The organism is Pseudomonas sp. NPDC089407, from assembly GCF_044900445.1.
In the GTDB taxonomy this organism is placed as follows: Bacteria; Pseudomonadota; Gammaproteobacteria; order Pseudomonadales; family Pseudomonadaceae; genus Aquipseudomonas.
In genome coordinates this window covers 120,386-173,412 of record NZ_JBJDNB010000003.1, presented here as the reverse complement: position 1 = coordinate 173,412, position 53,027 = coordinate 120,386, and the positions used below count along the sequence as shown (strand labels likewise).

Genomic DNA, 53,027 nt, shown 5'->3' with positions numbered 1-53,027 from the left:
CGTACTTGGGGCCGTTCAGGCACAGGTCGTTGCGCAGGATCAGCAGCAGCGGGGTGTCGGGCATGGCGCTGACGTCGACCGCCTGGCCGTTGATCCGCAGGGAGATGGTTGTTTGCATTATGGGCTCATCTCTGGAGGTTGCTTGCGCTACCAAAACACTCAAATGCTGCGTGTATTTCGGTAAGTACTCACTACATGAAAAGTGAGAGCAAGAAGCAGGCCAGGGATGAGTCTGGAGGTTTCAACCGGGTTGCAGGGTGGGGGCTAGTACGGTGCTGGCTTTGAGATAAAAGTCCAACCAGTGGGAGCAACTGTCTCGCATGATTCCTCTGGCCAGCACTGGCCCTTGTAGGAGCGGCCTTGCGTCGCGATGGGCTGCGCAGCAGCCCCAGGGTTTGCGCACAGATGCATAAATTGCCGGGGCTGCTTCGCAGCCCATCGCGACGCAAGGCCGCTCCTACAGGTTCTGTGTGTGCCTTGAAGGTGATGCAGGCCAGGTGGGAGCGGCTTCAGCCGCGAACACCGGTGCAGCCGGTGCCATCCACTACAAGGCTCAACCCGCGCTGTCGTCGCTGTCGATCATCTTGCGCAGCAGGTACAGGATGGCCACGCGCTCACCGGCATTCAGGCTACCCATGCTCAGTTCGCTGATCTGCCGGGCGCAGGGGATCATTGCATCAAGCAGCGCGGCGCCGCTGTCGGTGAGCTCGACAATGACTTTGCGCCGGTCGCCCGGGTCTGGCGACAGCTGCACCAGTTCGCGCGCCTTCAGGCGTTCGACGATGCCGCGGATGGTCGCCTGGTCTACCGCCGTGGCCTTGATCAGCTCGGCCTGCGAGCTGGGGCCATGGTCGCGCAGGGCACACAGGGTAACGAACTGGATCGAGGTCAACTGCGGGTCGCAAGCCTGTTGCTGGAAGATCGCCGTGTGCCGCTGGTAGGCCTTGCGCAGCAGGTGGCCGACCTGTTCGGTGACGTCGTAGGGGGTGGTGTCAAGCGGGGCGCTGCTGGGGGTGGTTTTGTTCGGCATAGGATGGCTTGGGCTGGTGGAAAGGTGCTGGCCGGCCGCCAAAAGCGGAGCGCCCGGCCAGTATAACCACTATCGCGCCCGCGACTCCTGCGGCGCGACCACATCACCGGCCAGGACCACGGCCTGGTCATCCAGGTAGATGTCGCAGTTGCGCAGCGGAATGTCCAGGTGGCATGGGGTCTTGCGCTTGCCACCGACCTCGGTGTTGGGGCCGGTGGAGAACAGGAAATTGCCGTAGAACGCGCGGGCGTCCATGCACATGCCGTCGTTGCGGTCGTGCAGGCCCATGGCTGTCCACTGTGCGCGTGGCTGCAGGCCCCAGCCGATGTGCGAAATGCCGTACACCTCGGGGTCGTCGAAGTACTTCATGTAGTCGCGCAGGTACTCGGCCTCGAAGCCACCATGAATACCGGTGATGAAGCCTTTTTCGATCTCCAGGGTGATGCGCTCGCGGCAGTAGTTCTTGAACGGCAGGATGATATCGCCCACGTCCAGCACCAGCGTGCCTTCGGCGCTGTCCTCGTTCGGCCAGGTGAACAGAAAGCCGCTGGGCCAGTGGTCCCAGCGCCCTGGCTCGTCGGCATAACCGTATTCGGTCACGGCCGGGTACTGGCCCAGCGGGGCGTGGAAGTCGCTGCCGGCCTTGGACCGTACATGCAGGCTGCGCGCCTGTTTCAGCAGGGTTTCGGCAGCCAGCACGCGGCGCTTGTCGTCTTCGCTCGGCAGCATGCGCGCCAGCACTTCCGGTGGCTCCACGGCCAGCAGGATGCGTGTGCCGGTCTTGAGGATCTGTTCCTGCTCCGGCGAGTGCAGCAGCATCATGGTGTCGACGACCAGGTCGGCCGCTTCCAGCGCCCGCTGCGCCGCCAGGTTGCCGGTGAGCGCGGTGTCGCCGCAGTAGGCAGTCATGTCATTGCCCATGGCGGTGGGGTGGTTGAACGCCGGCAGTTCCACGGCATAGACCTTGGCCTTCAGGCGCTGCGCGGCCTCCATTGCGGCGTTGACCGTGCGCGGGTCGGAGTAGTGGCTCTTGAGCACAGCGACGCTCTGCGTCTCGTCCACGCGGGACAGTTTCAGTACGTGCTCGAACATTTGGGTCAGTTGTGCATTGCTCACCGGCATCGGGGGTTCTCCTGGGCGGCGTTGACGAGGGAGAGCTGCTGCACCATGGCAGTGCCCGGCGCATCATCTCGGTGCAAATGAATAGTGTGTACACCCTACTTTTGCAGATGAAAGCGCATCCTGCCGGCAAGCGCAAGTTATCTGTAGAACGTTACCTATTCACACATATATCCAGTATTTACGGTAACATTACCGAGTGAATGGTTTTTCGATCAGGTGTTTGAAAATTATTTGCCAACCCCTCTTTCCAAAAAACAATTACAGCGTATACGCTCTAAATCGTCAGGCGGCCGAGCCGCTGGCCACACATCAGAACAAGAGGAGAGAAACCCATGCGGGGTAGGCAGAAAATTGCAATCGTTGGTGCAGGTCTGGGTGGGGCAGCCGCCGCTACGTTGCTGCAGCAGGCCGGCTTCGATGTCGAGGTGTACGAGCAGGCGCCGGCGTTCACCCGCCTGGGTGCGGGTATCCATATCGGCCCTAACGTGATGAAAATCTTCCGCCGCATGGGGCTGGAGCAGAAGCTGGAGCTGATGGGTTCGCACCCGGACTTCTGGTTCAGCCGCGACGGTGCCAGCGGCGATTACCTGTCGCGCATCCCCCTGGGTGAGTTTGCCCGCCGCGAATACGGCGCGGCCTACATCACCATTCACCGGGGCGACCTGCACGCCCTGCAGATCGACGCGATCAAGCCGGGCACCGTGCACTACGGCAAGCGCCTGGAGAAGATCGTCGATGAAGGTGAGCAGGTACGCCTGAACTTCGCCGATGGCAGCCACACCGTCGCCGATATCGTCATCGGTGCCGACGGCATCCACTCGAAGATCCGCGAGGAACTGCTGGGCGCCGAAGCACCGAACTACAGTGGCTGGGTGGCGCACCGGGCGCTGATCCGCGGGGTCAACCTGGCGCAGCATGCCGATGCGTTCGAGCCGTGCGTGAAGTGGTGGTCCGAAGACCGCCACATGATGGTCTACTACACCACCGGCAAGCGCGACGAGTACTACTTCGTCACCGGCGTGCCGCACGAAGCCTGGGACTTCCAGGGCGCTTACGTCGACAGCAGCCAGGAAGAAATGCGCGCCGCCTTCGAAGGCTATCACCCCACGGTGCAGAAGCTGATCGACGCCACCGAATCGATCACCAAGTGGCCGTTGCGCAACCGCAACCCGTTGCCGCTGTGGAGCCGTGGCCGCCTGGTCATGCTCGGCGACGCCTGCCACCCGATGAAGCCGCACATGGCCCAGGGCGCGTGCATGGCCATCGAAGATGCGGCCATGCTGACGCGCTGTCTGCAAGAGACCGGGCTGTCCGACCACCGCACCGCCTTTGCCCTGTACGAGGCCAACCGTAAGGAGCGGGCATCGCAGGTGCAATCGGTATCCAACGCCAACACCTGGCTCTACACCCAGGAAGACCCAGCCTGGGTCTACGGCTACGACCTGTACGGGCAGCAGCTCAAAAGCGGGGAGGCGGCATGACGACTTTCGTCGCCGGCGGCAACGTCAGCGCCAACGGCATCCGCCAGCATTACCTGCGTTATGGCGGCAAGGGCCAGGCGCTGATCCTGGTGCCCGGCATCACCAGCCCGGCGATTACCTGGGGCTTTGTCGCCGAGCGCCTTGGCCAGTACTTCGATACCTACGTGCTGGATGTGCGCGGGCGCGGTTTGTCTTCAAGCGGCCCGGAACTGGATTACGGCACCGATGCCTGTGCTGCGGATATCCCGGCCTTTGCCGCTGCGCTGGGCCTGGGCAGCTACCACCTGGTCGGGCACTCAATGGGCGCGCGCTTTGCGATTCGTGCTGCCGCCCAGGGGGCGCCGGGGCTGCAGCGGCTGGTGCTGGTCGACCCGCCGGTGTCCGGGCCGGGCCGCCGCGCCTACCCGAGCAAGCTGCCGTGGTATGTCGACTCGATCCGCCAGGCCACGCTTGGCATGAGCGGCGACGACATGCGCGCCTTTTGCCCCACCTGGAGTGACGAGCAACTGGCGCTGCGTGCCGAATGGCTGCACACCTGCCATGAGCCGGCGATCGTGCGCGCCTTCGAGGATTTTCACCAGGTGGACATTCACCAGTACCTGCCCGCCGTGCGCCAGCCGGCGTTGCTGATGGTGGCCGGGCGCGGCGGGGTGATCGAGCCGCGCGACATCGCCGAAATCCGCGAGTTGAAGCCGGACATCCAGGTCGCACAGGTGGACAACGCCGGTCACATGATCCCGTGGGACGACCTGGACGGCTTCTTCGCCGCTTTCGGCGGCTTCCTCGACCAACCCCTTGCCTGACGGAGCACGAGACATGACCAAGCTATACCGCATCGGCCAGATCGTGCCGAGTTCGAACACCACCATGGAAACCGAAATCCCGGCGATGCTCAACGCCCGCCAGGCCATCCGCCCCGAGCGCTTTACCTTCCATTCCAGCCGCATGCGCATGAAGCAGGTGAAGAAGGAAGAGCTTGCAGCCATGGACGCCGAGTCTGACCGCTGCGCCGTGGAGCTGTCTGATGCCAAGGTCGACGTGCTGGGCTACGCCTGCCTGGTGGCGATCATGGCCATGGGCCTGGGCTACCACCGGCAATCGGAAAAGCGCCTGCAGCAGGCCACCGCCGACAACCAGGCGCTGGCGCCGGTGATCACCAGCGCCGGGGCGCTGGTCGAGGCCTTGCATGTGATGAAGGCCAAGCGCATTGCCATTGTCGCCCCGTACATGAAGCCGCTGACCGAACTGGTGGTGAACTACATCCGCGAGGAAGGCTTCGAGGTGCAAGACTGGCGCGCGCTGGAAATCCCCGACAACCTCGCCGTGGCGCGGCACGACCCGGCCAACCTGCCAGGCATCGTCGCCGGCATGGACCTTGAAGGCGTCGATGTGGTGGTGTTGTCGGCCTGCGTGCAGATGCAGTCGCTGCCGGCTGTGGCCAAGGTCGAGGCGCAAACCGGCAAGCCGGTAGTCACTGCGGCCATCGCCACCACCTACGCCATGCTCAAGGCGCTGGACCTGGAGCCGGTCGTGCCGGGTGCCGGTGCCTTGCTGTCGGGCGCCTACTGAAATCGGGAGACGCACATGAGCGACGTACAAAGCGCCCGTGACAACTACCAGGGTGTGTGGGGCCAGCGCATCGGCTTTGGCCGCAAGCCGGCGCTGCTGATGATCGACTTCATGCAGGGCTACACCACCCCCGGCGCACCGCTGTACGCCCCGGGCGTGGTCACGGCGGTGGAGCAGGCTGCCGGCCTGCTGGCACTGGCCCGCGACTGCGGTACCTTGGTGGTGCACACCAATATCCGCTACCAGCCGCCGCACTTCGCCGATGGCGGTGTGTGGGTGCGCAAGGCGCCGGTGATGAAGGACATGGTCGAAGGCAACCCGCTGGCCGCGTTCTGCCAGGCCGTCGCGCCGCAGCCGGGGGAGGTGGTGCTGAGCAAGCAGTACGCCAGCGCCTTCTTTGCCACCAGTCTGGCCCCGCTGCTGCATGCCCAAGGCGTGGATACCGTGGTGCTGGCCGGCTGCTCCACCAGCGGCTGCATCCGCGCCAGTGCGGTGGATGCCATGCAGCATGGTTTTCGAACCATCGTGGTGCGCGAGTGCGTGGGTGACCGCCATAACGACCCGCACGAAGCCAACCTGTTCGACATCGACAGCAAGTACGGCGATGTCGTCACCCGGCAGGACGCCATGCAGCAACTCAGGCAGCTAGCCGGCTGACCCAATAACAATCAAGGAACGGTGCCGGAAGCCCGTCCATGACCGCCTGCTGTCCGGGCGGTCGCCCCGCAGGAGCACTCGGGGTCTTTCAGGCGTTGCCCAGGCACGCCGCGTATAGTGCGCGGCGTGCCCGGCGCGTCGAAAACTGCTGGCCTTAAAACAACCACAAAGTCGCCCGCCAGGAGACAGGAAATGCCAATTGCGAATGCAACCACGGTCCACAGTGACATCGACCATGGCACAAAAGCGCTGTACAGCAAGATCACCTGGAGGCTCATCCCCTTCCTGTGCTTCTGCTACCTCGCAGCTTATCTGGACCGCATCAACGTCGGCTTCGCCAAGCTGCAGATGCTCGAAGACCTGCAGTTCAGCACCGCCGCCTATGGCTTGGGTGCCGGGCTGTTCTTCGTCGGCTATATCATTTTCGAAGTGCCGAGCAACCTGATCCTGCAGCGCGTCGGCGCCAAGCTGTGGATCGCCCGCATCATGATCACCTGGGGCCTGCTGTCGGCCTGCACCATGTTCGTCAGCACCACCACGCAGTTCTACATCCTGCGCTTTCTGCTCGGCGCCGCCGAAGCGGGCTTCCTGCCGGGCGTGTTGTTCTACCTGACCATGTGGTACCCCACCTACCGGCGCGGGCGCATCATTGCCCTGTTCATGATCGGGCTGCCCTTGTCGAGCGTGATCGGCGGGCCGATCTCCGGCTGGATCATGGGGCATTTCGACCAGGTGCATGGCCTGCACGGTTGGCAGTGGCTGTTCCTGCTGGAGGCGATCCCCAGCGTGCTGCTCGGCATCCTGACGTTCTGGGCGTTGCCTAACCACTTCCAGCAGGCCAAGTGGCTGTCGACCGAGGACAAGGCGCAACTGGCCGCTGACCTGGCCGCCGACGATGCCGAAGGCAAGGACAGCAAGCACAGCTTCCGCGACGGTTTCTTCAACCTGAAGGTGTGGATGCTCGGCGGCATCGACTTCTCGATCCTGCTCAGTGCCTATGCCATGGGCTTCTGGATGCCGACCTTCATCCGCGATGCGGGCGTCAGTGATACCTTTCACATTGGCCTGCTCACGGCCATCCCGAGCCTGGCCGCACTGGCCGGCATGCTGATGATCGGCGCCAGCTCCGACCGCCACCGCGAGCGCCGCTGGCACATCATCGTGCCGTTCATCATCGGTGCAATTGCTATGGCCAGCAGCACCTTGTTCAGCCAGAACCTGGTGATGACCGTACTGCTGTTCGCCATCGCCTCGGCGGCGATCATCGGCGCGGTGCCGGTGTTCTTCAGCCTGCCGGCGACCTTCCTCAAAGGCACGGCAGCAGCCACCGGCTTTGCCCTGGCCTGTTCGGTGGCCAACATTGCCGGCCTGGTCAGCAACTCGCTGATGGGCCTGGTCACGGACCTGACGGGTACTTCCCACGCGGCGCTGTGGGTGTTTGCCGGCTGCCTGATCCTCAGCTGCTTCCTGGTCATCGCCCTGCCGGCGAAGCTGGTCAACCGCTAGCGGCCCAGCGCTTCACACAACGGCAGGGCAGGCGGGCCAGGTGCCCGCCTGCCGACCCTTCCTCGATGCAACCCCGCACGTCGGTGGCCGCACATGGCCACCGCGCCGGGTTGCTGTTGGCCGAAATCCAGGAGTAGCCCCATGCAAGGTTCCACTGCACCGCGTTTTTCTTCGTCTGCGCGCCTGGCCGGTGGTTGTATTGCCGCCGCGCTGTGTGCCGAGGCCCCGGCTGAGGAGGCCGGTTTTATCGAAGGTGCCCGCGCCACGCTGCAGGCGCGCAACTATTTTTTCAGCCGCGACTATGCCGATATCAAGGGCGCAAGCACCCAGTCGCGTACCCAGGAATGGGCGCAGGGGTTCATCCTCAATGCCAGTTCCGGTTACACCCAGGGCACCGTGGGTGTTGGGGTCGATGTGACCGGCCTGCTGGGCTTCAAGCTCGACAGCAGCCCGGAGCATGCCAAGTCCGGCTTGCTGCCCAGCCTGGACAGCGGCAAGTCGGCGGACGAATACAGCCGCCTGGGGGCGGCGATCAAGTTCAAGGTGTCGCAGACCGAGTTGAAGGTGGGCGAGCTGATGCCCAACCTGCCTGTGCTGCTGTTCAGCGACCTGCGCCTGCTGCCCCCGACCTACCAGGGCGCGATGCTGGAGTCGCGCGAGTTTGCCGGGCTGACCCTGAATGCCGGCCAGTTCCGTTCCACCAGCCTGCGCGACTCGTCCAACAGCCAGAAGATGTACGCGCTGGTCAACGACCCGATCAACCCGGCGCGGCTGGCGCGCTTTACCAGTGACCGCTTCAACTACGTGGGCGCCGATTATGTCTTCAACGACAACCGTACCAGCGTCGGCGTCTGGCAGGCGCAGCTGGAGGATATCTACCAGCAGCGTTTTTACAGCTTCAAGCATGCCGAGCCGCTGGGGGACTGGACGCTGGGGGTGAATGCCGGTTATTTCGATGCCCGCGAGGATGGGCGCAAGATTGCCGGTGACTACGACAACCATGCGCTGTTCAGCCTGTTCTCGGCCAAGACAGGTGGGAATACCTTTTACGTGGGCTATCAGCAGATAGGTGGTGAAGACGGTTTTATCCAGGTCGGGGCCAACACCAACCCGATGGGGAATACGTTACCGACGTATGAGTTCTCGGCGCCGGGTGAGCGTTCGTGGCAGGTGCGGCATGACTACAATTTTGTCGCGCTGGGGATACCGGGCCTGACTTCGACGTTGCGATATGTGAAGGGGCGGGATGTGGACACCGGGCTGGGCTTTACAGGGCGTGACCGCGAGCGCGACCTGGACCTGGCCTATGTGGTGCAGAGCGGGCCACTGGCCGGGCTTGGGGTACGGGTGCGCAACGTGATGGCGCGCTCCAATTACCGGACCGATATCGACGAGAACCGGTTGATCCTGAGTTATACGGTCAAGTTGTTCTGAAGGCGAATGCAACGTTCAATATTGTGCGGCCCTCCGTGGGAGCGGGCGAGCCCTAATGCCAGACAGTTAAGCAATTTGGGGCCGCGTTGCGGCCCATCGCCGGCAAGCCAGCTCCCACAGGTACGGCGCATGGCTTGAGTTCAGTGCAATCGGTGTGGGAGCTGGCTTGCCTGCGATGGGCTGCGCAGCAGCCCCGGCGGTCTTGACTGACTGGCATTAGAGTGAGCCCGCGAATATCGGCAATGCTGGTGCAAAGCACCGCCAATCCTCCCTTACTGTAAGGTCTGCGGCTGCACACCATCCGGCAACTGCCGCAACGCCGCCTCCAGCCTGGCAATCGGCCCCGCCAGCTGGTCCGCTTCCTTGTCCTTGCCCTCACTTCTCAGGCGATCACGCTTAACCCGCAGGTTAAGCAGGTTTTTCTGCAGCTTCAGGGCCGAGCTATTGAATGGGTCCATGCCTTTCTCACGCTGTGGGCCTCCGTGCCGTTGTAGGAAAAATCGACCGTAACAGCTCGAATTTGCCGGAGAAACTGATGTTTCATACAGGTAAGTGCCACAGTCTCGACTCTTCCTACACTGCTCGGTAAAGGATCCTACAGAGCGCGTTTCAAATCATGTCGTGCAACCTCTGCTCAACCCCGCGTGATCCCTGGCCACAATCGGTCTCGGCAAGGCAGGCCCTCAACTGGATTCAGTCCCGAACCCGCCGTGCTATTCGAAACCTTATGTAGCAATTGCCGCCCCGCACACTACAGGTGATCCGCATCAACCACCGCCTGGGCAAACGCCTGCGGCGCTTCCTGCGGCAGGTTGTGGCCGATGCCACCGCTGATCAACCGGTACTCGTACTTGCCGGTAAAGCGCTGCGCATACGCTTCTGCCGGTGGGTGCGGTGCACCGTTGGCATCGCCCTCCAGCGTGATGGTGGGTACTGCAATGGCAGGGAACTTGGCCAGCTTCGCCTCCAGTGGGTCGTAGCGCGTTTCACCCTGGGCCAGGCCCAGTCGCCAGCGGTAGTTGTGCACCGTAATCGCCACCTGGTCCGGGTTGTCCAAGGCCTGGGCGCTGCGCTCGAAGGTAGCGTCGTCAAAGGCCCACTTGGGCGAGGCGGTTTGCCAAATCAGCTTGGCGAAGGCATGGCGGTTCTGCTCGTAGCCAGCCTGGCCGCGCGGTGTGGCGAAATAGTACTGGTACCACCATTGCAGCTCGGCGCTGGGTGGCAGTGGCGCCTTGGCCGCTTCCTGGCTACTGATCAGATAGCCGCTGACCGACACCAGCGCCTTGACCCGCTCAGGCCACAGTGCCGAGACGATATCGGCGGTACGTGCGCCCCAATCAAAGCCGGCCAGCACGGCGCGCTGGATATGCAACGCGTCCATGAAGGCAATGACATCGCTGGCCAGCGCCGTGGGTTGGGCATTGCGTGGCGTTTGCGCCGACAGGAAGCGGGTTTGCCCGTAGCCGCGCACGTAGGGCACCAACACCCGGTAACCTTTTGCCGCCAGGGCGGGTGCAACTTCTTCAAAGCTGTGAATGTCATAGGGCCAGCCATGCAGCAGGATGACCACCGGGCCGTCGGCCGGGCCTTGCTCCACATAAGCTACGTCGAGCACACCCGCGTTGATATGTTTCAACGGGCCGAAGTTGTCTGCCGCTGCTGCCATTTGCGGCTGTTGAGGGGCTGCGGTGGCGAAATTTGTCGCCATCAGGCCAAGCGGCAACAGGGCGCAGGCGAGCAGGGTACGGCTGAATCGAGTGGTCGAGTGGCGGGCAGGCATCGGGCATCTCCTTGGCAAAGCCAGCGGTACGGTTTGGTGGATGCCAGTAAAGTCGAGGGATGTATCGCCGATATGTCTGGTTAGCCTGTAAGGCGCGTTCTTGTGTATCAGTGCTCACTTTGTACACATAACGATACAAGCACCGGGCAATGGCGGTTTTGCCGCCACTGCCAGGGTCGTAGGTTTACCGGCCAAGGAGAGGCCCATGCATTACGTTGTGATCGAACCCCACCGCAGTGAATACCCGCGGCCCATCCGCTTCGCCAAGGGCACTTTGCTGGAGATCGGCCCGCGCTACGAAGGCGAGCCCGGCTGGCAAGACTGGTACCTGTGCAGTTGCACCGGCCAGGAGCCCGGCTGGGTGCCGGCGCAACTGATCGAGCGGCTGGGCGTGTGCCAGGGCAGGGCGCTGGACCATTACTGCGCGCACGAACTGGATGCCGACCCGGGGCAGCTGGTGCAGATGGTCCGCCCGCTCAATGGCTGGGTGTGGTGCCGGCGTCATGGCAATGGCGAACTGGGCTGGTTGCCGGCGGAAAAACTTCAGCAATTGGCTGACAGGTGCATGCCTTGAGATATTGGGTGCCTGTGAGATCGAGCGCCGCCCGCGCGGCGCTTCGCGGCACAAGGCCGCTCCCACATCTGTTTCGGGCCAATTATGCCTGTGCCTTCGGCGCGCGCACCCTGGGTGCAATGGCTGGAAATTGATGACGAGCGCAGACGCAGCCGATATCGAATGGAACAAACAAGGCGGTCAGCGGTGAAACCACAGGAGTGATTGGCCCGAAACAGACTGTGGGAGCGGCCTTGTGCCGCGAAGCGCCGCGCGGGCGGCGCTCGATTTCACAGGCGATGCTAAAGGCTCGGCGAACAAGGAACCGATGCGTGCGTTTCAATCTGATATGCTTTTTTTCCACCAACCTGAATCTGTAACCGTATCAGCTCAAGGCCGACAATATGCCCATTCCCGTATCACAACTGTAGAGGTTCCAATGGGCAAGCTGTCGCTGTTCCTGGGTGGTTTTCTGCTGCTGACGATTCTGATCGGTCTTCTTGGCACCATTCCGCCAAGCTGAGTTCAACTGCATTTCTCCCTCGCGGCCCGTCTACTTCAACGACGGGCCCAATTGCTTGGCAAATAGCCAGTTTTTCCCCGCCTTGCACCGCTGGACCAGTGCTAGCTGCAAGTCATTCTCAAGTGCAAAAGCTTCGTGTAGTCTCCCGCCGCCGTTCATTCGGGCCGGCCTTTCGAGTGGGTCAGGCTGGCCAATACGGCACGCCTGCTTGTGCGATAAGTTGTTCTTTGCGCTGGGAATTCTGTCCACAAAAAACGTGGGTAGGTCTGTGGATAAAGTGCTGCAAGCCAAGCCTATAGCGGGCTCTGTTAAATTGAGCAGAAATTGAACAGCCGTTTCAAGGGCTGTTGCAATGGGCCATACCGGCGCGGCGCAGGGCTGCCAGCAAGTCACGTACCCGCGCCGGCAGTTCGCCTGCGGCGTACACGGCATGCATCTGCGGGTCTTGGCCGCTGCTGGAGGTCAGGCGGTATTGCGGGCATACCCGCACCAGGCGCCCGGCCTCGACCTGTGGGTCGCCGACCCAGGCTGCCAAGCGGGCGATACCGGCCCCGGCCAGGGTGCAGTAGTACACCGCAGCGCCCGAGCCCAGGCGCAGCCCGGGCCTGGGCCGCAGGCTGGTGATCTGCCCGTCGCGGCAGAAGTGCCAGGCTTTGAGGATGCGGGGCGCGGTGTGCAGGATCAGCGTGTGCCCTTCAAGGTCTTCCGGGTGCTGGGGTATGCCCGCCTGTGCCAGGTAGGCCGGGCTGGCATACAGGTAGCGCTGGTAGGGCCACAGCGGGTAGCCGATCAGCTCGCTCGATTGCGGGAAGGCGCCGCGCACCACAAAATCAAGTTTGCCTTGCAGCGGGTCCACCGCTTCGTCGCTGTACTGCACGTCTAGTGTCACCTGGCGGTGGCAACGGGAAAACGCCGTGAGCACGGGCGGCAGTACATGTTCAGCGAGCAGCTGTGGCACGGCAAAACGAATCCAGCCTTGTGCGCTACCGCTGAGTGCGGCCAGTTCATCGGCAGCATCGCGTTGCACATCTAGCAAGCGTTCGGCGTGGGGCAGCAAGCGTTCGCCTGCTTCGGTCAGGGTCACGGCGCTGGCGTTGCGGTTAAGCAGTTTGCTCCCGGTGTTGTCCTCCAGCGTTTGTACCGCGCGGGTTACTGCGCTAGGCGAGCGCCCCAGCGCGCGGGCGGCGGCGACAAAGCTGCGCTTGTGCGCGACGCTGACGAACGCCTGTATTTCCCGCAGCATGTCCAATGCCATTGCCTGTTCCTCGTTGCATTTTTTGCAATATGGCATTTCAACACAGGCGTGCCAGTTTGATTAGCCTTGCAGGCGTCTTCACTGCCTGGAACCGCGTCATGATGGATATTGCTGTACTCTCTGTGTTTGCCTTTGCCGCTGGCCTGATCGACGCCGCCGTTGGGGGAGGCGGCCTGATCCAGATCCCGGCGCTGTTCAACGTGCTGCCCACGGCGCAACCGGCGGCATTGCTTGGCAGCAACAAACTGGCGTCGGTGTGCGGCACGGCCTTTGCGGCGCGTTCGTTCATTCGCAAGGTGACCCTGGATTGGGGCTTGATCGTGCCGGCGGCGCTCAGCGCCTTTGTCATGTCATTTGCCGGCGCCGCCACGGTGTCGCTGGTGCCGCCCAGTGTGATGCGCCCGGCAGTGCTGGTGCTGATCGTGCTGATGGCTGTCTATACCTTCTGCAAGAAGGACTTCGGCACCTTGCACAAGCCTGCGCAAATCGGCCGCAAGGAGCAGTGCCTGGCAGTGCTGATCGGCGGCGCGATCGGCTTTTACGATGGCTTGTTCGGCCCGGGTACCGGCAGCTTCCTCATCTTCCTGTTCATCCGCTTCTTTGCCCTGGACTTCCTGCATGCTTCGGCTTCGGCCAAGGTGGTGAACATTGCCACCAACCTGGCGGCCTTGGTGTTCTTCGTGCCGACCGGCAACGTGCTGTACGCCATTGCCTTGCCCATGGCGGTGTGCAACATCCTCGGGGCACTGACTGGCACCTGGCTGGCGGTACGCAAGGGGGCCGGTTTCGTTCGCGGGCTGTTCCTGGTGCTGTTATGCGTGCTGATCGCCAAGCTGTCGTGGGACTTGCTGGCCAGCTAGCTCATCGCCCGGCGTTGTGGCTCGGCCTGCTCGACGCGGTTGCGACCCTGGGCCTTGGCCCGGTACAGCGCCTGGTCGGCACTCGCCAGCAGTACGTCCAGGCTGGGCGCCGGCATGTCGGCGTCGCAGCCGGCCACGCCGATACTCACGGTAATCTGCAGGCGCTGGTCAGCCTGTACCACATGCAGGTCCTGCACGGCGCGGCGCAGGCGTTCGGCGGTGAACTTGGCCCGCTCCGGTGCCAGGCCGGCGAGGACCACGACAAATTCTTCGCCGCCCAGTCGCGCGAACAGTTCATTGTTGTGCAACTGGTCTTGCAGGGTGCTGGCGAACTGGCGCAATACCTGATCGCCGACCGCGTGGCCATGGGCGTCGTTGATCAATTTGAAATGGTCGATGTCCAGCATCATCAAGGTCAGTGGCAGCGCCTGCGCGTGCTGCTGGCGGCTGTCCAGCAGTGCATTGGCGCGGCGGGTAAAGGCGCTGCGGGTGAGCGCGCCGGTGAGGTGGTCGATGGTGGCCTGGTGCGCCAGGCGGGCCATAAGGCTACGGTTGGCCTGGCTGACGCATGCCACCACCAGTGGCCCTAGCACCAGCATGGCGATGCCCAGGCGGGCCGACATCAGTGTGGTCACCCCGGGTTCGCTTTGCGGCACGATAAAGTGCATGAGGTTTTGTGCCACGGCCACGATCAGGGTGCTGCCGGCGGTGAGTGTCAGCAGCGACACCATGAACGGTGAGTAGGTCCAGGCACACCAGAGCAAGGCGGCAATCGGGAAGGCAATCGCGCCGGGGCCACCGAATGCGATGCTGAGCGCCAGCGAGCCCAGCAGCACCAACAGTGGCGCCAGGCGGACGGGCTGGGCCCCACCGCGTACCAGGGCCCGCACCGAGGGGGCGGTCAGCAGCACCGGCATTACCAGCACGCTGGTCGAAAACTGTTCGCTGAACCAGGCCAGCCAGGTAGCCCCCAGGGACTGTTCGAACCACGGCGCGGCCATGACCGACGCCATGCTGGCCGCTACCATGGCGCCGGCGGCACCGGCCGCGAACACGCTGAGCACGCCGTGTGGGGTGCGCATGCGGCGGTGAATCCGCGGCAAGCGTGACAGCAATTGCCAGAGGGTCACCACCACACCCAGGTTGCACAAGTTGAACCACAGTGCCGGTACCCAGGCGCTGCCGCATAGCAGGTCGGCACCGACCATGGCCAGCCATACCAGGCTGAAGCCGGCCAGCGTGGCCTGGCGAGGGTAACGCAGCAAAATGCCCGCCAGTACCGCATTCACCGGCCAGAACAATGACAACGACTCGATCGGGCGTGCCAGGATGCCGCCAAGGGTGAGGCCGAAGGTCAGGCAAAGCAGGGCAACATAAGGCAACAAGCGCGATTGGGCTGGAAAAACCATGGGCTCGACCGGCAAGCGGAAACGAAATCCAGGACAACGCCTTGAAGCACCTGGGGCAATGGTAAACAGTGTGTTTCGTCAGGGTAGTTGATGTCAATCTGCCGCGATCGGTCGAGATAATGCAAATTTGCCTTTACTGATGGCGAAAGGCACTACAGGCCGAAGAACCATGGCACCATCAAAACTGTCACCAGCATCACCAGCAGCGTGAACGGCACACCCACCTTGACGAAGTCGGCGAAGCGGTATTGTCCCGGCCCCAGTACCAGCGTGTTGACGGGGGATGACACCGGCGTCATGAATGCTGCCGAAGCCGCCAGCGCCACGGTCATGGCGAACGGGTAGGGTGACATGCCCAGTTGCGCTGCTGTACTGACCGCCACGGGCGCCATCAGCACGGCAGTCGCGGTGTTGGAGATGAACAGGCCGATCACTGCCGTTACGGCGAACAGGCAGGCTAGCATGGCAATCGGGCCGGCACCCCCCAGCAGACTGACCAGCCCACCCACTGCCAGGTCGATGCCGCCGGTTTTCTGCAGGGCCTGGGCAAATGGCAGCATGCCGACGATCAGCACCAGGCTTTGCCAGTGGATGGCCCGGTAGGCGCTGTTCATGTCGATGCAACGGCCTGCGCCCATCAGCAGGCAACCGATCAGTGCCGCGATGACATTGGGCACCACGCCGCTGACCATCAGCCCGACCATCACCGCCAGGCTGAGCAGTGCCTGCGGCGCGCGGGTACGGGCTGGGGCCACCTGGTCAATTTCTGCTGGCAGGCTCAGTACCAGAAAGTCCTTGGGTTTGCTTTGCAACAGGCGCACCGCCTTCCACGGGCCGACCACCAGCAGGGTGTCACCCAGGCGCAGTTTTTCTTCCACCAGTTGCTCTTCGATGGCCGCCTGCTCGCGGCGCAGGCCGACCACGTTGAGGTCGTAGCGGGTACGGAACGCCAGTTCGAGGAGGCTCTTGCCGATCAGCTGCGAGCCCGGTGGCAGTGACACCTCGGCCATGCCCAGCTCCTGGGACTGATCGATGAAATAGGCGGCCTTGAAGTGCAGCGGTTCCAGTTGCATGGTCTGGCACAGGTTGCGCAGGTCGTCGCGGTTGGCGAACAGGTCGAGCAGCAGCACATCGCCCTGATGCAGTACGGTGCTGGAGTCGGCCGTGATCACCCGGGTGGTGAACTTGTGCTGGCGCTCGATGCCGATCACGTTGGCGCCGTGACGGGTACGCAGCTCCAGCTCGCCAAGGGTGTGGCCGATCAGGGGGGATTGAGGGCGGATGCGCAGGCGCCGTTCGCGGCCATTGAGCTTGTAGTCGAGCACCAGGTCCAGCAGGGTGCGGCGGCTTTCCACGCGGCCGTCCTTGCGCACTTCGCCGTTGAGCCACTTGCGGGTCAGCAGCATGTAGCCGATGCCCAGTACCAGTACTACCAGGCCGAACGGGGTGAAACTGAAAAAGCTGAAGCCGGCGAGGCCATGGCGTACCAGCTCACTGTGCACCACCACGTTGGGCGGTGTGGCGACCAGGCTGAGCATGCCGCTGATCAGGCCGGCGAAGGCCAATGGCATCATCAGGCGGCTGGGGGACAGTTGCAGGCGCGCGGCGATGCTCAGTACCACCGGGATGAAAATGGCCACCACGCCGGTAGAGCTCATGATCGAACCCAGCCCGGCCACCGACACCATCAATAGCACCAGCAGGCGTGCCTCGCTGTTGCCGGCCCGCTCGCTCATCCATTCCCCGATGCGGTAGGCAATGCCGGTGCGCACCAGGCCCTCGCCGATCACGAACAGGGCGGCGATCAACACCACGTTAGGGTCGCTGAAACCGGCCAGGGCCTGCTCCACGGTGAGGATGCCGAGTAGCGGCAGGGCAAGAATCACCAGCAGCGCGACCACGTCCATGCGTGGGCGGTTGATGACGAACAGCACGACGACAATGGCCAGCAGGCCGAGGACCCAGAGCAGCTCTTGGTTCATGGGGAGGGGGTGTTCCTTCACACAGGGGCACGATAGACAGTAGCAGCCAGTGTGCCAGCTTGTGGTGAAGGGGGTGTTGATGTGCTGCAGGTTTTGCATCGTTGGGCGGCAGCCGGGGCCGTTGTAGGAGCGGCCTTGCGTCGCGATCGGGCTGCGCAGCAGCCCCAGGATTCTGTGCCTCGCCAAAGATCTCTGGGGCTGCTACGCAGCCCGATCGCGACGCAAGGCCGCTCCTACATCGATCGGGCTATGCGCCTTTCAGTTCACGGGATCAGTGACGGTGACGGCGGTGCTTCTTGCTACCGCGGTTGTCGTCGCCCAGGTGGTTGCCCAAGGCACCACCGGCCGCGCCGCCCAGGCCGGCACCTACGGTCGAGCCGGTCTTGCCGCCTACTGCGCCGCCTAGCAGCGAGCCGCCGGCCGAGCCCAGGCCACCGCCGATGGCGGCCTCGGTACGGTTGCCCTTGCGTGCACCGACCGCACTGCCGGCCGCGCCGCCAACGCCAGCACCAATAGCTGCGCCGGTCTTGCCGCCGAGCTGTTGACCAACAACGTTGCCCAGGACACCACCCAGGCCACCGCCAATGGCGGCAGTACCGTCACCGGCGAAAGCGCCCTGGCACAGCAGCAGGCCGAGGGCAAGGGAAGGCAGAGTCAGACGCATGATACGAACCTCAAAGAAATCATCGGGTTAAGGCGCCGCGCAACGGGCGGCGGGTCAGGGCAGAAAAGACGCTTCAGCGGTAGTATCGGTCACCGCGGTATTGACGATCGTCATCATCGTCACGGTCGTGCCGATGGTGGTGGCGATGGTCACGGTCGCGGTCGCGGTTACGCCAGCCATCGTCGTCGTCATGGTAGCGATGGCTATGGCAACCTGCGGTCAGCAGGACAACAGCAACCAGCGTAAGGCTTGCAAGACGGGTCATCAAAAGGTAGGTCCTTGATCCGCATAGGTTTACGGCGCACTACCTGAGACTGGATTCGATCCATTTGGTTTCCTTTCGGGCAAAAAAAACCGCGCGTCTGGTCAGACGGCGCGGTGCCAGGGCTGCGCTAGACGAGTGCGCGCAGCCCGCGGATCAAGGCGGGGTGGTCAGTGCGCCGGCTGAATTGCCAGCACCACGCCATTGGTGACCTGCACCAACACGTAGTGATCACCCATGCGCACCCAGTGGCTTTCTTTCTCAGGCGCGGGCAGGCCTTTGGCCTGCCAGTCCTTGATCGCTTCGTCTTCACGCTTGTACTGGTCCGGGGCCTTGTCGCCTTTCTTCAATTCACGGTTGTGGGTTTCCGGTGCGGTGACGCTTTCTTCAGCAGAAGGCGCTGCGGTCGCAGCCAGCGGTAGGCAGGGCAGGGCAGCGAAAAGCAGATAGTGCAGTTTCATGGCGGTCTCCTAGTGGCGTCATGCTTTAACTGCGACAGTGAAGGGTGCCTGACAATTCACTCGCGATGCTCGCTAGTGCTAGAGTCGCCCTCTTTCAATACCCTGAGGATGGAACATGCGTGCGATTCTGCCGATGGCCGCGGCGCTGATGCTGGTCGGTTGTGCTTCTGCGACCATGGAAAATGCACGCGGCGGCAAGCCGACGGCGCAGCTCGACTCGCAGAAGGCACCCGAGCTGGTGGCCCAGTGCATCCAGTTCAGCTGGCAGGAAGAGAAGGTGTTTGGCGACGACGCCAGTGGCTACCTGGCGCCGCGCAAGCAGGGTGGGTTGACGGTGTATACCCGTGAGGCCGAGTCGTTTGTGGATGTGTACCCGCAGGCGGGTGGCACGCGAGTGGATTATTACGCGCAGAAGAATGACGGCGTGGCGCTGCAGCGCCGGGCGGCGGCTGCTACCTGCCTGTAACTGCATTGTGTTGCCAGTGATGGCCTCATCGCCGGCAAGCCGGCTCCCACAGGCACAACAACCAGACCTACGTCGAAACCGATCAGCGCCTGGCCCACACCGATGGGAGGCGCTGCCGGGGCAGATGGTCAAGGGCGACGACGGTGAGTATCGCCTGCGCGAACAGCCCGCACGCCTGCCCCTGAGCTACACCCTGGTGGCGGTCAAGGCCTGATCAGGACAGGAAGCCGCCGTCGACGTTGAGCGCGGTGCCGGTGGTGTAGCTGGAGGCATCGCTGGCCAGGTACAGCACCGCGCCGGCCATTTCCTTGGGGTCGGCCACGCGCTTGAGCGGAATCTGCTGCAGGGCGGCGTTGAGGATGGCGTCGTTCTTCACCAGTGCCGAGGCGAACTTGGTGTCGGTCAGGCCCGGCAACAGCGCGTTGCAGCGGATACCAAACTGGGCGCATTCCTTGGCGAACACTTTGGTCATGTTGATGACTGCGGCCTTGGTCACCGAATAGATGCCCTGGAACAGCCCGGGTGATACACCGTTGATCGACGCCACATTGATGATGCTGCCGCCACCATGCTCGCGCATCAGCTTGCCGGCCTCCACCGACATGAAAAAGTAACCCCGGATGTTTACGTCGACAGTCTTCTGGAAGGCCCCCGGGTCGGTGTCTAGCACGTTGCAGAACTGCGGGTTGGTGGCGGCATTGTTGACCAGTACGTCCAGGCGTCCGAATTGTTCACGGATGCCGGCGAACACCTGCTGGATCTGCTCCAGCTCACCAATGTGGCAGGCCACCGCCGTGGCTTTGCCGCCGGCCGCGATGATGGCATCTGCCACCTGCTGGCAACCGTCAAGCTTGCGGCTGGAAACGATCACATGGGCGCCTTGTTGCGCCAGCAAATGGGCGATGGCCTCGCCGATGCCACGGCTGGCGCCGGAAACGAAGGCGATCTTGCCGTCGAGGTCGAACAGGTGGGTCTTGGACATGCTGTTTTCCTTGTTATCCGTCGTCGTGGGCAATGCTCAGAGGCTGGACTTGGCAATGACCTGCAGGGTCATCTGCTCCAGCAAGCGGTTCATGTGGATGAACTGGGCGAAGCGCTTGTCCTGAGTCTGGCCGTGGTAATAGCGGTAGTAGATTTGCTGGACGATGCCGGCCAGGCGGAACAGGCCATAGCAATAGTAGTAATCGAAATTGTCCAGGCGAATGCCCGCGCGCTCGGCGTAGTAGTCGACGAACTGACGGCGGCTGAGCATGCCCGGGGCATTGCTCGGCTGGCGGCGCATCAGTTGCACCGGCGCCGGGTCGTCGGCTTCGATCCAGTAGGCCAGGCTGTTGCCCAGGTCCATCAGCGGGTCACCCAAGGTGGCCATTTCCCAGTCCAGTACGCCGATGATGCGCATGGGGTTGTCGGCGTCGAGGATCACGTTGTCGAAGCGGTAGTCGTTATGCACGATGCCGGGCTGCGGGTGGTCAACGGGCATTTTCTCGTGCAGCCAGGCGGTTACCTTCTCCCAGCGCGGTGCGTCCGGGGTCAGGGCCTTTTCATAGCGGCTGGTCCAACCCGCGACCTGGCGCTGCACGTAGCCCTCCGGCTTGCCCAGGTCGGCCAGGCCGCAGGCGTTGTAGTCCACCTGGTGCAGCTCGACCAGGCGATCGATGAAACTTTTGCACAGGGCTTGGGTACGTTCAGCGTCGAGGTTCAGTTCAGCCGGGATGTCCGAGCGCAGGATGATGCCCTTGACCCGCTCCATCACATAGAACTCGCCGCCGATCAGGCTGCTGTCGGTGCAGTGTGCGTAGGCTTTGGGGCAGTAGGGGAAGCCACTGTTCAGCTGGTTGAGAATGCGAAACTCGCGGCCCATGTCGTGGGCCGACTTGGCCTTCTGGCCGAACGGCGGCCGGCGCAGCACGAAGTCGCGGCCCGGGTAGCTGACCAGGTAGGTGAGGTTGGAAGCCCCGCCAGGGAACTGGCTGATGCTCGGCAAACCGTCCAGGCCGGGGATGGTGGCCTTGAGGTAGGGGTCGATGACGGCCGCGTCGAGTTCTTCGCCGGGGCGTACCTGGGTGGACTGATCGGTGAGCGTCATGCGTTTTCCTTATTCTCGATCGCAAGGACTATAGGCTAATCTAATGGCCTGCCGAGGTTGGAACAAGCGTGCCAGGTACCTTATAGGTGAGGGTGTTGCTGTACGATCAACTGGCTTGATAGGGCATGCCAAACAGGCTGTTCGCATCTCGTTGTAGGAGCGGCCTTGTGTCGCGATAGGGCCGCAACGCGGCCCCGGCAATCTTGCATGATGCGCAATTTCCGGGGCCGCTTCGCACCCCGATCGCGACACAAGGCCGCTCCGACAGAGAGTCGGCGCAGGTCTGAAACAGGCAAAAAAAAACCGAAGCCGCTCAGGCTTCGGTTTTTCGAACATCCGGCTTTCCCAGCCCTCAGGACGGGAACAGCTCGCTGAGCTTCATCGACAGCATCATGTCGCCTTCAACGCGCAGCTTGCCGCCCATGAAGGCCTGCATGCCGTCGGTTTCGCCGCTGACGATGCCCTTCAGGGTTTCGCTGTCCATTACCAGGGTGCAGTTCGCATCCGGGTTCTCGCCTTCCTGCAGCTCGCAGGTACCATCCTTGACGATCAGTGCGTACTTCTTGCCTTCGTCGGTGATGTCGAAGCCGAACACCAGGTCCAGGCCGGCGGCAGCGGATGGGTTGAACTTCTCTTGCATCTTTTTGACGGCATCAGCTACGGAGGTCATGGCGCATTCCTTATAGAGTGATTTACACGTCCCCGCAGGGACACAAACTAGCCGGGCTTATCGATAGGTGACAAGCTCCGGCGCCCTCAACAGCTGCACATGGGCTTGGCTGTTGAAGGAAGCCAGTGCCACGTCGCGGCCGCGGAACTTCAGCTGGCTGAGCGACGTGTTGATGATCTGCCAGTTCAGCGCGAACGCCTGACCAGGGGTAATACGGGTAACCAGGTGGAGCAGGGCGGCAATAGTACCGCCCGAGGTGAAAATGGCGACATTATCGCCGCTGCCGGCGGCATCCAGCACGCGCTGCAGGCCACCGTACACGCGGGTAGTAAAGGCCTGCCAGGTTTCCAGGCCGTCATCGGCATGCTCGCCATCGTGCCAGCGCTGCACCATCAGCGCGAACAGGCGCTGGAACTCGCTGCGGTGCTGCACGGGGTTGCGCAGCACCTGCAGCGCATCGGGTTCTTGCGGCAACAGGCCGGGCAACAGGGCACGGATCACGCCGTCGGCATCGAACTCATTGAACGCCGCATCGGTCTCAACAGCCGGCACTGCACTGCCATTGGCCTGCAGTGCCTGTAGCGCCAGGCGCGCGGTATCCTGTTGGCGGCGCAAGTCGCCGGCCACGCAGCGGTCCAGCCGAACACCGAGCTGGGCCAGGTGCTCACCCAGCGCCTGGCTCTGGCGCACACCCACCGGCGAGAGGACGTCGTAGTCATCGGCACCGAAGGAGGCTTGGCCATGTCGGATCAGGTAGAGGTTGCCCACGAAAGGTTCCGGCCTGTTGGAGGTTGCTGCGAGGTTAGGATGCAGCACACGGGCTGTCAACGAAAAAACATACAAGCGTTTGAAAAGGTTGTTTGAAAGATGTTGCCAGCGTTTGCACCGGCTGGCAGCACGCCAGACGCAACGGTATGCTTGCAACAGATACGCGCCGTAGTGGCGCAGGCATTTAAGGAGTCAACGTGGAGTTTCTTGCCGAATACGCAAGCTTTCTCGCCAAAACCGCCACCCTGGTTATCGCCATCCTGGTGGTGCTTTCGGCCATTGCCGGGCTGCGAGGCAAAGGGCGGCGCAAATCGGGTGGGCAATTGCAGGTCACCCGCCTGAACGAGTTCTACAAAGACCTGCGCGAGCGCCTGGAATCCGGCCTGCTCGACAAAGCCCAGCTCAAGGCCCTGCGCAAGCAGCAGGCCAAGACCGAAAAGCAGCAGAAGAAGGGCAAGGGCAAGGCTGAAGAGAAGGGGCGGGTGTTCGTGCTGGACTTCGATGGCGACATCAAGGCCTCGGCTACCGAAAGCCTGCGCAACGAAATCACCGCGCTGCTGACCCTCGCCACCCCGCGTGACGAAGTGGTACTGCGCCTGGAAAGCGGCGGTGGCCTGGTGCACAGCTACGGCTTGGCCGCCTCGCAGCTGGCGCGTATTCGCCAGGCGGGCATTCCGCTAACGGTGTGCATCGACAAGGTGGCGGCCAGCGGTGGTTACATGATGGCCTGTATTGGCGAGAAGATCGTCAGCGCGCCGTTCGCCGTGCTGGGCTCTATCGGCGTGGTGGCCCAGCTACCCAACATCAACCGCTTGCTGAAGAAGCACGATATCGACTTTGAAGTGCTGACCGCCGGCGAATACAAGCGCACCTTGACCGTGTTTGGCGAAAATACCGAGAAGGGCCGGGAGAAGTTCCAGGAAGACCTGGACATCACTCACCAGCTGTTCAAGGACTTCGTCGCGCGCTATCGCCCACAGTTGCACATCGACGAAGTGGCTACCGGTGAAGTCTGGCTAGGTGTAGCGGCGCTCAACCGCAAGCTGGTCGACGAACTGCAGACCAGCGACGAGTACCTGAGCGAGCGTGCGCGCAATGCCAACCTGTTCCACCTGCACTATGCCGAGCGCAAGAGCCTGCAGGAGCGCATCGGCGTAGCCGCCAGTGGCGCGGTAGAGAACACGGTGGTGGGTTTGTGGAGTAAACTCGGTCGCCTGCGCTAACACCTTGAACCCGTTGAAATTTTTTTTCGTTCAGGGGGTTGCAAGGTTAAAAGAATGAAGACATAATGGCGCCCATCGAAACGCAGCAAACTTTGAAAAAGGTTCAGCGTTTCAAGGAGATAGCAAAGCGCAAGCAGCTAGATCCGACCTTTGAGGCCGAGTAGCAAAGTGGTTATGCTCCGGATTGCAAATCCGTCTACGCCGGTTCGATTCCGACCTCGGCCTCCACCATTCGAAAGCCCCGTAGATTAACGTCTGCGGGGTTTTTCTTTTTGGGTCAAAAAATCCAAGTGTTCCAAAACTAATGGCATGGAGTTCCGAAACTTCAGCCTTTCGAGGGCTCGGCGATGGCCCGACGGGGCGGTAAAGCGAGACGCTGATGTTGATGGCTGAGGGGAGGCTGTTTTGATTAACCATAGCGGCTTTTCTGAGGGGGAATCAGGGGTATAGGGCTTGTCGACAATTCCGTCTTCGACACACGATGTCGTACCAAGGCGTACCCGGAGGAACCCTATCTAGTCACATGTGTTCTTTTTTGATGTACTATCCTTGAGTCAGTTGACGTATGTGGCATCCGATGATTGGGTGTCTGCGTAGGAGCAAAACATGTCCAAATCAAAGGCTAAAGTGGTGTCGTTGGCCGCTGAGCGTGAAGCACAAGAAGCCAAAAAGGCTTTTCTTGAGCTCCTGCACGCCGACATCTCCGAAAACCCTGAGCGTATTGAGCCTATTCCAGCATCGTTACTGAATCGCATGGATCGGCTGCGAGCTAAAGCGCAAGCCAATCGTGAGCGTAGCGAGCTGCTTGAAGGGTAAGCAATGCAGTCAGGGACGATCACTGTCATCAATGACTGGGCGCTTTTCGGTCATCCCGTATTCCTGAGCCGTCTAGAGGCTTTGATCGAAGAGATTGAGGACCTGGCTGAAGGTGACCCCGACAGCTTCCACCAGCACCCGCATTACAAACTGTTTGAGAAGGTCGACACTGCCATTAGAGAGCGAGTGCCGACTAATCCAGGCGCTCCTGAATACCTTCAAGGAAACACCCTAGGAAAGGACTGCCGTCACTGGCGAAGAGTCAAAGCCGGACTGCCGAATCGTTATCGACTGTTCTTCCAGTACAGAGGAGATGCTCCTAGAAGCATCATCTACGCCTGGCTGAACGACGAAGCGACCCTTCGCAAGGATGGGGCAAGAACTGACGTTTACGTCGTGTTCAAGGCCATGCTCAAAGCAGGAGAGGTGCCAAATACCTTTGCTGGCCTGTTGAAGGCATCCACGCCTGTTCCTAAACACGGATAGCGCCGCACCCATGAAGCCCAGCCCCGCGCTGGGTTTTTTGTGGCTGGTGCTGATCAGGCGCTACAGATGAGCTTTTCGAGGGCTGGATGACCCTCGACCGTACTTCTCAAGCATGAGGTCGAGAAAATCCCACCCGGCAGCGAGCTGCTCTCTGCGGGATTTGGCAGGCAGATCCTGAAATGCAGAGCTCGCCCTCAGCGAAAAGTCATGATCCGCGCCGAGCTTACTGCGTTTGGGCTTACTGAAATCCATGAGTTCCTAAACTACCCTTCAGGAAGGCATTTACCGCAGACGAACTCATCCGACCCCAGTCGGTGCGACCCATACTCCACGACGTAGCCCGCACCGCGGCGCTCAGCCTCTGCCTTGGCTGTTTTCTGGTCCGCATACACGTCGACCAGGTGCCAGGGATGCCGGTCACGTAGCACGCCCCATCCCAGTACCCAGCCCGCGTTGCCTGGGTCCGGGGGAAGGATTCTGGTCAGGCTGCGAATCGTCATGTCTCTCTCCTGAAAGCAATCGCCACCTACATTCAAAGCCTCGCACACGAAAAGCGCGAGGCTTTTCTTTGAACCCCAAGTCCCGGTGATTGGTCATCATCAGGTAGGAGGGCGTGCTTTTGTACCAGGGCATTTCTTCAAGCAATTCTGAAACTTTTACCAGCTATCGTTAAACGTAAGTGAAGCCCGCCAACGAAGGAGTCAGGGAATGGATTATTCCAGCATGGTTGAATCGTTGGACAAGATTCTTGCAAAGGCGGCTGCCGACCGTGAGCGCAGGGCCGAGCAAACCTGCCGGCTGATGCAGGATGCTGGTGGTCACCGGTGCATACGCACCCACTCGTCTGCGACGTCGCCCATGGTCGACGGCGTGCCGCTCTTGATCCATGCCATGAAGGCGCGGTCGAACTTGAATGCCGCTCCGCAGTCGCTGAGCAGAAACTGACGAACCTTCTGGGTGTTGCGGTAGTGCTTGTCCAGCGGCGTAGCGCGGGTAATGGGGCCTGCGTGCCAGTCGAAGCTCATGTCTGTTCCTTGACGATGGAGAAAGCAAATAACCCGCAGATGTAAAGCTGCGGGCTATTGGGTTGTGCGTAATGAGAGGGCTCCAGGCTATCAACCTTCGAACTGGATCACCATCCGCCCTTTGATCTTGCCCTCCAGCATCTCGTCGAAGATCTGGTTGATATCTTCGATCGGGCGCAGGGTGACTTTGGGCACCACCTTGCCTTCAGCGGCAAACTGGAAAGCCTCCTGCAGGTCTTGACGTGTGCCGACTAGCGAGCCGATCACTTCGATGCCGTCCAGCACCAGGCGCGGAATGTTCAGGTTCATCGCTTCCGATGGCAGGCCGACCGCAACCAGTCGGCCGCCCGCGCGCAGTGCATCTACGGCGGAGTTGAACGCTGCTTTGGCCACGGCAGTTACAACGGCCGCGTGCGCACCACCGGTCTTTTCCTGAATGACCTTGGCAGCGTCTTCAGTGCGCGAGTTGACGACCAGGTCGGCACCCATCTCACTGGCGAAGCGCAGTTGCTCTTCGTTGACGTCAATGGCGATGACTTTGGCGTTGAACACGTTCTTGGCATATTGCAGGGCCAGGTTGCCCAGGCCGCCAAGGCCGTAGATGGCAATCCATTGGCCGGGACGAATGTTGGAGATTTTCACCGCCTTGTAGGTGGTGACACCGGCGCAGGTGACGCTGCTGGCCGCAGCGGAGTCGAGGCCGTCGGGTACCTTGACTGAATAGTCGGCCTTGACGATGCAGGCCTCGGCCATGCCGCCGTCGACGGTGTAGCCGGAGTTTTTCACCTCGCGGCACAGGGTTTCGTTGCCGCTGGTGCAGTATTCGCAATGCCCGCAGCCCTGATAGAACCAGGCAACGCTGGCGCGGTCACCCGGTTTGAGCGAGGTGACGCCGGGGCCGATTTCCTGAACCACGCCGATACCTTCGTGGCCCAGCACGACGCCGGTCTTGTCACCGAAGTCGCCATTTTTCACGTGCAGGTCGGTGTGGCATACGCCACAGCATTGCATCTTCAGCAGCGCTTCGCCGTGTTCGAGGGGGCGCAGGGTTTTCTCTACCACGTCCACGCGACGGCCTGGTGCAACAACAGCAGCTTTCATAAGAGCCTCCGTGTCTATCCGAATGAGCTTGGGTTATCGCCGGGTTAGCATAGACCTTGCCGTGGTGGGGGAAACTGCTTCAGGTCATGGGAGCTTGTGGTTGCTTTTTGCAGGGCTTGTATGGGGAGCGCGGTGGATGGCACCGGCGTAGCCGGTGTTCGCGGCTAAAGCCGCTCCTACAAGGAGCGCGTGAGCCCGCGAAGCAGGCGACGCGGCTAATGCACCTGGCAGAAGTCGGTGGCAAAAGAAAAGCCCGCGGCAAGGATGCGGCGGGCTGCAAGAACGTACGGAGCAGGGTCAGTGTGCCCATGCGTATGTCGGTATTTCGTGAAGCTGAGGTGACCAGGTTGTCATGGGTGGCGCAAGTCCAACTGCCGGATGATGCACGGCCGGAGGCAATGTGAGGGCTTCGAATGCATGTCGTGGGATTTGAGGTGAGGCACAGATCGAGCGCCGCCCGCGCGGCGCTTCGCGGCACAAGGCCGCTCCCACATCTGTTTCGGGCCAATTATTCCTGTGACAGAGATGCGCACCCTTGGTGCATGGCTGGAGATGGATAAAAAGCAGCGGCGCAACTGATACAGATCAGGCGGGCAGAGGTGCCTTTGCAGGAGGGATTGGCTCGAAACAGATGTGGGAGCGGCCTTGTGCCGCGAAGCGCCGCGCGGGCGGCGCTCGATCTCACAGGCGATAAAATTGTTGCGACAAGCGCCCGACCCATTAACCCAGCATTAAGCGATAACGCATTGACCCGCCATCCTGATCAGCCTATACAGGCCTGCCATCACCCCCAGGAGCCAACATGCGCGACGAAGACGACCTGCACGAACCCGAGCACGATCACCTGCTAGACCACGAATTTCTCTATGACGGCATGGAGCCCGAGGCGGATGCCCAGGGTGCCGAGGATGACGTGGAGGAAGACGAGGAAACGCTGGATGACCTCGACGAAGAGGAGCGTGATCACCCAGCCTGGTTCGATGACTGCGACGACTGACTCAGCGCCCGTCCACCGAGAAGCGCCCCGGGCCGCTCACGGCCAGGAGCAGCAAGCCGCCCATAATGGCCATGTTCTTCAGGAACTGGGTCATGTTGGCGCTGCGCTCGGGGTCGACCATATTCCAGAAGGGGTGGCCGAGCAACGCTGTGCCCAGTACGAACAGCGCGAACAGAAACGCCAGCGGCCGGGTGTAGAAGCCAAGAATCAGCAGGATGCCGACGACGAACTCCATCAGCACGGCAATCGCTGCTGCCAGCATCGGGGCAGGGGCACCCAGCGACGCCATGTAGCCAACCGTGCCATCAAAGCCGGTCAGCTTGGCCCAGCCAGACAAGACGAACAGAATCATCAGCAGCACGCGAGCAAGCAGGATAAAGATGTCGCGTTGACCATCGAAGAGGGAGTAGCGCATGGCGGCGTTCCAGTGGACGGGTACACGCTCCACTTTAGCAGCTGCGCAAGACATTGCCGCAAGGCAGCAAAAAGGCGCCGCAAGGGCGCCTTTCAGAAAAGTTTGGTGCGAGTGGCGGGACTCGAACCCGCAAGGCTCACGCCGACAGATTTTAAGTCTGCTGTGTATACCAATTCCACCACACTCGCACGCATGAAGGGGTCGCAACGACCAGCTCGCTTCTAAGCAGAAGGGCTTCGCAATCAAGCGGGCTTTATAACCCATTGTTATAGTTGAGTCAACTCCAGCACCTATGATCAACAGAATGAAGGTCGATCGACTGGGCAATTGACACCTTGCTGTCATTACGCCACTGTTGCCTGTTTGTTGGATCCAAGAGTGTTCAGCGATGACGCAGTCCCGAGCTAAGGTGCGTGTCGTGCGCCCACGGTTATTCTGGCGGCTGCTGTTCCTGCAGGTGGTTGCGTTGGGGGCATTTCTCTACCTCAGCCTCATCAGCCTGGGCGGTTACATGCTGCTGCTGGGCTTTGATGCCGAGCACTCGCAGCAGCAGCGCCTTATGGCGCTAGCCGGGGTGGCGTGATCATGCTGGTCGGCGTGTGGTTGCTGAAGGTGGCCGTGCCGCGGCGTATCAGCCCGGTGCTGGTCGAGCCGGAAAACTGACCGCTCGTTGTCGCACGCTTGCTCAAGGATGGGTACGCTACGCTCATTTCGTCCCTCCTGCAGTAGCGGTGGAGTTTGCATGGTTTCAGCTGACTGTCTCGATCATCCCGTCATGCCCGCCCACCGCTATGAACAATTGGTTCAGTCGGTGGTGGACTATGCCATCTACATGCTTGACCCCACTGGCCATGTGGTGTCGTGGAACGCAGGCGCGCAACGGATCAAGGGTTACCGTGCCGATGAAGTGATCGGCCAGCATTTTTCACTGTTCTTCACCCCCCAGGACTGCGCTGACGGCCGCCCCGAGCGCCTGTTGCGCCAGGCGCTGGAGCAGGGTGTGGCGCAGGACGAAGGCTGGCGGGTGCGCAAGGACGGCACGCAGTTTTGGGCCTTGGCAGCGCTGGATGTGATCCGCGACGACCAGGGCCAGATCGTCGGCCTGGCCAAAGTGACCCGCGACATCACAGATCGCCGCGAATCGGCGCTACAACTCGATGCCGTGCGCGCCCAGCTGTTCCAGGCGCAGAAGCTGGAGGCGCTCGGCCAGTTGACCGGTGGCCTGGCGCACGACTTCAACAACATGCTGACCATTATCATCAGCTCGGCGCGCCTGGCGCTGAGCACCCAGGACCCGGCGCGTGTCCAGCGCATGCTGCAGCACATCCTTGAAGCCGGGCAGCGTGGTACCGAATTGACCCAGCAACTGCTCAGCTTCGCCCGCCACCGCAAGCTCGATGTAGGCAGCGTTGCCCCGGCCGACCTGGTGACCGCTACCCGCGGCCTGCTGGAGCATGCGCTGCCCAGTTCGGTCGTGCTGGAAGTCCAGCTGCAACCGGACCTGCCGCTGATCGAGGTGGATGCCGGACAGTTGCAGATGGTCTTGCTCAACCTATTGTTCAATGCCCGCGACGCCATCGCTGAGCATGGCCGGATCGGCCTGGTGGTCGATATGGTCGAGCTGGACGGTGATATTGACGGCTTGCAGGGCAGCTTTGTGCGTTTCAAGGTCGAAGACAACGGCGAAGGTATACCCGCCGAAGTATTGCCGCGTATCTTCGAGCCATTTTTCACCACCAAGGCTTTCGGCAAGGGCACCGGCCTGGGCCTTAGCCAGGTGTACGGCTTTGCCAAGCAAAGCCGTGGCGCTATTTGTGTTGAAAGCGAAGCGGGTCGAGGAACTTGCATGCAGCTTTACTTGCCAATGTATCAGGATCAGGCGCACAGCCCACTCGACAGGTAAATATCATGGTACAAGCACTCAGGCGGCTGGTGACGGGGATCGATGGGCTCGACGCCTTGCTCAAGGGCGGCCTGGTGGCGGGTGCCTCCTACATCATTCAGGGCCCGCCGGGTGCCGGCAAGACCATCCTGGCCAACCAATTGGCCTGCGGCCATGTGCGTGCAGGCGGGCGAGTGCTGGTGGCGACCCTGCTGAGTGAGTCGCATGAGCGACTGTTCCAGTACCTGTCCACCCTGGAGTTCTTCGACCCGGCGCTGGTGGGTGATCAGATCCAGTTCGTCAGTGCATTCGACACCCTTGAACAGGAGGGGCTGGATGCCGTGGTGCGGCTGCTGCGCCAGGAAATCGCCCGGCAGCAGGCCAGCCTGTTGATTGTCGACGGCGTGCTCAATGCCCGAGTGCGTGCGGAAACCACGCTGGATACCAAGAAATTCGTCTCCGAACTGCAAGGCCACGCGGCCTTCGCCGGCTGTACCGTGCTGCTGCTGACCAGTGCCCGGCTGGATGAAGGCAGCCCTGAGCACACCATGGTCGACGGCGTGATAGAGCTGGGCGAGCAACTGGTCGGCAGCCGCGCCGTCCGCCATATCCAGCTGCGCAAGACACGTGGCAGTGCGGCGTTGTCGGGACGCCACGAATGCCTCATCGACGCAGCCGGGATGCACGTCTACCCGCGTGTGGAATCGTTGTTCAGCCACCCCAGCCAGATGGGCAGCGGCAGCTTGGCGCGTATCAGCAGTGGTGTGCCAACGTTCGATGAAATGCTGAGTGGTGGCCTGGCTACAGGTTCGGTCAGCCTGTTGATCGGCCCTTCAGGGATTGGCAAGACATCCTTGGGCCTGGCGTTTCTGGGGGCCAGCACCCTGCAGGCGCCAGGCTTGCATTTCGGCTTTTACGAAACCCCGGAACGCCTGCGCAGCAAGGCGGCTTCGCTGGGTTACGACTTTGCCGCGATGGAGCAGGCCGGTAGCCTGCAATTGTGCTGGCAGCCCACCACCGAGGGCTTGCTCGACCAGGTTGGCGCGCGCCTGCTCGAGCGGGTCGCAGCGCAAGGCAGCAAGCGCGTGCTGATCGACAGCCTTGGTGCGTTCAGCCGCCTGGCCATCGAGCCGACACGGTTGAATGCGTTTTTCCGAGCGTTGGCGGGTGAACTGCGCGCGCGCGATGTCAGCGTGATGCTGACCTGGGAAATGCGCGACATCTTTGGCGCGGAAATCAGCGCCCCGGCGCCGGACCTTTCGAGCATTGTCGACAACCTGATGCTGATGCGCTTTGTCGAACTGGACTCGCAACTGCGGCGCATGCTGTCAATTCTGAAGGTGCGTGACAGCCACCATGACCCGGCCTTGCATGAGCTGCTGATCGGGCCGCAGGGCATTACCCTGCGCAAGGCATTCGAAGGCGCCTGCGGCGTGCTCTCGGGGACGCCTGTGCAGCAGGGGAGCGATTGACGGGTGGGCCAATGAATACCATCCTGATCGTCGATGACGAGTACTTGATCGCCGACATCCTCGGGTTTGCCCTGGAGGATGAAGGCTATCTGGTGGAAAAGGCCAGCAACGGTAACAAGGCACTGGAGGCCCTGAAGGAAAAACGCGTGCAGCTGGTGATTACCGACTACATGATGCCGCTGCTCAATGGTGAAGAACTGGTGCGCGCCATGCGCGAAGACCCGGCACTCAGCGAGTTGCCGGTCATACTGATGAGCGGCGCACAGGCCAGCCAAGGATGCCCGGCGCTGTTCGCCGCCATTTTCGACAAGCCGTTCGACATGGATGAGATGATCGCCAAGGTGCGTCAGTTACTGAGCACCTGAGGCAGGCGGTCGAGCGCATCCATGCACCCTGGCAGGGGTGGGCTCAGTGCGAGTCGTCGTGCTTTTCCGGGGCCGGGTTGCCAGCCTGGATACGCTTGAAGATCTCTTCACGATGGACCTGTACATCTTTCGGTGCATCGATACCGATCCTCACCTGCATCCCTTTGACGCCCAGAATGGTGACTTTGATGTCATCGTTGATGACGATACTTTCGCCAACCTTACGGGTGAGTATCAGCATGTAGTTCTCCTTGGTGATGTAAAAGACCGCAGGGCTAGTTACCACAGCGGCGGGAGCGGGTCCCTCTTCCTTCTCATTAAAGACGCTTTCGGCGGATAGTAATTCCCCGACAGAAAAATTCTGTTGCGTACCTTCACTTGCAGGCGCCAAAGCAAACCGTCAGCGGTTTGTCGGCCAAGGTGCTCGGTGGCAAGAATAGGGCGCTTGGCGCTCAATGGGAAATTTCTTCGCATGATGGGTTAAATAGACAGGGTTAATGGTCGTCCTGTTCCTCAAGTGCCTGAAGAAATAGCAGCAAGGCCACTTCTTCCGGGTCCAGGCCTTTGCGTACTCGGCTTTTCGGCAAGTCGGCCAGGCGGCCCAGTGCGTAGTGTTCCAGAACTGCCGGGTGGATGTAGCAGCGCCTGCAGACGGCAGGTGTATTGCCCAGGCGGGTGGCGACTTGGCGAACGATGGTGGCGACCTGGCGTTTGGCCTCGGTCTCTGGCTCCCAGGCCAACGGCCTTAGCAGGTGCAGTGCGAGGCTGCTGCCAGCCCAGGTGCGGTAGTCCTTGGCGGTGAAGTCGGCGCCGGTCAGCTGCTGCAAGAACTGGTTGACCTCAGCAGAGCCGACGCTGTGGCGCTGGCCGTCGTCATCCAGGTACTGGAACAGCGCCTGCCCGGGCAGCTCCATGCAGCGCTTGAGCAGGTTGGCCAGGCGCCTGTCGTTGAGGGTGACGTTGTGCTCGACACCGCGCTTGCCGCGGAACTGGAAGCGAATGGTGCTGCCTTTGACCTGCACGTGGCGGTTGCGCAGGGTGGTAAGCCCATAGGACTGGTTGTCGCGCAGGTAGCGCTGGTTGCCAATGCGGATCAGGGTGTGGTCCAGCAGGCTCACGACCAGCGCCATGACTTTTTCCCGGTCCAGCCCTGGCCGTGCCAGGTGGCTTTCCAGTTGCTTGCGCAGCTTTGGCAGGGCCTGGGCGAAGGCCAGCATGCGCCCGTACTTGTGCTGGTCGCGCAGTTCACGCCATTGCGTGTGGTAGCGGTACTGCTTGCGGCCACGGGCATCGCGGCCGGTGGCCTGCAAGTGGCCCTGCGGGTCGGCGCAGATCCACACATCGGTGTAGGCCGGCGGAATCACCAGCGCAGCGATGCGCGCAAGGGTGTCCTTGTCGCGAACCCGTTGGCCGTCGGCATCCAGGTAAATGAAGCGCTCGCGCCAGCGGCGCCGGGTCAGGCCCGGCTGGCTGTCGTCAACGTAGTGCAGGCTGCGTGGCAATGGGCAGTCGGACATGGGCGGCGGGCCTCGATCAAGTCATTGATCAATGGACAGCGCCCGCGCCCAGGATGCTCAGCCCAGCAGGGCCACCGACTTGATCTGGGCGAACAGCATCTGCCCCGGGTGCAGGCCGAGCTGGTCTGCGGAGAAGCGGGTGATACGGGCGAGCAGGGCGTTGCCGCTGGCATCCAGGCTGACCAGCACATGCGCCGGGTTGGCCGCCGGGCGGCTCTCGCGCACCTGCACCGGCAGGCGGTTGAGGATGCTCGAGGTGCTGTCCGCCGTCAGCGCCAGGCTGACGTCACGGGCCTGCACCTTGATGCGCAGGGTACTGCCCATCACATGCGCCGGGTGGGCGATGCGCAGCAGCGGCCCGCTGTTGCCGGGCAGGCGCAGGTCGAGCAGGTCGTAGTGCGGGTCGTGCCCGACCACCATGCCCTCGAACACCACGCCGGCATCTTCGCCCTCGGCCATTGGCAGGTCGAGGCGCGCCAGGGTTTCGCCGATCGGGCCGCTGGCGACCGCCTGGCCTTGCTCAAGCAACACCAGGTGGTCCGCCAGCCGCGCCACTTCATCCTGGGCATGGCTGACATACACCAGCGGGATGTCCAGTTCGTCGTGCAGGCGTTCCAGGTAAGGCAGGATCTCGCGCTTGCGCGGCCCGTCCAGCGCCGCCAGCGGCTCGTCCATCAACAACAGCCGAGGGCTGCTGAGCAGGGCACGGGCGATGCCCACGCGCTGTGCTTCGCCACCCGACAAGGTCGCCGGGCGGCGCTCCAGCAAGTGCCCGATGCCCAGCAGCTGGCTGGCCTGGTCGAGGCTGACCTTGCGTTCGGCGGCGGCCACCCGGCGCCAGCCGAACTCCAGATTGCCGCGCACCGACAGGTGTGCAAACAGGCTGGCCTCCTGGAACACGTAACCCACCGGGCGCAGGTGTGGTGCCTGGAAATAGCCACGGCTGCTGTCTTCCCAGACTTCGCCGTTGACCTCGATGTAGGCGCTGGCGGCCCGCTCCAGCCCGGCCAGGCAGCGCAGGCAGCTGGTCTTGCCGGAGCCGGAGTGGCCAAATAGTGCGCTGATACCGCGCCCGGGCAGTTGCAGGTCAACGTCCAAGGTGAAATCGTCGCGCGCCAGGTTCAGGCGCGCCACTATCGATGCAGTCATGTCAGCTCCAGCCAGCTTTGCCGCGGCGTCCGGCGTACAGCAGGAGCAGCACCAGGAAAGAGAACACCAGCATGGCACCGGCCAGCCAGTGCGCTTGCGCGTATTCCATGGCCTCGACGTGATCGAAGATCTGCACCGAAACCACGCGGGTCCTGTCGGGGATGTTGCCACCGATCATCAGGACCACACCGAATTCGCCTACGGTGTGGGCGAAGCCGAGGATGCTGGCAGTGATGAAGCCAGGGCGGGCCAACGGCAGCACTACATGGACGAAGGTGTCCCAGGGGCTGGCACGCAGCGTGGCCGCCACTTCCAGCGGGCGCTGGCCAATGGCGCCAAAGGCGTTCTGCAGCGGCTGGACCACGAACGGCATGGAATACACGGTCGAACCGATCACCAGGCCGGTGAAGCTGAATACCACGGTGCCCAAGCCCATGGCCTGGGTAGCCTGGCCGAGCCAGCCGTGCGGGCCGAGGGCGATCAGCAGGTAGAAGCCTATCACCGTCGGTGGCAGCACCAGCGGCAGCGCCACCACCGCGCCCACCGGCCCGCGCAGCCAGGAGCGCGTGCGCGCCAGCCACCACGCGATGGGGGTACCGATGATCAGCAGGATCAGGGTGGTCAGGCTGGCCAGTTTGATGGTCAGCCAGATCGCACCCAGGTCACTGGCATCCAGTGGCATCAGATTTCATAGCCGTAGGACTTGATCACCGCGGCGGCTTTCGGCCCTTTGAGGTATTCGACCAGCGCTTTGGCGGCCGCATTGTCCTTGCCTTTGTTGAGGATCACCGCGTCCTGGCGGATCGGGTCGTGCAGGTTGGACGGCACGATCCACGCCGAGCCTTGGGTCACCTTGCCGTCCTTGTAAATCTGCGACAGGGCGACAAAGCCCAGTTCGGCGTTGCCGGTGGAGACAAACTGGAAGGCCTGGGTGATGTTCTGGCCTTCGACGATCTTGCCTTTGGTGGCGTCGGTAAGCGTCAGTTTGTCCAGTACCTGGGTGGCGGCCAAGCCGTAAGGTGCCGCTTTCGGGTTGGCGATGGACAGGTGCTTGAATGCGTTCTGCTTCAGCACGTCACCCTTGGCATCGACATAGCCGTCTTTGGCCGACCACAGGGCCAGGGTGCCGATGGCGTAGGTAAAGCGCGAACCGGGGACGATTTCCTTTTCTTCTTCCAACTTCTTCGGGGTTGTGTCATCGGCGGCGAGGAACACTTCGAACGGTGCGCCGTTCTTGATCTGTGCATAGAACTGCCCGGTGGCGCCATAGGCGGCGACCAGCTTGTGGCCGGTGTCCTTCTCGAAGTCCTTGGCAATGGCTTGGATCGGTGCTGTAAAGTTCGCTGCGACCGCGACCTGAACCTCATCGGCCCAGGCAGTGCTGAAGGCAAACAGGCTGGCCAGGGCAGTGAAGACCAGGTGAGACGGGCGGATACGCATGAAACAGCTCCTTGAGGTTATCGTTATATCTTCAACTATATAGCGATAGGCCATTTGCCGGGAAGGGGCTGGTTGATGCATTTGCAGGCCCGGCCTATTCGCGGGTAAACCCGCTCCTACAAAATCATCACCGTCCGTTGTAGGAGCGGGTTTAACCGCGAAGAGGCCAGGCCTGTAAATGAAAATACCTAACGACCGACCACGTCCAGCGCCTTTGCAGCAATCTCCCGGGTCAGCACCCCAGCCGGCATATGCCGCCCCAACCGCAACGCCTGCCCCGACCACAGGTTACTGAAGTCACTGTTCCCCTGCGCATCGGTGATCGCCCGCAATGGCATCAATGCCCCGCCCGCCAGCGGGAAGCGTGGCGCCAGCGTGCTCATTGGCCCCAGCTCGCGCATGATGCGGTTGTTGATGCCACGCGCCGGGCGGCCGGTAAACAGGTTGGTCAGCGCGGTGTCACTGGCCGGGGCGCTATCCAGCGCCTGGCGATGCGCCGGCGAAACCTTGGCCTCGGGGCAGAACAGGTAGGCGGTGCCGATCTGCACGGCAGATGCGCCCAGGGCAAGTGCCGCTACCAGGCCGCGGTGGTCACCGATGCCGCCGGCGGCAATCACCGGCAGGCTGACCGCATCAGCCACCTGCGGCACCAGGGCGAAGGTGCCGACCTGGCTGGTGATGTCGTCGCTGAGGAACATGCCGCGATGGCCACCGGCTTCATAACCCATGGCGATGATCGCGTCGCAGCCGTTGCGCTCCAGCCAGACGGCCTCTTCCACGGTAGTGGCGCTGGACAGCACCTTGGCACCACTGGCCTTGACCCGCTGCAACAGCTCGGCCTCGGGCAGGCCAAAATGGAAACTCACCACTTCCGGGCGCAATTCCTCGACCAGCTGGCAGCTTTGCTCGTCGAAAGGTGCGCGGTTGGAGACGGGTGTAGGCGCTGCAAAATCGGCACCCACTTCGCGGTAGTAAGGTTCCAGCGCCTGCTTCCAGCGGGCATCGCGCTCGGCATCGGGCGCTGGCGGCTGGTGGCAGAAGAAGTTCAGGTTCAGCGGGCGCCCGGGGCACCCGGCGCGGAATGCGGCAATTTCGGCGCGTAGCTGTTCGCCGCTGAGCATGGCGCAGGGCAGGGCGCCCAGCCCGCCGGCCAGGCCCACGGCAATGGCCATGGGCGAGCCGGTCGCCCCCGCCATGGGCGCCTGCAGAATGGGCAGCTCGATGCCCAGCAGGTCGAGGATACGGCGGTCGGGCCAGTGGCTCATTGCGTTTCTCCTTTCGCGGGGCGAACGGTACGGCGGGGCTGGCGGCGGCTGTTACAGGGCCTTGCTGACCTGGATGTCGCTGATCTTCTCGGCGTCTTCACCATGGATCTTGCGCAGGGCTTCCAGGGCTTGTTCCTGCGAGGCATCGGGCATGATCGCGAAATCCCAGCGGCGCTCGCCGTCGAGTTTGTATTTGATGACGTACTTGATGGTCTGGGTCATGGTGGCCTTATCTGAGCTTTGACGACGAACGACGGATGATCTTGATCTTGTGGCTCAAGGTTGGCTTGCGGGTAACCGAGATCGGCCGTGTGGTCACGGTGTCGATAGTGATATTCCAGAAGCCAGTGCTTGGCACGGTGATTTTCGCCGGAAACTGGTCGAAGGCGCCGCCGTGATAGGTGTGACGGCCGCCGTTCTTGAAGCTGCGGAAGTTGGCGTCGTTCATCAGGCGGATGTTGCAGCGCTGGGAGCACTCGATGACGACGATGTCATCCTCGTTGAGATGCTCGCGCTGGTGTACGAATTTCATGTGATGCTCCGCAAGGTTTGGTTCAGCAAAGGCAAACGATACCACGATGTGCCGTTACACTGCCGCGCTGTTCGCCAGGCGTAGATAAATCTGCCAAAGCAGGGAGCAAACGCGCCTGGCTATGGTCCAAACGGGTTCGTAAAGGTTGAGGTGCGGAAGATGAAGTGGATGGTGGCCGCGTTGGCAGTCACGCTGGGTGGTTGTGTCAGTGTTTCCGAGCTGGAGCAATCGCATGCTACCCTGGATGTGATCTCGGGCAAGACCCCGCGTGAATATGCCGATTGCATCAAGGAGCAGCTTGCAGACAGTCGCGAGCCGCTGGTGGAAGAAAAACGCGGCGATGGTTTGCGTCTGACCGTACCGCAGAAGCTGACGGCAGGCGCCGGCCCGGCTGCCCTGCTGGATATCGATGAACGCGGCAGTGGCAGCAGCATCAAGCTGTACGAGCGGCTGAACAACTTCCCGCTGCGCCTTGGCGATGTGCGTACGGCCGCCACCCAGTGCATCTCCGGGCATTGATCCAGGGCAACTGATTGCGCTCCATTTGCTTATATGTTTTAGGTCTAAACATATAACAAAAGAAATGGAGATTCGTGATGACACCCTTGAGACGCGCGGTGATCGGCAGCTTGCTGATCCTGGCCTGGCCTGCGGCACATGCCGCCGATGGCCAGAAAATCTTCACCCAAGGCGGGGCCAACCCCGCCGCCATGGCTTGCCTCGGTTGCCATGGCCCGGACGGCAAGGGCATTGCTGCTGCCGGCTTCCCCCGCCTGGCCGGGCTACCGGCGGGTTACCTTCGCAAGCAATTGCATGACTGGCGCAGTGGCAGCCGCAAGCAGGCGGTGATGGAACCGCTGGCCAAGGCCTTGAGCGAAGAAGAAATCGACGCCGTCAGCGCCTACCTCGCCAGCCTGCCGGCAGACCCGGCTGGCGACCTGCGCCGCCAGCAAATCGCCGCTGACCCCACCACTCGCATGGCCTTGTACGGCGACTGGAGCCGGCACATTCCAGGGTGTGTGCAATGCCACGGGCCGGGTGGCGGTGGGGTTGGCGAGCACTTCCCGCCGTTGGCCGGCCAGCCTGCCAGTTACCTGGTGGCGCAGCTCAATGCCTGGCGTGACGGCAGCCGCAGCAATGACCCCAACCAGCTGATGGTCGGCGTGGCCAAGGCCATGACCGATGACGAGATCAAGGCCGTTGCCGAGTTCTTCGCCCGCCCCGCCAGCCAGGAGGTCACGCCATGAAAGCCATGATTCCAGCCTTGTTGCTGCTGGCCATGGGCAGCGCCCAGGCCGCGCCGATCGCCATGGAAGACCAGTCGCAGCTGAAAGTCCCCGGCGTGCAGGCGTCGCCGCAGTTCATGCCGCCTGCTGAAAGCGAGTTGCCAGACAACGCCTTTGGCAAGAGGGTGCGTGAAGGCCATGCCTTGTTCGTCGACACCCGTCGGTTGATGCCCGAGGCGGTGGGTAACGGCATGAATTGCAGCAACTGCCACCTCGACCAGGGGCGCATGGCACATTCTGCGCCGTTGTGGGGCGCTTACCCGATGTACCCGGCTTATCGCAAGAAAAACGACAAGGTCAATACCTACGCCGAGCGTATCCAGGGCTGTTTCCAGTTCAGCATGAACGGCAAGCCACCGGCCGCTGACAGCCCGCAGATGACGGCGCTGGCGGTGTATTCGTACTGGCTGTCGACCAAGGCACCGACCGGGGTGGAGATTGCCGGGCGAGGCTACCCGGACGTGGCGCAGCCCAAAGGCGGTTATGACTTCAAGCGCGGGCAACAGGTTTACCGTGAGCAGTGCGCGATCTGTCACGGTGACAACGGCGAAGGCCAGAAAGTGGCGGGCGAGTACGTGATGCCGCCGCTGTGGGGCAAGGACGCCTACAACTGGGGCGCCGGTATGCACCGTATCAATACGGCGGCGTCGTTCATCAAGTACAACATGCCGCTGGGCAAGCCGGGCAGCCTCAGCGACCAGCAGGCCTGGGACGTGGCCGCGTGGATCAACCGCCATGAGCGGCCACAAGATCCGCGCTTGGTAGAGGGCTCTATCGAGAAGACGCGGGTGAAGTTTCATGCCAATGACGGGGTGAACCTGTATGGGCAGCAGGTGGAGGGGGTGCTGATCGGGCAGGGCACCGGTAGTTGAGGTGTTGGCTGTGCGGGCCTGTTCGGGTAAACCCGCTCCTACAACGATCGGTGTAGGAGCGGCTTTAGCCGCGAAGAGGCCCGCACAGGCAACCTCATTTCCCTGTCATCCAACGGTCATGTATGACAGCAATATTTACGATCCCCCGGAACTATCTACACTGGGTTATCTCTATCTTCCCATCGGTCGGCCAGGGGTGGGGCATTGTAAGGTGACTGCCGCCTGATTAGACTGCGCCGAATTCCATAGGCCTAGCCTTTTGTAAGGACGTATATGATCAAGAAATGCTTGTTCCCGGCAGCCGGCTACGGCACTCGCTTCCTGCCTGCTACCAAAGCCATGCCCAAGGAAATGCTGCCGGTGGTCAACAAGCCACTGATCCAGTATGGCGTTGAAGAAGCATTGGATGCCGGTCTGAGCGAGATCTCCATCGTTACCGGTCGCGGCAAGCGCGCGCTGGAAGACCACTTCGACATCAGCTACGAGCTGGAAAACCAGATCAAGGGCACCGACAAGGAAAAATACCTGGTCGGTATCCGTCGTCTGCTCGACGAGTGCTCGTTCTCCTACACCCGCCAGACCGAAATGAAAGGCTTGGGCCACGCCATCCTCACCGGCCGCCCGCTGATCGGCGACGAGCCGTTTGCCGTGGTGCTGGCGGACGACCTGTGCGTGAACCCGGAAGGTGATGGCGTACTGACCCAGATGGTCAAGCTGTACAACCAGTTCCGCTGCTCGATCATCGCCATCCAGGAAGTCGACCCGCAGGAAACCAACAAGTACGGCGTGATTGCCGGCGACATGATCCGTGATGATATTTTCCGGGTGACCAACATGGTCGAGAAGCCTGCGCCGGAAGATGCGCCGTCGAACCTGGCGATCATTGGCCGTTACATCCTGACGCCGGACATTTTCGACATCATCAAGAACACCCCGCCAGGCAAGGGCGGCGAGATCCAGATCACCGACGCGCTGATGCAACAGGCGCAGAACGGCTGCGTGATTGCGTACAAGTTCAAGGGCCAGCGGTTCGACTGCGGTGGTGCCGAAGGCTATATCGACGCGACCAACTTCTGCTTCGAGAACTACTACAAGACTGGCAAGGCTTACTGATAAAGCCACTGCTTGTATCCAAGCTGATTAACTGGGGCTGCTTTGCAGCCCTTCGCGGGCAAGCCCGCTCCTACATGGAATTGCGTATGCCTCTGGGCTTGCGTCAAACCGGTGGGAGCGGGCAAGCCCGCGAAGGGCCGCAAAGCAGCCCCAGTGCGTTATGCTGGGCGCCTGCCTAGGAGAGTGAATACATGGCCTACGATTTTGATCTGTTCGTGATTGGTGCCGGGTCCGGCGGTGTGCGCGCCGCGCGTTTTGCCGCCGGTTTTGGCGCAAAAGTGGCAGTGGCTGAAAGCCGCTACCTGGGTGGTACCTGCGTAAACGTCGGCTGTGTGCCCAAAAAGCTGCTGGTATACGGCGCGCATGTTGCCGATGAGCTGGAACAAGCTGCAGGCTTCGGCTGGACCCTGGAAGAAGGGCATTTCGACTGGGGCACCCTGATCGCCAACAAGAACCGGGAAATCGAACGCCTCAACGGCATCTACCGCAACCTGCTGGTCAACAGCGGGGTAACCCTGCTGCAGGGCCACGCGCGCATGACCGGTGCCAACGAAGTGGAAGTGGACGGCCAGCGTTACAGCGCCGAGCACATCCTGATCGCCACCGGTGGCTGGCCGCAGGTGCCGGACATTCCGGGCAAGGAACTGGCCATTACCTCCAACGAAGCCTTTTACCTCAAGGACTTGCCGCGTCGGGTACTGGTAGTGGGCGGTGGCTACATCGCAGTCGAGTTCGCCGGCATCTTCCAGGGCCTGGGGGCGTCTACCACGCTGCTGTACCGTGGCGACCTGTTCCTGCGCGGCTTCGATGGCTCGGTGCGTACCCACCTGAAGGAAGAGCTGGAAAAACGCGGCCTCGACCTGCAGTTCAATGCCGACATCCAGCGTATCGACAAGCTTGAAGATGGCAGCCTGAAGGCCACCCTCAAGGACGGCCGCGAGCTGGTCGCCGATTGCGTCTTCTATGCCACTGGCCGGCGCCCGATGCTGGACAACCTGGGCCTGGAAAATACGGGTGTCGAGCTGGATGCCCGCGGCTACATCCGCGTGGATGAGCAGTACCAGACCACCGCGCCGTCGATCCTGGCCATTGGCGATGTCATCGGCCGTGTGCAACTGACTCCGGTGGCCCTGGCCGAAGGCATGGCCGTGGCGCGGCGCCTGTTCAAGCCGGAGCAGTATCGCCCGGTGGACTACCAGAACATCCCGACCGCGGTGTTCAGCCAGCCGCCAATCGGCACCGTGGGCATGACCGAAGAGCAGGCGCTGGAGGCCGGGCACAAGGTGCAAGTGTTCGAAAGCCGCTTCCGCGCGATGAAACTGACCTTGACCGACATTCAGGAAAAGACCCTGATGAAGCTGGTGGTCGATGCCGAGACCGACAAGGTGCTGGGTTGCCACATGGTCGGGCCTGATGCCGGCGAGATCATCCAGGGCCTGGGCATTGCCCTGAAAGCCGGTGCGACCAAGCAGCAGTTCGACGAAACCATCGGCGTGCACCCGACGGCGGCTGAAGAGTTTGTGACCATGCGTACCGTCACCCGCTGATTCCTGCCTGAACACATTGCCAATGTAGGAGCGGCCTTGTGTCGCGATCGGGCCGCGCAGCGGCCCCTCGACTTAAGCCATGATTCACAAATTGCTGGGGCCGCTGCGCGGCCCGATCGCGACACAAGGCCGCTCCTACAGGTGAGCGCGGCAGCCAGCACCCGCGCAGTCCTTTGCTCAGCCCATTCCCTTCTATTAATAAACCCCGGTTATAGCCAAAACCAATCGCAAGCATGAGCTTTGCCAATGAGCCTTCAGCGGGATGATTAGTTAGGATTCTATCCATCAACTGATTCCAACCCCATGAAGGAGCGTCTCTCATGCCAATCATCAACAGCCAGGTCAAACCGTTCAACGCCACCGCCTACCACAAAGGCGAGTTCGTTCAGGTCAGCGAAGCCGACCTGAAAGGCAAGTGGTCTGTCGTGTTCTTCTACCCGGCCGACTTCACCTTCGTTTGCCCGACCGAACTGGGTGACCTTGCCGACAACTACGCCGAGTTCCAGAAGCTGGGCGTTGAAATCTACGGTGTGTCTACCGACACCCACTTCACCCACAAAGCCTGGCACGACACCTCGGACACCATCGGCAAGATCGAATACCCGCTGATCGGTGACCCGACCCACGTCATCTCGCGCAACTTCGACGTGCTGATCGAAGAAGCCGGCCTGGCCGATCGCGGTACCTTCGTGATCAACCCGGAAGGCCAGATCAAGATCGTCGAACTGAACGACGGTGGTGTAGGCCGCGATGCTGCCGAACTGCTGCGTAAAGTGAAGGCTGCCCAGTACGTTGCCGCTCACCCAGGCGAAGTTTGCCCGGCGAAGTGGAAAGAAGGCGAAGCTACTCTCGCCCCTTCCCTGGACCTCGTTGGCAAGATCTAAGCCGATGTGCATGTCGCGGGCGGTAAGCAGCCGCCAAAGCTGAAGTACCTACCGCCCCGTAAAAATGCCCGGGCGACCTCGCCTGGGCGTTTTTGTATCTGAGTTTTGAAAAAGGAATCGCCCGTATGTTGGACGCCACGCTTAAATCGCAACTGAAAACCTACCTGGAGCGGGTCACCCAGCCGATCGAGATCGTTGCCTCCCTCGACGACGGCGCGAAGTCCCGCGAATTGCACGACCTGCTGGTGGAAATTGCCGGCCTGTCGAACCTTATTACCTTCAGCGCGGACGGCACCGATGCCCGTCGCCCGTCGTTCTCGCTGAACCGCCCGGGGGGCGACATCAGCCTGCGCTTTGCCGGCATCCCCATGGGCCACGAATTCACCTCGCTGGTGCTGGCGCTGCTGCAAGTCGGCGGTCACCCGTCCAAAGCCAGTGCCGAAGTGATCGAACAGATCCAGGCGCTGGAAGGCGAGTTCACTTTTGAAACCTACTTCTCGCTGTCGTGCCAGAACTGCCCGGACGTGGTCCAGGCGCTGAACCTGATGGCGGTGCTCAACCCTAACGTGCGCCATGTGGCCATCGACGGTGCGTTGTTCCAGGCTGAAGTGGAAGCGCGCAAGATCATGGCGGTGCCAAGCGTCTACCTGAACGGTGAAGTATTTGGCCAGGGCCGCATGGGCCTGGAAGAAATCCTCGGCAAGATCGACACCAGCGCCGGCGCTCGCCAGGCGGAAAAGATCAACGCCAAGGACGCTTTCGATGTGCTAGTGGTCGGCGGTGGCCCGGCTGGCGCGGCAGCGGCCATTTACGCAGCGCGTAAAGGTATCCGCACCGGTGTGGCCGCCGAGCGCTTCGGCGGCCAGGTGCTGGACACCCTGGCCATCGAGAACTTTATTTCGGTGCAGGAAACCGAAGGGCCTAAGCTGGCCACAGCATTGGAAGAACACGTCAAGCAGTACGACGTCGACATCATGAACCTGCAACGCGGCGAAGCGCTGATCCCGGCCACCGATGGCGGCCTGCATGAAGTCCGCCTGGCGGGTGGCGCCTCGCTCAAGGCCAAGACCGTGATCCTGGCAACCGGTGCCCGCTGGCGCGAAATGAACGTGCCGGGTGAGCAGGAGTACCGCGGTCGTGGCGTGGCCTACTGTCCGCATTGTGATGGGCCGCTGTTCAAGGGCAAGCGCGTGGCGGTGATCGGCGGCGGCAACTCCGGCGTGGAAGCGGCCATCGACCTGGCCGGTATTGTTGCCCAGGTGACGCTGATCGAGTTCGACAGCCAGCTGCGTGCCGATGCGGTACTGCAACGCAAGCTGCACAGCCTGCCGAACGTGAAGGTGATCACCAGTGCGCTGACCACCGAAGTGCTGGGCAATGGCGAGAAAGTGACCGGCCTGCGTTACAAGGACCGCACTACCGACGAGCAGCACGACGTGGCGCTGGAAGGTATCTTTGTGCAGATCGGCCTGCTGCCGAACACCGACTGGCTGAAGGGCACCGTCGAGTTGTCGCCGCGTGGCGAGATCATCGTCGACGCCAAGGGCCAGACCAGTATCCCGGGTGTGTTTGCGGCGGGTGACGTCACCACCGTGCCGTACAAGCAGATCGTGATTGCGGTGGGTGAGGGGGCCAAGGCGTCGCTGGCTGCCTTTGATCACCTGATCCGTACTTCGGCGCCGGCGTAAGCCTGTACTGGCCTCTTCGCGGCTAAAGCCGCTCCTACAACGACCAGCACCGCTTTCGAAGACGGTGCAAGTCGTTGTACGAGCGGCTTTAGCCGCGAAAGGGCCAGCACAAGCAAAGCATCAACCTCAGGGTGTCTATGCTTACTGCAGACCCCCTCAGGAATCCCTCGCATGACCCTGATCAGCCGCGAACCCTGGTGGCTAGTTCCGCCAAAGCCCGGGCAGACAGAGCAAGACCTGCACTGGGGCTACCTGGAAATCTTCGCCGACGGCCGCACTGTGTTCGTCGACCAGCGCCCCAGTGAGCGGGAGCTGGCCGAGCGCAAAAGCTGCCGCAACTTCCCCGACCCCGAGCCGTGATGGCTCAGCCTTCCAGTTCGGCCAGGCGTGCTTCCAGCGCCGCGATGCGGGCCTCGAGGGCTTCGATACGTTCTTCCGACACATTGCCGCCACCGCTGCGCGCGCCACCTTCATGCTGGCGTGCAGCAAGGATCGCCTCGATCTCTGCCGGGTCACCCAGCGCATGGGTGTAGCGGTCTTCGCGCTGGCCGGCCTGGCGTGGCAGGTGCAAGGCCAGGTCACGCGAGATCAGGCGCTCCAGCTGGTGCTGGATCTGCTCGGTGTCATCGAAGTCGTGCAAGCGGTTGCTGCGGGTCAGCAGCTCGTTGAGGGTTTGCGGACCGCGCAGGAACATCAAGCCCATCAGGATCAATTGCGCCGGGACCAGCTCCAGCGCCTTGTCCACCCGTTGTTCCCAGCGATCGGCGCGGCTGCCCATCTGCAGGCGGGTCATGTCTTGCCCTTCAAGGGCGCGCAGGGCCTGGCCAACCTGGCCCTGGGTAAGGTTCATCACCGGTTCGCGGCTGGTCTTCTGGTTGCAGGCCAGAACCAGGGCGTTGAGGGTCAGCGGGTAGCTTTCCGGGCTGGTGGCCTGCTTTTCGATCAACGCGCCGAGTACACGGATCTCGACGCTGTTGAAGCGGCCTTCACCTGCGGTTTCGTGTTCTGCCATGGCCCTGTCTCATTGCTGGGGAAAGGCCACTAGCCTAGGTAAAGCGCCGGGCTTAAGCAATCATCAGCTTCTTCGCGGGCAAGCCCGCTCCCACATGTACTGCACAATGCCCCGAGGCTGGCGCTGTCCCTGTGGGAGCTGGCTTGCCGGCGATGGGCCGCAAAGCGGCCCCAACAATCTCAACCGTTACGCCGCTCTTCTGCCAGGCACGCCGCCGCGGTAAACAGCACATCAGTCGAAGAATTCAGCGCCGTCTCAGCCGAATCCTGCAGCACGCCAATAATGAAACCTACCGCCACCACCTGCATGGCAATCTCGCTGGGGATGCCAAACAGGCTGCATGCCAGCGGAATCAGCAGCAGCGAACCCCCTGCCACACCCGAGGCGCCGCAGGCGCACACCGCCGCCACCACGCTGAGCAGCACGGCCGTCGGCAGGTCCACCGCAATACCTAGGGTATGCACGGCAGCCAGGGTCAGCACGGTAATGGTGATTGCGGCACCGGCCATGTTGATGGTGGCACCCAGTGGGATCGATACCGAGTAGGTGTCCTCAGGCAAGCCAAGGCGTTCCGACAACGCCAGGTTGACCGGGATGTTGGCTGCCGAGCTCCGGGTGAAAAACGCGGTTATGCCGCTTTCGCGCAGGCAAAGCAGCGTCAACGGGTAGGGGTTGCGTCGAATCTTCCAGAAGATGATCAGCGGGTTCATCACCAGCGCCACGAAGAGCATGCAGCCGATCAGCACAGCCAGCAGGTGCAGGTAGCCAAGCAGTGCGTTCAGGCCGGACTGGGCCAGGGTCGAGCTGACCAGGCCAAAAATGCCCAATGGGGCGAAGCGGATGACCACGCGCACGATCAGGGTGACGCCGTTGGACAGGTCGTCGACCACGGTGCGGGTGGTTTCGCCCGCGTAGCGCAGGGCTACGCCCAGGCCGATGGCCCAGGTCAGCACGCCGATGAAATTGGCGTTGAGCAGGGCGTTGACCGGGTTGTCGACCGCGCTCAGCAGCAGGTTCTGCATCACCTCGGTGATGCCACCCGGTGCGCTGAGCGTGGCCTCGCCGGTGCTGAGCACCAGCTGTGACGGAAACAGCATGCTGGCGACCACGGCCACCACTGCTGCGGCAAAGGTGCCCAGCAAGTACAGCCAGAGGATCGGACGAATGTGGGTTTCCTGGCCGTGACGGTGGTTGGCGATCGAGGCCATGACCAGGATGAACACCAGCACGGGCGCCACCGCCTTGAGGGCGCTGACGAACACCTTGCCGAGGAAGGCCAGGTCGCGGGCCACGCTAGGTGCCAGCAGTGCCAGGGCGATGCCGGCGAGCAGGCCGACGACGATTTGCGTCACCAGGCTGGTGCGGTTGAGGAGGCGGAAGACAGGGGTCATGTGCAGCGGTATCTCGGCATCTGGAAAGGGCGGGACTTTACCATAGAGCCTTGTAGGGCTGTTCTGGCCTCTTCGCGGCGGTTCGACGCTTCGATGAACCCGCTCCTACAACGGCCTGCGTGCTCAATGTAGGAGCGGGTTTACGCGCGAAAAGGCCCCCTCGGTCACCAATGAAACAACTCCCGCCGCGCCCCCTCGGTAATCGCCACGATCCCTGGGTGCTTGACCTTGCGCTCCACCGAAATGGCGTAGAACGACTCATGCACCGCCTCAGTCTGCCCGATCAGCTGCACGCCATACTGGTGGCACACTTCTTCGGCAATCACACTGGGCGCGACGAAAATGCCGCTGCCCGACTGCCCAAACGCCTGCATCAAGGCGCTGTCGTCGAACTCACCGACAATACGCGGCTGCACCTGCTGCTCGCCCAGCCAGCGCAACAAGCGGCTGCGCACCACGGTTTCCTGGCCGGGAATCAACAGGGGGGCATCCTGCAAGCAGGCCGGGAAGGGGCCTTGGTGACGCTGTGCCAGCGCCGGGGTGGCAAAAAAGCTCAGCCCGCACTCGCCAAGCTTCTGGCTGTAGCCCTTGATGTCCAGGTTGTTGGGCATGGGGCTGTCGGAAATCACCAGGTCCAGGCGCTGGATCGCCAGGTCGCCGAGCAGCCGTTCGAGCTTGTCCTCGCGGCAGTTGATGCGCAGCACGTCTTCCAGTTCCATGGTCGGTGCCAGCAGGCGGTAGACGATGGACTTGGGCACCACGTCGGCCACCCCGACGCGGAACAGGATCTGCTCTTGCGGGCCGGCACGCAGCATGGCCTCCAGTTCGCCACCCAGCTGGAACATCTGCTCGGCATAGATCAGCGTCTGCCGGCCGGTTTCGGTCAGCTCCAGCTGCCGGCCCACGCGCTGGAACAGTTCCAGGCCGTAGGTCTGTTCGAACAGGGTGATCTGCCCGCTGATGGTTTGCGGGGTCAGGTTCAGTTGTTCGCTGGCGCGGGCGATGCTGCCGGTTTTGGCCACCGCCCAGAAGTAGTGCAATTGCCGATAGTTGAGCATCGGTGTTTTCCGGATTCGTAAAAACCGAAGTATAACCGCTGAAAATACGAATTTTCCTGATGTATTGCCTTGTCTAGAATTCCACTCCATCAGGCGCCCAGTGCGCCGCCGGGATATCGACAAGCGAGGAACCCATGCTGTACTTCAAATCCATCGGCACGCCGCTGGTGCTAGCCTTGGCCCTGCTCACCCTGTCCGGTTGCGACCAGGCCGAGAAATCCGCCCAGCAAATGCTCGACCAGGCTGCGCAGTCGGCCAAGCAGGCCATCGATGACACCAACAAGGCGGCCCAGCAGGCGCTGAGCGATGCCATTGGCAGCGAAGGGCAGAAGCCCGAAGACGCCGACAAGAAAGAAAAAAGCCAGGAAATCTGACCCCAACCGCGCTGCAGGATCTGAACAATGGAATATTTGCTGGAACTCGCCGCTAGCCCTACCGCCTGGGTTGCCCTGGCTACGCTGGTGGCCATGGAAGTTGTACTGGGCATCGACAACCTGATCTTCATCTCGATCCTGACCAACAAGCTGCCGGTTGAATACCGCTCCAAGGCGCGACGTATCGGCATCAGCATGGCCCTGGTCATGCGCCTGGCCTTGCTCAGCACCGTGGCCTGGATCGTCCAGCTGACCGACCCGGTGTTCGAAGTGTTCGGCAATGCCTTCTCGTGGAAGGATGTGATCCTGATTGCCGGTGGCCTGTTCCTGTTGTGGAAGGCGACCAAGGAAATTCACGAAAACGTCGACCCGCATGGCGCCAAGGAAGAATCCAAGGTTGGCTCGACGGTTACCTTGGGCTTTGCCGCGGCGATCTTCCAGATTCTGCTGCTGGACATCGTGTTCTCGGTCGACAGCATCATCACCGCCGTGGGCATGACCGAGCACCTGCCGATCATGATCATTGCCGTGATCACCGCCGTGATCGTGATGATGGTGGCCGCCGACCCGCTGGCCAACTTCATCAACGACAACCCGACCGTGGTGATGCTGGCCCTGGGCTTCCTGATCATGATCGGCATGACGCTGATCGCCGAAGGCTTTGGCGCCCATGTACCGAAAGGTTATGTGTATGCGGCGATGGCGTTCTCGACAGTGATCGAAATGCTCAACATCTTTGCTCGCCGGGCGCGACTGAAGCGTGAGGCGGCTGAGGGTTGATGTTGAAGCGTGGGGCGCTTTGCGCCCCATTCGCGGGTGAACCCGCTCCTACAACGGCCGCGTAAGCCAGATAGCGACGCGGTCGTTGTAGGAGCGGGTTCACCCGCGAATGGGCCCATGCAGGATTCAAACGTTCAATGCACCCCGGCATGCCGCCGCGCCCGCCGAACAGGCTGTGGCTTGGCCGGGGCCTGCGGCGGCAGGTGGTGATGTTGTGCATGACGCCGCACGATACGCAGTACACCCCATAACATGGCGGCTGCGACGCTCAGCCACATGCCTACCAACATGAGGATTGCCAGGGTCAGGCTCATCTGTGCCTCCATCTCTACTGCAAGCGCCCAACGGGTTAGCGCTTGCCTTCCAGACACTGCTTTAGTCTAGCCCTTTGCCTGTGACGTTCCATCGAACAAAGGTCTATCTCTTGGTCCGATTCGCTCCTAGCCGATGTCGGACTATACCCGCGCCGCTGTGGGACCTATGATCGGTGGCCAGAGCCGGGCGCTGCCTGCCTGGCGTTGGAGCAAGCGAGTGTCCATGCAGCAACCTTCCTTCAAGCACCTTCCTCGTCGGCTGCTCGCCGCCTTAATCGTGGCAGCCAGCCTGGCCGGCTGTGCCAGCGCACCGCCTGCCAATCTCAAAGGCTTGCCGCAACGGGTGGAGATCAGCAGCGTGCCGTTCTACCGTGGCAACGCCAACCACAGCGGGGCCATGGCCCTGGCGGCGATGTTGTCGCAACAGGGGGCACCGATTACCCCAGGGCTGCTGGACAAACCCCTGAACCTGCCGCAGGGCGCCGAGGCGCTGGGCACCGGTATCCCTCGCGTGGCGCGGGACTACGGCATGGTGGTGTACCCGCTGGACAAACAACTGGATGCGCTGTTGGCCCAGGTAGCCGCGGGCAACCCGGTGTTGTTGCGTTACGAGGAGGGTTCGGCCTGGTGGGGCGAGCCACGTTATGCCGTGTTGATCGGGTATGACCGTTACAAGCAGCGGGTTTTGTTGCGCTCGGGCATGCACCGGCGCCAGGTGATGGCATTCGACGATTTTGCTTCGGCGTGGGCGAAGCAGGGGAGTTGGGCTGTGCTGGTGCAACCACCGCGACAATTGCCGGCGCAGGTGGATCGCCAGCGCTGGTTGCAAGCGGCGGATGAGCTGTCGCGGGCGGGGCAGGAGATGGCGGCGAAGCAGGCTGTGAATAGCCTGAACAAATGATTTTGCCTGTGCTGGCCCCTTCGCGGGTGAACCCGCGCCTACACAGATCTGCGCAGTTGCCGCGATCAGTGTAGGAGCGGGTTCACCCGCGAAGAGGCCGAGCCTGCTTACATCAGAAGCCCAGGCGATCGCGCAGGCTGTAATACCAGGCACCCAGGGCGCTGAACGGTACGCGCAGCATCTGCCCACCCGGGAACGGGTAGTGCGGCAGGCCGGCGAAGGCGTCGAAACGCTCGGCCTGGCCTCGCAGGGCTTCGGCCAGGACCTTGCCCGCCAGGTGGGTGTAGGTCACGCCATGGCCCGAGCAACCCTGCGAGTAGTAGATGTTGTCGCCAATGCGGCCAACCTGCGGCAGGCGCGACAAGGTCAGCAGGAAGTTGCCGGTCCAGGCGTAGTCGATCTTCACGTTCTTCAGCTGCGGGAAGGCCTTGAGCATCTTCGGTCGGATGATCGCCTCAATGTTGGCCGGATCGCGCGCGCCATACACCACGCCACCGCCGAAAATCAGGCGCTTGTCGCTGGTCAGGCGGTAGTAGTCGAGCAGGTAGTTGCAATCCTCGACGCAGTAGTCCTGCGGCAGCAGGGTGCGCGCCAGTTCCTCGCCCAGTGGTTCGGTGGTGATCACCTGGGTGCCGCATGGCATGGACTTGGCGGCCAGCTCCGGCACCAGGTTGCCCAGGTAGGCGTTGCCGGCGACGATGATGAATTTGGCGCGAATCTTACCCTGCGGGGTGTGCACCACCGGGTTGGCGCCACGCTCGATGCGGATGGCCGGGGTTTGCTCATAAATGATGCCGCCCAGCGACTCGACCGCGGCAGCTTCGCCCAAGGCCAGGTTCAACGGGTGGATGTGGCCGCCGCTCATGTCGAGCATGCCGCCGATGTAGCTGTCGCAGGCAACCACTTCGCGGATGCGCTTCTGGTCCATCAGCTCCAGCTGGTTGTGGCCAAAGCGTTCCCACAGGCGCTTTTGCGACTCCAGGTGGCCCATCTGCTTGCTGGTCAGGGCGGCGAACACGCCACCGTCTTTCAGGTCGCACTGAATGTTGTACTTGGCCACGCGCTCACGAATGATGCGCCCGCCTTCGAAGGCCATGTGGCCCAACAGTTGAGCTTCTTTAGGGCCAACGGTGCGTTCGATGACGTCGATGTCGCGGCTATAGCTGTTGACGATCTGGCCACCGTTGCGGCCCGACGCGCCAAAGCCGACCTTGGCCGCTTCGACGATGCTTACCTTGAAGCCGTTCTCCAGCAGGAACAGGGCGCTGGACAGGCCGGTGTAGCCGGCACCGATGATGCACACATCGGTTTCCACCTCACCCTGCAGCGCCGGACGTGGCGGCACCGGGTTAGCCGAGGCGGCGTAGTAGGACTGGGGGTAGGGGGTGTTAGCCATGCTGCAGGAACCTCGTGTTTTATATTTTTAACGAATGTAGCGATGCTATCAATAATAATAAACACCCGCTAGTCGTCTGGTGAAAATCCTTTACCTGGCCCGGGTCAGTGCTTCTCTATAAAGAGGTTAAGATTCAGTAGGTTAGCGCGAAAAAAAGTGTTGACAGGGTTTTTGGAATGCGTAGAATG

60 protein-coding genes, 2 tRNA genes and 2 pseudogenes (1 of these 64 cut by a window edge) are annotated in these 53,027 nt (G+C 62.1%); 31 read left to right on the top strand and 33 right to left on the bottom strand.

Translation table 11 applies throughout. The features are described from left to right. The 3 genes from ACI2KG_RS04075 to ACI2KG_RS04065 all read right to left on the bottom strand — a co-directional run. Nucleotides 1-118, bottom strand: partial view of a (2Fe-2S)-binding protein gene (locus ACI2KG_RS04075; RefSeq protein WP_404660886.1) — the 5' end (the start) only. Its footprint begins 356 nt before the window's first position; only the first 118 of its 474 coding nucleotides appear in the window; it begins with the start codon at nt 116-118; the stop codon falls past the left edge of the window. Nucleotides 119-553: 435 nt separating this feature from the next. Beyond that, complete coding sequence (locus tag ACI2KG_RS04070) at nt 554-1,030, bottom strand: MarR family winged helix-turn-helix transcriptional regulator (RefSeq protein WP_201206600.1); 477 nt, start codon at nt 1,028-1,030, stop codon at nt 554-556. Between the two features lie 69 nt (nt 1,031-1,099). After that, on the bottom strand, nt 1,100-2,152 hold the full coding sequence (locus ACI2KG_RS04065) for a 2,5-dihydroxypyridine 5,6-dioxygenase (protein WP_404660885.1): 1,053 nt from the start codon (nt 2,150-2,152) through the stop codon (nt 1,100-1,102). Between the two features lie 332 nt (nt 2,153-2,484). On the opposite strand from ACI2KG_RS04065, the gene nicC reads away from it, so the two are divergent. The 6 genes from nicC (at nt 2,485) to ACI2KG_RS04035 (ending at nt 8,799) form a co-directional block, all read left to right on the top strand. Then, entirely contained in the window at nt 2,485-3,633 is a 1,149-nt protein-coding gene (gene nicC, locus ACI2KG_RS04060; RefSeq protein ID WP_404660884.1) for a 6-hydroxynicotinate 3-monooxygenase, read from the top strand. Beyond that, nucleotides 3,630-4,436 (top strand): N-formylmaleamate deformylase, encoded by an 807-nt coding sequence (nicD, locus tag ACI2KG_RS04055; protein WP_404660883.1) that lies wholly within the window; start codon nt 3,630-3,632, stop codon nt 4,434-4,436. Before nicC ends, nicD begins: the two co-directional genes overlap by 4 nt. Before the next feature lie 13 nt (nt 4,437-4,449). Continuing rightward, nucleotides 4,450-5,202 carry an Asp/Glu racemase gene (locus ACI2KG_RS04050; protein ID WP_404660882.1) on the top strand — a complete coding sequence of 251 codons (753 nt, stop codon included), beginning with the start codon at nt 4,450-4,452 and terminating at the stop codon, nt 5,200-5,202. A gap of 15 nt (nt 5,203-5,217) precedes the next feature. Beyond that, the gene (locus ACI2KG_RS04045; RefSeq protein ID WP_404660881.1) at nt 5,218-5,859 is read left to right on the top strand and encodes an N-carbamoylsarcosine amidohydrolase; all 642 of its coding nucleotides are present in this window, start codon (nt 5,218-5,220) and stop codon (nt 5,857-5,859) included. 192 nt (nt 5,860-6,051) lie between these two features. Further along, complete coding sequence (locus ACI2KG_RS04040; RefSeq protein ID WP_404660880.1) at nt 6,052-7,365, top strand: MFS transporter; 1,314 nt, start codon at nt 6,052-6,054, stop codon at nt 7,363-7,365. Nucleotides 7,366-7,506: 141 nt separating this feature from the next. Continuing rightward, complete coding sequence (locus tag ACI2KG_RS04035) at nt 7,507-8,799, top strand: OprD family porin (RefSeq protein ID WP_404660879.1); 1,293 nt, start codon at nt 7,507-7,509, stop codon at nt 8,797-8,799. A gap of 272 nt (nt 8,800-9,071) precedes the next feature. Here ACI2KG_RS04035 and ACI2KG_RS04030 read toward each other — a convergent pair whose 3' ends face one another. Together ACI2KG_RS04030 and ACI2KG_RS04025 are read right to left on the bottom strand one after the other, a co-directional pair. After that, a complete protein-coding gene (locus ACI2KG_RS04030) occupies nt 9,072-9,257 on the bottom strand; it encodes a hypothetical protein (RefSeq protein WP_404660878.1) in 186 nt (61 codons plus the stop codon). 293 nt (nt 9,258-9,550) lie between these two features. Continuing rightward, nucleotides 9,551-10,579 carry an alpha/beta fold hydrolase gene (locus ACI2KG_RS04025; protein WP_404660877.1) on the bottom strand — a complete coding sequence of 343 codons (1,029 nt, stop codon included), beginning with the start codon at nt 10,577-10,579 and terminating at the stop codon, nt 9,551-9,553. Nucleotides 10,580-10,784: 205 nt separating this feature from the next. Between ACI2KG_RS04025 and ACI2KG_RS04020 the strand changes: the two genes are divergently transcribed. Together ACI2KG_RS04020 and ACI2KG_RS04015 are read left to right on the top strand one after the other, a co-directional pair. Beyond that, nucleotides 10,785-11,153, top strand: a complete 369-nt coding sequence (locus tag ACI2KG_RS04020; protein ID WP_404660876.1) for an SH3 domain-containing protein — start codon at nt 10,785-10,787, stop codon at nt 11,151-11,153. Between the two features lie 235 nt (nt 11,154-11,388). Then, nucleotides 11,389-11,655 carry a hypothetical protein gene (locus ACI2KG_RS04015; protein WP_404660875.1) on the top strand — a complete coding sequence of 89 codons (267 nt, stop codon included), beginning with the start codon at nt 11,389-11,391 and terminating at the stop codon, nt 11,653-11,655. A 337-nt stretch (nt 11,656-11,992) separates the two neighbouring features. On the opposite strand, the gene ACI2KG_RS04010 is transcribed toward ACI2KG_RS04015, so the two are convergent. Further along, a complete protein-coding gene (locus ACI2KG_RS04010; RefSeq protein WP_404660874.1) occupies nt 11,993-12,910 on the bottom strand; it encodes a LysR substrate-binding domain-containing protein in 918 nt (305 codons plus the stop codon). A gap of 98 nt (nt 12,911-13,008) precedes the next feature. Between ACI2KG_RS04010 and ACI2KG_RS04005 the strand changes: the two genes are divergently transcribed. Beyond that, nucleotides 13,009-13,770 (top strand): sulfite exporter TauE/SafE family protein, encoded by a 762-nt coding sequence (locus ACI2KG_RS04005; protein ID WP_400622669.1) that lies wholly within the window; start codon nt 13,009-13,011, stop codon nt 13,768-13,770. Here the strand turns inward: ACI2KG_RS04005 and ACI2KG_RS04000 are convergent. From ACI2KG_RS04000 to ACI2KG_RS03980, 5 genes are all read right to left on the bottom strand, one after another. Next, complete coding sequence (locus ACI2KG_RS04000) at nt 13,767-15,194, bottom strand: diguanylate cyclase (RefSeq protein ID WP_404660873.1); 1,428 nt, start codon at nt 15,192-15,194, stop codon at nt 13,767-13,769. The genes ACI2KG_RS04005 and ACI2KG_RS04000 overlap by 4 nt on opposite strands. A 137-nt stretch (nt 15,195-15,331) precedes the next feature. Then, nucleotides 15,332-17,161, bottom strand: coding sequence for an SLC13 family permease (locus ACI2KG_RS03995; protein ID WP_404660871.1), 1,830 nt, complete (start codon nt 17,159-17,161; stop codon nt 15,332-15,334). Nucleotides 17,162-17,432: 271 nt separating this feature from the next. Continuing rightward, a complete protein-coding gene (locus ACI2KG_RS03990; RefSeq protein ID WP_016498896.1) occupies nt 17,433-17,825 on the bottom strand; it encodes a glycine zipper domain-containing protein in 393 nt (130 codons plus the stop codon). Nucleotides 17,826-17,898: 73 nt separating this feature from the next. Next, the gene (locus ACI2KG_RS03985; RefSeq protein WP_404660870.1) at nt 17,899-18,090 is read right to left on the bottom strand and encodes a hypothetical protein; all 192 of its coding nucleotides are present in this window, start codon (nt 18,088-18,090) and stop codon (nt 17,899-17,901) included. Nucleotides 18,091-18,257: 167 nt separating this feature from the next. Beyond that, the gene (locus ACI2KG_RS03980; protein ID WP_400622661.1) at nt 18,258-18,548 is read right to left on the bottom strand and encodes an RcnB family protein; all 291 of its coding nucleotides are present in this window, start codon (nt 18,546-18,548) and stop codon (nt 18,258-18,260) included. A 115-nt stretch (nt 18,549-18,663) separates the two neighbouring features. On the opposite strand from ACI2KG_RS03980, the gene ACI2KG_RS03975 reads away from it, so the two are divergent. Both ACI2KG_RS03975 and ACI2KG_RS03970 read left to right on the top strand, forming a co-directional pair. Beyond that, nucleotides 18,664-19,014: a hypothetical protein gene (locus ACI2KG_RS03975; RefSeq protein WP_404660869.1), complete on the top strand. Its 351-nt coding sequence runs from the start codon at nt 18,664-18,666 to the stop codon at nt 19,012-19,014. Between the two features lie 53 nt (nt 19,015-19,067). Further along, a pseudogene (locus ACI2KG_RS03970) lies at nt 19,068-19,228 on the top strand (SAM-dependent methyltransferase); the annotation flags it as partial. Here ACI2KG_RS03970 and ACI2KG_RS03965 read toward each other — a convergent pair. The 4 genes from ACI2KG_RS03965 to ACI2KG_RS03950 form a co-directional block, all read right to left on the bottom strand. Continuing rightward, nucleotides 19,229-19,996: an SDR family oxidoreductase gene (locus ACI2KG_RS03965; protein ID WP_400622655.1), complete on the bottom strand. Its 768-nt coding sequence runs from the start codon at nt 19,994-19,996 to the stop codon at nt 19,229-19,231. A 36-nt stretch (nt 19,997-20,032) separates the two neighbouring features. Beyond that, complete coding sequence (locus ACI2KG_RS03960; protein WP_404660867.1) at nt 20,033-21,100, bottom strand: phosphotransferase family protein; 1,068 nt, start codon at nt 21,098-21,100, stop codon at nt 20,033-20,035. Nucleotides 21,101-21,452: 352 nt separating this feature from the next. Continuing rightward, nucleotides 21,453-21,770, bottom strand: a complete 318-nt coding sequence (locus ACI2KG_RS03955; protein ID WP_404660866.1) for an SCP2 sterol-binding domain-containing protein — start codon at nt 21,768-21,770, stop codon at nt 21,453-21,455. A 57-nt stretch (nt 21,771-21,827) separates the two neighbouring features. After that, on the bottom strand, nt 21,828-22,538 hold the full coding sequence (locus tag ACI2KG_RS03950; RefSeq protein ID WP_404660865.1) for a histidine phosphatase family protein: 711 nt from the start codon (nt 22,536-22,538) through the stop codon (nt 21,828-21,830). 197 nt (nt 22,539-22,735) lie between these two features. Between ACI2KG_RS03950 and sohB the strand changes: the two genes are divergently transcribed. The 4 genes from sohB to ACI2KG_RS03930 all read left to right on the top strand — a co-directional run bounded on the left by sohB (nt 22,736) and on the right by ACI2KG_RS03930 (nt 25,063). Next, on the top strand, nt 22,736-23,761 hold the full coding sequence (sohB, locus tag ACI2KG_RS03945; RefSeq protein ID WP_404660864.1) for a protease SohB: 1,026 nt from the start codon (nt 22,736-22,738) through the stop codon (nt 23,759-23,761). A 154-nt stretch (nt 23,762-23,915) separates the two neighbouring features. Then, a tRNA-Cys gene (locus ACI2KG_RS03940) sits at nt 23,916-23,989 on the top strand. 378 nt (nt 23,990-24,367) lie between these two features. Beyond that, nucleotides 24,368-24,577, top strand: coding sequence for a hypothetical protein (locus ACI2KG_RS03935; RefSeq protein ID WP_404660863.1), 210 nt, complete (start codon nt 24,368-24,370; stop codon nt 24,575-24,577). A 3-nt stretch (nt 24,578-24,580) separates the two neighbouring features. Continuing rightward, complete coding sequence (locus ACI2KG_RS03930) at nt 24,581-25,063, top strand: type II toxin-antitoxin system YhaV family toxin (RefSeq protein ID WP_404660862.1); 483 nt, start codon at nt 24,581-24,583, stop codon at nt 25,061-25,063. 263 nt (nt 25,064-25,326) lie between these two features. On the opposite strand, the gene ACI2KG_RS03925 is transcribed toward ACI2KG_RS03930, so the two are convergent. The 3 genes from ACI2KG_RS03925 to adhP all read right to left on the bottom strand — a co-directional run bounded on the left by ACI2KG_RS03925 (nt 25,327) and on the right by adhP (nt 27,189). Then, nucleotides 25,327-25,563: a hypothetical protein gene (locus tag ACI2KG_RS03925; RefSeq protein WP_404660861.1), complete on the bottom strand. Its 237-nt coding sequence runs from the start codon at nt 25,561-25,563 to the stop codon at nt 25,327-25,329. 318 nt (nt 25,564-25,881) lie between these two features. Then, the gene (locus ACI2KG_RS03920) at nt 25,882-26,088 is read right to left on the bottom strand and encodes a DUF6434 domain-containing protein (protein ID WP_404660860.1); all 207 of its coding nucleotides are present in this window, start codon (nt 26,086-26,088) and stop codon (nt 25,882-25,884) included. Nucleotides 26,089-26,178: 90 nt separating this feature from the next. Beyond that, complete coding sequence (adhP, locus tag ACI2KG_RS03915) at nt 26,179-27,189, bottom strand: alcohol dehydrogenase AdhP (protein ID WP_400622632.1); 1,011 nt, start codon at nt 27,187-27,189, stop codon at nt 26,179-26,181. Between the two features lie 802 nt (nt 27,190-27,991). Between adhP and ACI2KG_RS03910 the strand changes: the two genes are divergently transcribed. Beyond that, nucleotides 27,992-28,186: a hypothetical protein gene (locus ACI2KG_RS03910; RefSeq protein ID WP_404660859.1), complete on the top strand. Its 195-nt coding sequence runs from the start codon at nt 27,992-27,994 to the stop codon at nt 28,184-28,186. Between the two features lies 1 nt (nt 28,187). On the opposite strand, the gene ACI2KG_RS03905 is transcribed toward ACI2KG_RS03910, so the two are convergent. After that, nucleotides 28,188-28,601 (bottom strand): DoxX family protein, encoded by a 414-nt coding sequence (locus ACI2KG_RS03905; RefSeq protein ID WP_404660858.1) that lies wholly within the window; start codon nt 28,599-28,601, stop codon nt 28,188-28,190. Between the two features lie 103 nt (nt 28,602-28,704). Continuing rightward, nucleotides 28,705-28,789, bottom strand: a tRNA-Leu gene (locus ACI2KG_RS03900). Between the two features lie 200 nt (nt 28,790-28,989). Here ACI2KG_RS03900 and ACI2KG_RS03895 point away from each other — a divergent pair. The 4 genes and pseudogenes from ACI2KG_RS03895 to ACI2KG_RS03880 all read left to right on the top strand — a co-directional run bounded on the left by ACI2KG_RS03895 (nt 28,990) and on the right by ACI2KG_RS03880 (nt 32,320). Next, nucleotides 28,990-29,264: pseudogene (locus ACI2KG_RS03895) on the top strand (hypothetical protein). A gap of 79 nt (nt 29,265-29,343) precedes the next feature. Further along, nucleotides 29,344-30,504 (top strand): nitrogen regulation protein NR(II), encoded by a 1,161-nt coding sequence (locus ACI2KG_RS03890; RefSeq protein ID WP_404660857.1) that lies wholly within the window; start codon nt 29,344-29,346, stop codon nt 30,502-30,504. A gap of 5 nt (nt 30,505-30,509) precedes the next feature. Beyond that, entirely contained in the window at nt 30,510-31,955 is a 1,446-nt protein-coding gene (locus tag ACI2KG_RS03885) for an ATPase domain-containing protein (RefSeq protein ID WP_404660856.1), read from the top strand. 11 nt (nt 31,956-31,966) lie between these two features. Beyond that, complete coding sequence (locus ACI2KG_RS03880) at nt 31,967-32,320, top strand: response regulator (protein ID WP_404660855.1); 354 nt, start codon at nt 31,967-31,969, stop codon at nt 32,318-32,320. A 43-nt stretch (nt 32,321-32,363) separates the two neighbouring features. On the opposite strand, the gene csrA is transcribed toward ACI2KG_RS03880, so the two are convergent. From csrA to ACI2KG_RS03840, 8 genes are all read right to left on the bottom strand, one after another. Further along, nucleotides 32,364-32,561 (bottom strand): carbon storage regulator CsrA, encoded by a 198-nt coding sequence (csrA, locus tag ACI2KG_RS03875; RefSeq protein ID WP_023381281.1) that lies wholly within the window; start codon nt 32,559-32,561, stop codon nt 32,364-32,366. 253 nt (nt 32,562-32,814) lie between these two features. Beyond that, nucleotides 32,815-33,837, bottom strand: coding sequence for a DNA topoisomerase IB (locus ACI2KG_RS03870; RefSeq protein ID WP_404660854.1), 1,023 nt, complete (start codon nt 33,835-33,837; stop codon nt 32,815-32,817). Between the two features lie 57 nt (nt 33,838-33,894). Next, nucleotides 33,895-34,986 (bottom strand): molybdenum ABC transporter ATP-binding protein, encoded by a 1,092-nt coding sequence (gene modC / locus ACI2KG_RS03865; RefSeq protein WP_404660853.1) that lies wholly within the window; start codon nt 34,984-34,986, stop codon nt 33,895-33,897. A gap of 1 nt (nt 34,987) precedes the next feature. Continuing rightward, complete coding sequence (gene modB / locus ACI2KG_RS03860) at nt 34,988-35,668, bottom strand: molybdate ABC transporter permease subunit (protein WP_404660852.1); 681 nt, start codon at nt 35,666-35,668, stop codon at nt 34,988-34,990. Further along, entirely contained in the window at nt 35,668-36,426 is a 759-nt protein-coding gene (modA, locus tag ACI2KG_RS03855; RefSeq protein WP_404660851.1) for a molybdate ABC transporter substrate-binding protein, read from the bottom strand. Before modA ends, modB begins: the two co-directional genes overlap by 1 nt. Before the next feature lie 188 nt (nt 36,427-36,614). Continuing rightward, nucleotides 36,615-37,691, bottom strand: a complete 1,077-nt coding sequence (locus tag ACI2KG_RS03850) for an NAD(P)H-dependent flavin oxidoreductase (protein WP_404660850.1) — start codon at nt 37,689-37,691, stop codon at nt 36,615-36,617. Between the two features lie 51 nt (nt 37,692-37,742). Continuing rightward, complete coding sequence (locus ACI2KG_RS03845) at nt 37,743-37,913, bottom strand: hypothetical protein (protein WP_400622610.1); 171 nt, start codon at nt 37,911-37,913, stop codon at nt 37,743-37,745. A 7-nt stretch (nt 37,914-37,920) separates the two neighbouring features. Further along, nucleotides 37,921-38,223, bottom strand: a complete 303-nt coding sequence (locus tag ACI2KG_RS03840) for a DUF1883 domain-containing protein (RefSeq protein WP_400622608.1) — start codon at nt 38,221-38,223, stop codon at nt 37,921-37,923. Between the two features lie 159 nt (nt 38,224-38,382). Between ACI2KG_RS03840 and ACI2KG_RS03835 the strand changes: the two genes are divergently transcribed. The 8 genes from ACI2KG_RS03835 to ACI2KG_RS03800 all read left to right on the top strand — a co-directional run bounded on the left by ACI2KG_RS03835 (nt 38,383) and on the right by ACI2KG_RS03800 (nt 45,973). Then, nucleotides 38,383-38,742, top strand: coding sequence for a hypothetical protein (locus ACI2KG_RS03835; protein ID WP_404660849.1), 360 nt, complete (start codon nt 38,383-38,385; stop codon nt 38,740-38,742). 77 nt (nt 38,743-38,819) lie between these two features. Then, the gene (locus ACI2KG_RS03830; protein ID WP_404660848.1) at nt 38,820-39,470 is read left to right on the top strand and encodes a c-type cytochrome; all 651 of its coding nucleotides are present in this window, start codon (nt 38,820-38,822) and stop codon (nt 39,468-39,470) included. Continuing rightward, the gene (locus ACI2KG_RS03825) at nt 39,467-40,381 is read left to right on the top strand and encodes a c-type cytochrome (RefSeq protein ID WP_404660847.1); all 915 of its coding nucleotides are present in this window, start codon (nt 39,467-39,469) and stop codon (nt 40,379-40,381) included. The genes ACI2KG_RS03830 and ACI2KG_RS03825 overlap by 4 nt, the downstream gene beginning before the upstream one ends. Nucleotides 40,382-40,654: 273 nt before the next feature. Further along, nucleotides 40,655-41,494, top strand: a complete 840-nt coding sequence (gene galU, locus ACI2KG_RS03820; protein ID WP_400622600.1) for a UTP--glucose-1-phosphate uridylyltransferase GalU — start codon at nt 40,655-40,657, stop codon at nt 41,492-41,494. A 191-nt stretch (nt 41,495-41,685) separates the two neighbouring features. Next, nucleotides 41,686-43,041: a glutathione-disulfide reductase gene (gene gorA, locus ACI2KG_RS03815; RefSeq protein ID WP_404660846.1), complete on the top strand. Its 1,356-nt coding sequence runs from the start codon at nt 41,686-41,688 to the stop codon at nt 43,039-43,041. Between the two features lie 320 nt (nt 43,042-43,361). Then, nucleotides 43,362-43,925 carry an alkyl hydroperoxide reductase subunit C gene (gene ahpC / locus ACI2KG_RS03810; RefSeq protein ID WP_003250537.1) on the top strand — a complete coding sequence of 188 codons (564 nt, stop codon included), beginning with the start codon at nt 43,362-43,364 and terminating at the stop codon, nt 43,923-43,925. Between the two features lie 125 nt (nt 43,926-44,050). Next, on the top strand, nt 44,051-45,613 hold the full coding sequence (gene ahpF, locus ACI2KG_RS03805) for an alkyl hydroperoxide reductase subunit F (RefSeq protein WP_400622596.1): 1,563 nt from the start codon (nt 44,051-44,053) through the stop codon (nt 45,611-45,613). Nucleotides 45,614-45,784: 171 nt separating this feature from the next. Then, complete coding sequence (locus ACI2KG_RS03800) at nt 45,785-45,973, top strand: hypothetical protein (RefSeq protein ID WP_404660845.1); 189 nt, start codon at nt 45,785-45,787, stop codon at nt 45,971-45,973. Nucleotides 45,974-45,977: 4 nt separating this feature from the next. On the opposite strand, the gene ACI2KG_RS03795 is transcribed toward ACI2KG_RS03800, so the two are convergent. From ACI2KG_RS03795 to nhaR, 3 genes are all read right to left on the bottom strand, one after another. After that, nucleotides 45,978-46,625 (bottom strand): YceH family protein, encoded by a 648-nt coding sequence (locus tag ACI2KG_RS03795; protein WP_404660844.1) that lies wholly within the window; start codon nt 46,623-46,625, stop codon nt 45,978-45,980. Between the two features lie 179 nt (nt 46,626-46,804). Beyond that, the gene (gene sstT, locus ACI2KG_RS03790; RefSeq protein WP_404660843.1) at nt 46,805-48,016 is read right to left on the bottom strand and encodes a serine/threonine transporter SstT; all 1,212 of its coding nucleotides are present in this window, start codon (nt 48,014-48,016) and stop codon (nt 46,805-46,807) included. A 164-nt stretch (nt 48,017-48,180) separates the two neighbouring features. After that, nucleotides 48,181-49,074 (bottom strand): transcriptional activator NhaR, encoded by an 894-nt coding sequence (gene nhaR / locus ACI2KG_RS03785; protein WP_404660842.1) that lies wholly within the window; start codon nt 49,072-49,074, stop codon nt 48,181-48,183. A 134-nt stretch (nt 49,075-49,208) separates the two neighbouring features. Between nhaR and ACI2KG_RS03780 the strand changes: the two genes are divergently transcribed. Continuing rightward, nucleotides 49,209-49,448 (top strand): hypothetical protein, encoded by a 240-nt coding sequence (locus tag ACI2KG_RS03780; RefSeq protein ID WP_404660841.1) that lies wholly within the window; start codon nt 49,209-49,211, stop codon nt 49,446-49,448. 27 nt (nt 49,449-49,475) lie between these two features. Continuing rightward, complete coding sequence (locus ACI2KG_RS03775; protein ID WP_400622584.1) at nt 49,476-50,228, top strand: TerC family protein; 753 nt, start codon at nt 49,476-49,478, stop codon at nt 50,226-50,228. Between the two features lie 134 nt (nt 50,229-50,362). On the opposite strand, the gene ACI2KG_RS03770 is transcribed toward ACI2KG_RS03775, so the two are convergent. Continuing rightward, nucleotides 50,363-50,542, bottom strand: a complete 180-nt coding sequence (locus ACI2KG_RS03770) for a hypothetical protein (RefSeq protein ID WP_400622582.1) — start codon at nt 50,540-50,542, stop codon at nt 50,363-50,365. A 166-nt stretch (nt 50,543-50,708) separates the two neighbouring features. Between ACI2KG_RS03770 and ACI2KG_RS03765 the strand changes: the two genes are divergently transcribed. After that, entirely contained in the window at nt 50,709-51,443 is a 735-nt protein-coding gene (locus ACI2KG_RS03765) for a peptidase C39 family protein (protein WP_404660840.1), read from the top strand. 112 nt (nt 51,444-51,555) lie between these two features. On the opposite strand, the gene ACI2KG_RS03760 is transcribed toward ACI2KG_RS03765, so the two are convergent. Then, complete coding sequence (locus tag ACI2KG_RS03760) at nt 51,556-52,839, bottom strand: NAD(P)/FAD-dependent oxidoreductase (RefSeq protein ID WP_400622578.1); 1,284 nt, start codon at nt 52,837-52,839, stop codon at nt 51,556-51,558. Between the last annotated feature and the right edge of the window lie 188 nt (nt 52,840-53,027).

What these genes read in the sequence shown, in the direction of transcription:
- ACI2KG_RS03920 (WP_404660860.1), bottom strand. Translation starts at nt 26,088, where the DNA reads ATGAGCTTCGACTGGCACGCAGGCCCCATTACCCGCGCTACGCCGCTG.
- ACI2KG_RS03930 (WP_404660862.1), top strand. Translation starts at nt 24,581, where the DNA reads ATGCAGTCAGGGACGATCACTGTCATCAATGACTGGGCGCTTTTCGGT.
- csrA (WP_023381281.1), bottom strand. Translation starts at nt 32,561, where the DNA reads ATGCTGATACTCACCCGTAAGGTTGGCGAAAGTATCGTCATCAACGAT.
- ACI2KG_RS03890 (WP_404660857.1), top strand. Translation starts at nt 29,344, where the DNA reads ATGGTTTCAGCTGACTGTCTCGATCATCCCGTCATGCCCGCCCACCGC.
- ACI2KG_RS03870 (WP_404660854.1), bottom strand. Translation starts at nt 33,837, where the DNA reads ATGTCCGACTGCCCATTGCCACGCAGCCTGCACTACGTTGACGACAGC.
- ACI2KG_RS04025 (WP_404660877.1), bottom strand. Translation starts at nt 10,579, where the DNA reads ATGCCTGCCCGCCACTCGACCACTCGATTCAGCCGTACCCTGCTCGCC.
- ACI2KG_RS03880 (WP_404660855.1), top strand. Translation starts at nt 31,967, where the DNA reads ATGAATACCATCCTGATCGTCGATGACGAGTACTTGATCGCCGACATC.
- gorA (WP_404660846.1), top strand. Translation starts at nt 41,686, where the DNA reads ATGGCCTACGATTTTGATCTGTTCGTGATTGGTGCCGGGTCCGGCGGT.
- ahpF (WP_400622596.1), top strand. Translation starts at nt 44,051, where the DNA reads ATGTTGGACGCCACGCTTAAATCGCAACTGAAAACCTACCTGGAGCGG.
- ACI2KG_RS03980 (WP_400622661.1), bottom strand. Translation starts at nt 18,548, where the DNA reads ATGAAACTGCACTATCTGCTTTTCGCTGCCCTGCCCTGCCTACCGCTG.
- ACI2KG_RS03955 (WP_404660866.1), bottom strand. Translation starts at nt 21,770, where the DNA reads ATGACCTCCGTAGCTGATGCCGTCAAAAAGATGCAAGAGAAGTTCAAC.
- ACI2KG_RS04045 (WP_404660881.1), top strand. Translation starts at nt 5,218, where the DNA reads ATGAGCGACGTACAAAGCGCCCGTGACAACTACCAGGGTGTGTGGGGC.
- ACI2KG_RS03905 (WP_404660858.1), bottom strand. Translation starts at nt 28,601, where the DNA reads ATGCGCTACTCCCTCTTCGATGGTCAACGCGACATCTTTATCCTGCTT.
- ahpC (WP_003250537.1), top strand. Translation starts at nt 43,362, where the DNA reads ATGCCAATCATCAACAGCCAGGTCAAACCGTTCAACGCCACCGCCTAC.
- ACI2KG_RS03995 (WP_404660871.1), bottom strand. Translation starts at nt 17,161, where the DNA reads ATGAACCAAGAGCTGCTCTGGGTCCTCGGCCTGCTGGCCATTGTCGTC.
- ACI2KG_RS03765 (WP_404660840.1), top strand. Translation starts at nt 50,709, where the DNA reads ATGATCGGTGGCCAGAGCCGGGCGCTGCCTGCCTGGCGTTGGAGCAAG.
- ACI2KG_RS03775 (WP_400622584.1), top strand. Translation starts at nt 49,476, where the DNA reads ATGGAATATTTGCTGGAACTCGCCGCTAGCCCTACCGCCTGGGTTGCC.
- ACI2KG_RS03935 (WP_404660863.1), top strand. Translation starts at nt 24,368, where the DNA reads ATGTCCAAATCAAAGGCTAAAGTGGTGTCGTTGGCCGCTGAGCGTGAA.
- ACI2KG_RS03825 (WP_404660847.1), top strand. Translation starts at nt 39,467, where the DNA reads ATGAAAGCCATGATTCCAGCCTTGTTGCTGCTGGCCATGGGCAGCGCC.
- nhaR (WP_404660842.1), bottom strand. Translation starts at nt 49,074, where the DNA reads ATGCTCAACTATCGGCAATTGCACTACTTCTGGGCGGTGGCCAAAACC.
- ACI2KG_RS03985 (WP_404660870.1), bottom strand. Translation starts at nt 18,090, where the DNA reads ATGACCCGTCTTGCAAGCCTTACGCTGGTTGCTGTTGTCCTGCTGACC.
- ACI2KG_RS03845 (WP_400622610.1), bottom strand. Translation starts at nt 37,913, where the DNA reads ATGACCCAGACCATCAAGTACGTCATCAAATACAAACTCGACGGCGAG.
- nicD (WP_404660883.1), top strand. Translation starts at nt 3,630, where the DNA reads ATGACGACTTTCGTCGCCGGCGGCAACGTCAGCGCCAACGGCATCCGC.
- ACI2KG_RS03795 (WP_404660844.1), bottom strand. Translation starts at nt 46,625, where the DNA reads ATGGCAGAACACGAAACCGCAGGTGAAGGCCGCTTCAACAGCGTCGAG.
- ACI2KG_RS04035 (WP_404660879.1), top strand. Translation starts at nt 7,507, where the DNA reads ATGCAAGGTTCCACTGCACCGCGTTTTTCTTCGTCTGCGCGCCTGGCC.
- ACI2KG_RS03840 (WP_400622608.1), bottom strand. Translation starts at nt 38,223, where the DNA reads ATGAAATTCGTACACCAGCGCGAGCATCTCAACGAGGATGACATCGTC.
- ACI2KG_RS03990 (WP_016498896.1), bottom strand. Translation starts at nt 17,825, where the DNA reads ATGCGTCTGACTCTGCCTTCCCTTGCCCTCGGCCTGCTGCTGTGCCAG.
- ACI2KG_RS03975 (WP_404660869.1), top strand. Translation starts at nt 18,664, where the DNA reads ATGCGTGCGATTCTGCCGATGGCCGCGGCGCTGATGCTGGTCGGTTGT.
- ACI2KG_RS03925 (WP_404660861.1), bottom strand. Translation starts at nt 25,563, where the DNA reads ATGACGATTCGCAGCCTGACCAGAATCCTTCCCCCGGACCCAGGCAAC.
- ACI2KG_RS03770 (WP_400622582.1), bottom strand. Translation starts at nt 50,542, where the DNA reads ATGAGCCTGACCCTGGCAATCCTCATGTTGGTAGGCATGTGGCTGAGC.
- ACI2KG_RS03760 (WP_400622578.1), bottom strand. Translation starts at nt 52,839, where the DNA reads ATGGCTAACACCCCCTACCCCCAGTCCTACTACGCCGCCTCGGCTAAC.
- ACI2KG_RS03835 (WP_404660849.1), top strand. Translation starts at nt 38,383, where the DNA reads ATGAAGTGGATGGTGGCCGCGTTGGCAGTCACGCTGGGTGGTTGTGTC.
- sstT (WP_404660843.1), bottom strand. Translation starts at nt 48,016, where the DNA reads ATGACCCCTGTCTTCCGCCTCCTCAACCGCACCAGCCTGGTGACGCAA.
- galU (WP_400622600.1), top strand. Translation starts at nt 40,655, where the DNA reads ATGATCAAGAAATGCTTGTTCCCGGCAGCCGGCTACGGCACTCGCTTC.
- modC (WP_404660853.1), bottom strand. Translation starts at nt 34,986, where the DNA reads ATGACTGCATCGATAGTGGCGCGCCTGAACCTGGCGCGCGACGATTTC.
- ACI2KG_RS04040 (WP_404660880.1), top strand. Translation starts at nt 6,052, where the DNA reads ATGCCAATTGCGAATGCAACCACGGTCCACAGTGACATCGACCATGGC.
- adhP (WP_400622632.1), bottom strand. Translation starts at nt 27,189, where the DNA reads ATGAAAGCTGCTGTTGTTGCACCAGGCCGTCGCGTGGACGTGGTAGAG.
- ACI2KG_RS04030 (WP_404660878.1), bottom strand. Translation starts at nt 9,257, where the DNA reads ATGGACCCATTCAATAGCTCGGCCCTGAAGCTGCAGAAAAACCTGCTT.
- nicC (WP_404660884.1), top strand. Translation starts at nt 2,485, where the DNA reads ATGCGGGGTAGGCAGAAAATTGCAATCGTTGGTGCAGGTCTGGGTGGG.
- ACI2KG_RS03800 (WP_404660845.1), top strand. Translation starts at nt 45,785, where the DNA reads ATGACCCTGATCAGCCGCGAACCCTGGTGGCTAGTTCCGCCAAAGCCC.
- ACI2KG_RS04050 (WP_404660882.1), top strand. Translation starts at nt 4,450, where the DNA reads ATGACCAAGCTATACCGCATCGGCCAGATCGTGCCGAGTTCGAACACC.
- modA (WP_404660851.1), bottom strand. Translation starts at nt 36,426, where the DNA reads ATGCGTATCCGCCCGTCTCACCTGGTCTTCACTGCCCTGGCCAGCCTG.
- ACI2KG_RS03960 (WP_404660867.1), bottom strand. Translation starts at nt 21,100, where the DNA reads ATGACGCTCACCGATCAGTCCACCCAGGTACGCCCCGGCGAAGAACTC.
- ACI2KG_RS03830 (WP_404660848.1), top strand. Translation starts at nt 38,820, where the DNA reads ATGACACCCTTGAGACGCGCGGTGATCGGCAGCTTGCTGATCCTGGCC.
- modB (WP_404660852.1), bottom strand. Translation starts at nt 35,668, where the DNA reads ATGCCACTGGATGCCAGTGACCTGGGTGCGATCTGGCTGACCATCAAA.
- ACI2KG_RS03965 (WP_400622655.1), bottom strand. Translation starts at nt 19,996, where the DNA reads ATGTCCAAGACCCACCTGTTCGACCTCGACGGCAAGATCGCCTTCGTT.
- ACI2KG_RS03885 (WP_404660856.1), top strand. Translation starts at nt 30,510, where the DNA reads ATGGTACAAGCACTCAGGCGGCTGGTGACGGGGATCGATGGGCTCGAC.
- ACI2KG_RS04005 (WP_400622669.1), top strand. Translation starts at nt 13,009, where the DNA reads ATGATGGATATTGCTGTACTCTCTGTGTTTGCCTTTGCCGCTGGCCTG.
- ACI2KG_RS04010 (WP_404660874.1), bottom strand. Translation starts at nt 12,910, where the DNA reads ATGGCATTGGACATGCTGCGGGAAATACAGGCGTTCGTCAGCGTCGCG.
- ACI2KG_RS04020 (WP_404660876.1), top strand. Translation starts at nt 10,785, where the DNA reads ATGCATTACGTTGTGATCGAACCCCACCGCAGTGAATACCCGCGGCCC.
- ACI2KG_RS04070 (WP_201206600.1), bottom strand. Translation starts at nt 1,030, where the DNA reads ATGCCGAACAAAACCACCCCCAGCAGCGCCCCGCTTGACACCACCCCC.
- ACI2KG_RS03850 (WP_404660850.1), bottom strand. Translation starts at nt 37,691, where the DNA reads ATGAGCCACTGGCCCGACCGCCGTATCCTCGACCTGCTGGGCATCGAG.
- ACI2KG_RS03910 (WP_404660859.1), top strand. Translation starts at nt 27,992, where the DNA reads ATGCGCGACGAAGACGACCTGCACGAACCCGAGCACGATCACCTGCTA.
- ACI2KG_RS03780 (WP_404660841.1), top strand. Translation starts at nt 49,209, where the DNA reads ATGCTGTACTTCAAATCCATCGGCACGCCGCTGGTGCTAGCCTTGGCC.
- ACI2KG_RS04065 (WP_404660885.1), bottom strand. Translation starts at nt 2,152, where the DNA reads ATGCCGGTGAGCAATGCACAACTGACCCAAATGTTCGAGCACGTACTG.